This is a genomic window from Streptomyces sp. SLBN-8D4 (assembly GCF_049739545.1).
GTDB classification, from domain to species: domain Bacteria; phylum Actinomycetota; class Actinomycetes; order Streptomycetales; family Streptomycetaceae; genus Streptomyces; species Streptomyces canus_C.
The window spans coordinates 7,352,118-7,409,788 of record NZ_JBMGQC010000001.1 but is presented as its reverse complement, the minus strand read 5'-3'; the positions used below and the strand labels follow the sequence as shown (position 1 = coordinate 7,409,788).

44 protein-coding genes and 1 pseudogene (2 of these 45 cut by a window edge) are annotated in these 57,671 nt (G+C 69.8%); 23 read left to right on the top strand and 22 right to left on the bottom strand.

From position 1 onward, the window contains the following. Positions 1-747, bottom strand: partial view of a Fe-S cluster assembly protein SufB gene (gene sufB, locus RKD20_RS33625; RefSeq protein ID WP_020121467.1) — the 5' portion only. Its footprint begins 675 nt before the window's first position; the window shows 747 of its 1,422 coding nt (coding positions 1-747); the start codon lies at positions 745-747; the stop codon falls past the left edge of the window. Next, positions 744-1,501 (bottom strand): annotated as a pseudogene (locus RKD20_RS33620) (helix-turn-helix transcriptional regulator). The gene sufB and the pseudogene RKD20_RS33620 overlap by 4 nt, the downstream one beginning before the upstream one ends. Positions 1,502-1,662: 161 nt before the next feature. Here RKD20_RS33620 and RKD20_RS33615 point away from each other — a divergent pair. The 5 genes from RKD20_RS33615 (at position 1,663) to RKD20_RS33595 (ending at position 7,150) form a co-directional block, all read left to right on the top strand. Continuing rightward, positions 1,663-2,520: an aminoglycoside N(3)-acetyltransferase gene (locus RKD20_RS33615; RefSeq protein ID WP_424880989.1), complete on the top strand. Its 858-nt coding sequence runs from the start codon at positions 1,663-1,665 to the stop codon at positions 2,518-2,520. 10 nt (positions 2,521-2,530) lie between these two features. Next, positions 2,531-3,454: an ABC transporter ATP-binding protein gene (locus RKD20_RS33610; protein WP_424880988.1), complete on the top strand. Its 924-nt coding sequence runs from the start codon at positions 2,531-2,533 to the stop codon at positions 3,452-3,454. Beyond that, positions 3,451-4,221: an ABC transporter permease gene (locus tag RKD20_RS33605; RefSeq protein WP_424880987.1), complete on the top strand. Its 771-nt coding sequence runs from the start codon at positions 3,451-3,453 to the stop codon at positions 4,219-4,221. Before RKD20_RS33610 ends, RKD20_RS33605 begins: the two co-directional genes overlap by 4 nt. Before the next feature lie 56 nt (positions 4,222-4,277). Next, complete coding sequence (locus RKD20_RS33600; RefSeq protein ID WP_424880986.1) at positions 4,278-6,368, top strand: glycogen debranching N-terminal domain-containing protein; 2,091 nt, start codon at positions 4,278-4,280, stop codon at positions 6,366-6,368. 161 nt (positions 6,369-6,529) lie between these two features. Continuing rightward, positions 6,530-7,150, top strand: coding sequence for a hypothetical protein (locus RKD20_RS33595; protein ID WP_424880985.1), 621 nt, complete (start codon positions 6,530-6,532; stop codon positions 7,148-7,150). Here the strand turns inward: RKD20_RS33595 and RKD20_RS33590 are convergent. After that, on the bottom strand, positions 7,111-8,346 hold the full coding sequence (locus tag RKD20_RS33590) for a glycosyltransferase family 4 protein (protein WP_424880984.1): 1,236 nt from the start codon (positions 8,344-8,346) through the stop codon (positions 7,111-7,113). The genes RKD20_RS33595 and RKD20_RS33590 overlap by 40 nt on opposite strands. 365 nt (positions 8,347-8,711) lie before the next feature. Between RKD20_RS33590 and RKD20_RS33585 the strand changes: the two genes are divergently transcribed. Together RKD20_RS33585 and RKD20_RS33580 are read left to right on the top strand one after the other, a co-directional pair. Then, positions 8,712-11,297, top strand: coding sequence for a tetratricopeptide repeat protein (locus RKD20_RS33585; protein ID WP_424880983.1), 2,586 nt, complete (start codon positions 8,712-8,714; stop codon positions 11,295-11,297). Positions 11,298-11,367: 70 nt separating this feature from the next. Next, positions 11,368-12,390, top strand: coding sequence for a COX15/CtaA family protein (locus RKD20_RS33580; RefSeq protein ID WP_424880982.1), 1,023 nt, complete (start codon positions 11,368-11,370; stop codon positions 12,388-12,390). A gap of 50 nt (positions 12,391-12,440) precedes the next feature. On the opposite strand, the gene RKD20_RS33575 is transcribed toward RKD20_RS33580, so the two are convergent. The 3 genes from RKD20_RS33575 to RKD20_RS33565 form a co-directional block, all read right to left on the bottom strand. Continuing rightward, positions 12,441-13,547 (bottom strand): amidohydrolase family protein, encoded by a 1,107-nt coding sequence (locus RKD20_RS33575; RefSeq protein ID WP_359421459.1) that lies wholly within the window; start codon positions 13,545-13,547, stop codon positions 12,441-12,443. Positions 13,548-13,650: 103 nt separating this feature from the next. Then, entirely contained in the window at positions 13,651-13,983 is a 333-nt protein-coding gene (locus RKD20_RS33570) for a hypothetical protein (protein ID WP_424880981.1), read from the bottom strand. 44 nt (positions 13,984-14,027) lie between these two features. After that, positions 14,028-15,014 carry a heme o synthase gene (locus tag RKD20_RS33565; RefSeq protein ID WP_424880980.1) on the bottom strand — a complete coding sequence of 329 codons (987 nt, stop codon included), beginning with the start codon at positions 15,012-15,014 and terminating at the stop codon, positions 14,028-14,030. Between the two features lie 354 nt (positions 15,015-15,368). Between RKD20_RS33565 and tkt the strand changes: the two genes are divergently transcribed. From tkt to pgl, 5 genes are read left to right on the top strand one after another with little or no spacing between them, the layout of a single operon-like run. Continuing rightward, positions 15,369-17,456: a transketolase gene (gene tkt / locus RKD20_RS33560; protein WP_424880979.1), complete on the top strand. Its 2,088-nt coding sequence runs from the start codon at positions 15,369-15,371 to the stop codon at positions 17,454-17,456. Positions 17,457-17,489: 33 nt separating this feature from the next. Then, positions 17,490-18,608, top strand: coding sequence for a transaldolase (gene tal, locus RKD20_RS33555; protein ID WP_424880978.1), 1,119 nt, complete (start codon positions 17,490-17,492; stop codon positions 18,606-18,608). 4 nt (positions 18,609-18,612) lie between these two features. Continuing rightward, positions 18,613-20,136, top strand: coding sequence for a glucose-6-phosphate dehydrogenase (gene zwf / locus RKD20_RS33550; RefSeq protein ID WP_424880977.1), 1,524 nt, complete (start codon positions 18,613-18,615; stop codon positions 20,134-20,136). Continuing rightward, a complete protein-coding gene (gene opcA / locus RKD20_RS33545) occupies positions 20,133-21,323 on the top strand; it encodes a glucose-6-phosphate dehydrogenase assembly protein OpcA (protein ID WP_424880976.1) in 1,191 nt (396 codons plus the stop codon). Before zwf ends, opcA begins: the two co-directional genes overlap by 4 nt. Beyond that, a complete protein-coding gene (pgl, locus tag RKD20_RS33540; protein WP_424880975.1) occupies positions 21,320-22,102 on the top strand; it encodes a 6-phosphogluconolactonase in 783 nt (260 codons plus the stop codon). The genes opcA and pgl overlap by 4 nt, the downstream gene beginning before the upstream one ends. A 62-nt stretch (positions 22,103-22,164) precedes the next feature. Here pgl and pgi read toward each other — a convergent pair whose 3' ends face one another. The 12 genes from pgi to RKD20_RS33480 all read right to left on the bottom strand — a co-directional run bounded on the left by pgi (position 22,165) and on the right by RKD20_RS33480 (position 37,778). Further along, positions 22,165-23,820, bottom strand: a complete 1,656-nt coding sequence (pgi, locus tag RKD20_RS33535; protein ID WP_424880974.1) for a glucose-6-phosphate isomerase — start codon at positions 23,818-23,820, stop codon at positions 22,165-22,167. Positions 23,821-24,087: 267 nt separating this feature from the next. Continuing rightward, on the bottom strand, positions 24,088-24,423 hold the full coding sequence (locus RKD20_RS33530; RefSeq protein ID WP_003957010.1) for an RNA polymerase-binding protein RbpA: 336 nt from the start codon (positions 24,421-24,423) through the stop codon (positions 24,088-24,090). A gap of 214 nt (positions 24,424-24,637) precedes the next feature. Then, on the bottom strand, positions 24,638-24,868 hold the full coding sequence (gene secG / locus RKD20_RS33525) for a preprotein translocase subunit SecG (protein ID WP_020120079.1): 231 nt from the start codon (positions 24,866-24,868) through the stop codon (positions 24,638-24,640). 103 nt (positions 24,869-24,971) lie between these two features. After that, a complete protein-coding gene (gene tpiA / locus RKD20_RS33520) occupies positions 24,972-25,748 on the bottom strand; it encodes a triose-phosphate isomerase (RefSeq protein ID WP_424880973.1) in 777 nt (258 codons plus the stop codon). 5 nt (positions 25,749-25,753) lie between these two features. Further along, a complete protein-coding gene (locus tag RKD20_RS33515; RefSeq protein WP_424880972.1) occupies positions 25,754-26,965 on the bottom strand; it encodes a phosphoglycerate kinase in 1,212 nt (403 codons plus the stop codon). Positions 26,966-27,090: 125 nt separating this feature from the next. After that, positions 27,091-28,101, bottom strand: a complete 1,011-nt coding sequence (gene gap / locus RKD20_RS33510; RefSeq protein WP_424880971.1) for a type I glyceraldehyde-3-phosphate dehydrogenase — start codon at positions 28,099-28,101, stop codon at positions 27,091-27,093. 214 nt (positions 28,102-28,315) lie between these two features. Then, the gene (locus RKD20_RS33505) at positions 28,316-31,267 is read right to left on the bottom strand and encodes a M14 family zinc carboxypeptidase (protein ID WP_424880970.1); all 2,952 of its coding nucleotides are present in this window, start codon (positions 31,265-31,267) and stop codon (positions 28,316-28,318) included. Between the two features lie 145 nt (positions 31,268-31,412). Next, the gene (gene whiA, locus RKD20_RS33500; protein WP_403390931.1) at positions 31,413-32,402 is read right to left on the bottom strand and encodes a DNA-binding protein WhiA; all 990 of its coding nucleotides are present in this window, start codon (positions 32,400-32,402) and stop codon (positions 31,413-31,415) included. Next, complete coding sequence (locus tag RKD20_RS33495) at positions 32,393-33,460, bottom strand: gluconeogenesis factor YvcK family protein (RefSeq protein ID WP_424880969.1); 1,068 nt, start codon at positions 33,458-33,460, stop codon at positions 32,393-32,395. The genes whiA and RKD20_RS33495 overlap by 10 nt, the downstream gene beginning before the upstream one ends. Continuing rightward, on the bottom strand, positions 33,457-34,416 hold the full coding sequence (rapZ, locus tag RKD20_RS33490; RefSeq protein ID WP_424880968.1) for an RNase adapter RapZ: 960 nt from the start codon (positions 34,414-34,416) through the stop codon (positions 33,457-33,459). Before rapZ ends, RKD20_RS33495 begins: the two co-directional genes overlap by 4 nt. After that, entirely contained in the window at positions 34,413-36,524 is a 2,112-nt protein-coding gene (gene uvrC, locus RKD20_RS33485; RefSeq protein WP_424880967.1) for an excinuclease ABC subunit UvrC, read from the bottom strand. Before uvrC ends, rapZ begins: the two co-directional genes overlap by 4 nt. Positions 36,525-37,103: 579 nt before the next feature. Then, positions 37,104-37,778 carry a response regulator transcription factor gene (locus RKD20_RS33480; RefSeq protein WP_424880966.1) on the bottom strand — a complete coding sequence of 225 codons (675 nt, stop codon included), beginning with the start codon at positions 37,776-37,778 and terminating at the stop codon, positions 37,104-37,106. A gap of 269 nt (positions 37,779-38,047) precedes the next feature. Here RKD20_RS33480 and RKD20_RS33475 point away from each other — a divergent pair, with 269 nt between their 5' ends. Then, the gene (locus RKD20_RS33475) at positions 38,048-38,191 is read left to right on the top strand and encodes a hypothetical protein (protein WP_424880965.1); all 144 of its coding nucleotides are present in this window, start codon (positions 38,048-38,050) and stop codon (positions 38,189-38,191) included. A gap of 112 nt (positions 38,192-38,303) precedes the next feature. On the opposite strand, the gene RKD20_RS33470 is transcribed toward RKD20_RS33475, so the two are convergent. Continuing rightward, complete coding sequence (locus RKD20_RS33470; protein ID WP_424880964.1) at positions 38,304-41,045, bottom strand: nitrate- and nitrite sensing domain-containing protein; 2,742 nt, start codon at positions 41,043-41,045, stop codon at positions 38,304-38,306. A gap of 194 nt (positions 41,046-41,239) precedes the next feature. Continuing rightward, entirely contained in the window at positions 41,240-41,557 is a 318-nt protein-coding gene (locus RKD20_RS33465; protein WP_424880963.1) for a hypothetical protein, read from the bottom strand. Between the two features lie 207 nt (positions 41,558-41,764). Between RKD20_RS33465 and RKD20_RS33460 the strand changes: the two genes are divergently transcribed. From RKD20_RS33460 to RKD20_RS33445, 4 genes are all read left to right on the top strand, one after another. Further along, on the top strand, positions 41,765-42,139 hold the full coding sequence (locus tag RKD20_RS33460) for a response regulator (RefSeq protein WP_424880962.1): 375 nt from the start codon (positions 41,765-41,767) through the stop codon (positions 42,137-42,139). Positions 42,140-42,351: 212 nt separating this feature from the next. After that, a complete protein-coding gene (locus tag RKD20_RS33455; protein WP_424880961.1) occupies positions 42,352-43,308 on the top strand; it encodes a hypothetical protein in 957 nt (318 codons plus the stop codon). A gap of 135 nt (positions 43,309-43,443) precedes the next feature. Next, entirely contained in the window at positions 43,444-44,574 is a 1,131-nt protein-coding gene (locus tag RKD20_RS33450) for a LacI family DNA-binding transcriptional regulator (protein ID WP_424880960.1), read from the top strand. A gap of 89 nt (positions 44,575-44,663) precedes the next feature. Next, a complete protein-coding gene (locus RKD20_RS33445; RefSeq protein WP_424880959.1) occupies positions 44,664-45,575 on the top strand; it encodes a carbohydrate kinase family protein in 912 nt (303 codons plus the stop codon). A 66-nt stretch (positions 45,576-45,641) separates the two neighbouring features. Here the strand turns inward: RKD20_RS33445 and uvrA are convergent, their stop codons facing one another. Further along, positions 45,642-48,680 carry an excinuclease ABC subunit UvrA gene (gene uvrA / locus RKD20_RS33440; protein WP_424880958.1) on the bottom strand — a complete coding sequence of 1,013 codons (3,039 nt, stop codon included), beginning with the start codon at positions 48,678-48,680 and terminating at the stop codon, positions 45,642-45,644. A gap of 228 nt (positions 48,681-48,908) precedes the next feature. Here uvrA and RKD20_RS33435 point away from each other — a divergent pair, with 228 nt between their 5' ends. Together RKD20_RS33435 and RKD20_RS33430 are read left to right on the top strand one after the other, a co-directional pair. Further along, the gene (locus tag RKD20_RS33435; RefSeq protein WP_424880957.1) at positions 48,909-49,595 is read left to right on the top strand and encodes a maleylpyruvate isomerase family mycothiol-dependent enzyme; all 687 of its coding nucleotides are present in this window, start codon (positions 48,909-48,911) and stop codon (positions 49,593-49,595) included. A 9-nt stretch (positions 49,596-49,604) separates the two neighbouring features. Beyond that, positions 49,605-50,255 (top strand): MBL fold metallo-hydrolase, encoded by a 651-nt coding sequence (locus RKD20_RS33430; RefSeq protein WP_424880956.1) that lies wholly within the window; start codon positions 49,605-49,607, stop codon positions 50,253-50,255. Between the two features lie 389 nt (positions 50,256-50,644). On the opposite strand, the gene RKD20_RS33425 is transcribed toward RKD20_RS33430, so the two are convergent. Further along, on the bottom strand, positions 50,645-51,631 hold the full coding sequence (locus RKD20_RS33425; protein WP_424880955.1) for a phosphotransferase family protein: 987 nt from the start codon (positions 51,629-51,631) through the stop codon (positions 50,645-50,647). 762 nt (positions 51,632-52,393) lie between these two features. Here RKD20_RS33425 and RKD20_RS33420 point away from each other — a divergent pair. The 4 genes from RKD20_RS33420 to RKD20_RS33405 form a co-directional block, all read left to right on the top strand. Further along, entirely contained in the window at positions 52,394-53,374 is a 981-nt protein-coding gene (locus RKD20_RS33420; RefSeq protein ID WP_351694936.1) for an ABC transporter permease, read from the top strand. A 55-nt stretch (positions 53,375-53,429) separates the two neighbouring features. After that, entirely contained in the window at positions 53,430-54,389 is a 960-nt protein-coding gene (locus tag RKD20_RS33415) for an ABC transporter permease (RefSeq protein ID WP_424880954.1), read from the top strand. Positions 54,390-54,394: 5 nt separating this feature from the next. Further along, positions 54,395-56,521 (top strand): dipeptide ABC transporter ATP-binding protein, encoded by a 2,127-nt coding sequence (locus RKD20_RS33410; RefSeq protein ID WP_424883381.1) that lies wholly within the window; start codon positions 54,395-54,397, stop codon positions 56,519-56,521. A 61-nt stretch (positions 56,522-56,582) separates the two neighbouring features. Further along, positions 56,583-57,671, top strand: the 5' portion of a protein-coding gene (locus RKD20_RS33405; protein WP_424880953.1) for an ABC transporter family substrate-binding protein. Its footprint extends 603 nt past the window's final position; 1,089 of the gene's 1,692 nt are visible here — the first part of the coding sequence; it begins with the start codon at positions 56,583-56,585; the stop codon falls past the right edge of the window.

Below are 57,671 nucleotides of genomic sequence, written 5' to 3'. Positions count from 1 at the left end.
CAGCGAGTCCGACTTGTAGATCGGCGCCGTACAGCCCTCGACGTAGTGCACGTAGGCACCCTCGTCGACGATGATCAGGGTCCGCTCGAACTGGCCCATGTTCTCCGTGTTGATACGGAAGTAGGCCTGGAGCGGGATCTCCACGTGCACGCCCGGCGGCACGTAGATGAAGGAGCCGCCGGACCACACCGCGGTGTTCAGCGACGCGAACTTGTTGTCGCCGACCGGGATGACGGTGCCGAAGTACTCCTTGAAGAGCTCCGGGTGCTCCTTGAGGGCGGTGTCGGTGTCCAGGAAGATGACGCCCTGCTCCTCCAGGTCCTCACGGATCTGGTGGTAGACGACCTCGGACTCGTACTGGGCGGCGACACCGGCGACGAGGCGCTGCTTCTCCGCCTCGGGGATGCCGAGCTTGTCGTACGTGTTCTTGATGTCCTCGGGCAGGTCCTCCCAGGACTCCGCCTGCTTCTCCGTGGACCGCACGAAGTACTTGATGTTGTCGAAGTCGATGCCGGAGAGGTCGGAGCCCCAGTTCGGCATGGGCTTCTTGCCGAAGAGGCGCAGCCCCTTGAGCCGGAGCTTGGTCATCCACTCCGGCTCGCTCTTCTTCGCGGAGATGTCGCGGACGACGTCCTCGTTGATGCCGCGCTTCGCAGAGGCGCCGGCCGTGTCGGAGTCGGCCCAGCCGTATTCGTACTTACCCAGGCCCTCGAGTTCGGGGTGGGCAGTCTCCGTGGGGAGAGTCATGCGGGGTTCCTCCCGGCCGCGTGCTTGCAGATGCGATATCAGTGGTGTGATCAGTGCTGTGGGAAATCTTGGGGATGAACGTCGTGCAGACGCCGTCGCCGTGCGCGATGGTCGCCAGTCGCTGGACGTGGGTTCCCAGCAGCTGGGAGAAGATCTCGGTCTCCGCCTCGCAGAGCTGGGGGAACTTCTCCGCGACATGGGCCACCGGGCAGTGGTGCTGGCAGAGCTGCTCGCCGACCGGTGCGCTGCGCGCCGTAGCAGCGTACCCGTCCGCGCTCAGGGCCTTGGCCAGGGCTTCGGTGCGCTCCTCGGGGGCGGCGGCCTCGACGGCCTGGCGGTATCCCTCGGCCTGTGCGGCGATCCTCGCGCGCGCGAAGGCGACGACCGCCTCGTCCCCGCCGAAGCGCTCCTGGATCCAGCGCAGGGCGTCCGCGGCGAGCTTGTCGTAGGACTGGTCGAAGGCGTCCCGGCCGCAGTCGGTGAGCGCGAAGACCTTGGCGGGACGGCCACGCGTCCGCGCGCCGTACACCCGCTGCTCCCGCGCCTCCACGACCTCGTCGGCCGCCAGGGCGTCCAGATGACGTCGCACGGCCGCCTGGGTCAGCCCCAGCCGTCCGGCCAGCTCGGCGACGGTCGACGGGCCGTGGTCCAGGATGGATCGCGCGACGCGGTTGCGGGTGGACCGCTCACCGGTCGCGAGCTCCTCCTGAGGGGCCCCCGTGGGGGTCTCCCGAGCCTCGCCGACGTTTTTCACAACGCCATTGTTGCGTAATTCCTCAGGACCGGGCAACCCGCGTCCGCTCCGACGGACGGTGCCCTGCATCACTTAGGCACCCCTAACCTGACCTGGGGGAACGATCATTGATCGATCAAACCGGTGGCGCCCGGCGCCTCTGTCGGGGACACTGCCGAACCATGCCGATACCGCCTCCCACCGGCCCACTTGTCACTCGCGACACCCTCGCAGGCCAGCTGCGCGAACTGGGTGTCAGAAGCGGCGAGATCCTGCTCGTGCACTCCTCGCTCAGCTCCCTCGGCTGGGTCTGCGGAGGCCCGGTCGCGGTGGTTCAGGGACTTCTGGACGCCCTCGGCCCGGACGGCACCCTCGTGGTCCCCACCCAGACCGGCGACCTCTCGGACCCGGCGGTGTGGAGCAACCCCCCGGTGCCCGAGGAGTGGTGGGACACGATCCGGGCGACCATGCCCGCGTACGACCCGCTCGTGACGCCCTCGCGCGGAGTCGGCGTGATCCCGGAGACCGTGCGCACCTGGCCGGGCGCCCTGCGCAGCGCGCACCCGCAGACCTCGTTCGCGGCGCTCGGCCCCCGCGCGCGTGACGTGGTGGACGGCCACGCCCCCGACTGCCGCCTCGGCGAGCACAGCCCGCTGGCCCGTCTGGAGGCCCTCCACGCGCGCGTGCTGCTCCTCGGCGCGGGCTACGACACCTGCACAAGCTTCCATCTCGCCGAGTACCGCATCCCGGCCCCGCTGGTGAACGTCGGCCGCCCGGGACCGGACGGGTGGGAGGTGGTCACAGAGGTCTCGATCACCTCGGACCGCTTCGACGAACTGGGGTACGACTTCGAGCGGGACCGGGCCGTCGTCGTACGGGGAAAGGTGGGCGCCGCCGACGTCCGGCTGTTCCCGGTGGCGGACGCCGTGCGGTACGCGCAGCGGTGGCTGGCGCTGCACCGGTCGCGGGACGACACCCCGAAGAGCGCGCTGGGTGGAGATCCTGCACCCGCCCGTCTGCGGCCCGGGCGGCGAACCTAGACTCGGGCCCATGCGAAGTGAGCCCGTGGTCCAGGTCCACGCCCTGGTGAAGCGGTACGGCACGAAGACCGCCGTGGACGGCCTCGACCTGGTGACCCGGGCGGGCGTGACCGCCGTACTCGGGCCCAACGGCGCCGGCAAGACGACGACGGTGGAGACCTGCGAGGGATACCGGAAGCCGGACTCCGGCACGGTACGGGTCCTGGGCCTCGACCCGGTGCGGCAGGCCCGTGAGCTGCACCCGAGGATCGGCGTGATGCTCCAGTCCGGGGGCGTGTACTCGGGCGCCCGGGCCGACGAGATGCTGCGGCACATGGCGAAACTGCACGCGCACCCGCTCGACGTGGACGCGCTGATCGAGCGCCTGGGCCTGGAGAGCTGCGGCAGGACGACCTACCGCAGGCTGTCGGGCGGCCAGCAGCAGCGCCTGGCGCTCGCCATGGCGGTCGTGGGCCGTCCGGAACTGGTGTTCCTGGACGAGCCGACCGCCGGCCTCGACCCGCAGGCCCGCCGCGCGACCTGGGACCTGGTCCGCGACCTGCGCGCGGACGGCGTCTCGGTCGTCCTCACCACGCACTACATGGACGAGGCCGAGCAGCTCGCCGACGACGTGGCGATCATCGACGGCGGCCGGGTCATCGCCCAGGGCACCCCCGAGGAGCTGTGCCGGGGCGGCGCCGAGAACACCCTGCGCTTCATGGGCCGCCCCGGGCTCGACGTGGGCTCCCTGCTCAAGGCGCTCCCGGCGGACTGCTCGGCGGCCGAACTGACCCCCGGCTCCTACCGCGTCGTGGGCAAGGTCAATCCGCAACTGCTGGCGACGGTGACGTCCTGGTGCGCCCAGCACGGCGTGATGCCGGAGAAGATCTCGGTGGAACGGCACACCCTGGAAGATGTCTTTCTCGAGTTGACCGGCAAGGAGCTGCGCGCGTGACGGCCACCGGCATGTACACCCCGAAGCCGGGCGCGGCGCCCCTGGGACGCATGATCGCGACCCAGGCGGTCCTGGAGACGAAGATGCTCCTGCGCAACGGCGAGCAGCTCCTGCTGACGGTGGTGATCCCGACCCTCGTCCTGGTCCTGTTCAGCTCGGTGGACATCATCGACACGGACGAGGGCAAGGCGGTGGACTTCCTCACCCCCGGCGTCCTGGCCCTCGCGGTCATGTCGACGGCGTTCACGGGCCAGGCCATCGCGACCGGCTTCGAGCGCCGCTACGGAGTCCTGAAGCGCCTGGCCTCCTCCCCGCTCCCCCGCTGGGGGCTGATGACGGCGAAGACGGCATCGGTCCTGGTGACCGAGGTCCTCCAGGTGATCCTCCTGGCGGTGATCGCCTTCGCGCTGGGCTGGTCCCCGCACGGCAACCCCCTCGCCGTCCTCCTGCTCCTGATCCTCGGCACGGCGGCCTTCTCGGGTCTCGGCCTCCTCATGGCCGGCACCTTGAAGGCGGAAGCCACCCTGGCCGCGGCCAACCTGGTCTTCCTCCTGCTGCTGGTCGCCGGCGGAGTGATCGTCCCCCTGTCCAAGTTCCCTGCCGGAGCGCAGGACGTCCTGAGCCTGCTGCCGATCACGGCCCTGTCGGACGGCCTGCGGGACGTACTGCAGCACGGGGCCGGGATGCCCTGGGGGGATCTGGGGATTCTGGCGGTGTGGGGGGTCGTGGGGCTGGCGTTGGCCGGGAAGTTCTTCCGCTGGGAGTGACGTTCGCGGAGAACGGGAAGAGACGCACAATGTTCGAGTCCGCGGATTCGTCGAGTGTGCGAGCTCTTCAGCCCCTGCTGCACGACGTGGTGATCTGCGTCGCGGCCCCGTCCTTCGCCGCCTCCCCACGGGACGGGCAGTTGCGCGGGCTGCGCGTGGACGGGTTCTACGGCCATGACCGCAGGCTGCTGCACACCGCGTGCCTGCTGGTGAACGGCCGGGAGCCCGAGCCGATAGGACTCCAGCAACTGGGCCCGGACCGGGTGCGGTTCACCTCCGTCCACCGCTATCACGGAGCCCGCACGGACGACCCCACGGTGATCATCGAGCGAGTGCGCACGGCCGGGGAGGGCGAGACGGTCCTGCTGCGGAACGTCGGCGTCACGCCCCGTCGATTACGCGTCGAGCTGGCCCTTGCCACCGACCTCGCGGACATCGCTCTCGTCAAGCGCGGCGACGCGGAGACCGCTGTACGCTCCACCCTCCTGCCGGACGCGCCCGGACTGCAATGGCAAACGGCCACGGCCCGTGCCGAGGTCCGCGCCACGGGCGACGGAATGGTGCCGGAGGTCACCGACGGCCCGGAAGGCGGCACGTTCGCCTGGCCCCGAGTGCTGCTCAGGCCCGGCGAGACCCGGCGGATCAGGCTCGACGTCGTCGGCGGGACCGTCCCCGCACCGCCCGGTCACCCTGACGCCCCCCGCTCCACGGCGCCCTGGGCCGAACCTGTCGTACGGGGCGACCGCCGCCTGGTGGAGCTGGTGCGCCACGGCCTCGGCGACCTGCGCGCGCTGCGTCTGGCGGATCCCGACCGCATGGACCCCGAGGACCAGTTCATCGCGGCGGGATGCCCCTGGTACCTGACGCTTTTCGGTCGCGATTCCATCTGGTCGGCGCGGATGATGCTGCCCCTGGGCACGGATCTGGCCCGCGGCACGCTGTGGGCGCTGGCCCGGCGTCAGGGCACGGCGCACGACGTGTTCCGGGAGGAGGCGCCGGGCCGCATCCTGCACGAACTGCGCCCGGCCGAGGCCCAGCACGGCCACGGTCTGCGTCTCCCCTCCCGCTACTACGGCTCGGTCGACGCGACCCCTCTCTTCGTGTCGCTGCTGGCGGAGGCCTGGCACTGGGGGCTGCCGGACGCGGAGACGGACGCTCTGCTGCCGTACGCGGAACGTGCCATGGACTGGGTCGTGGAGACCAGCAACGAGGACGAAGACGGCTTCCTGCGCTACTACCCGCGCCCCAGCGGACTGCGTCACCAGTCGTGGAAGGACAGCGAGGACGCGGTGCGGGACGCGGCGGGTCACCGTATCGAGCCGCCGCTGGCGCTGTGCGAGGTGCAGGGATACGCCTACGAGGCGGCGACCGGGCTGGCCGGGCTGCTGGCCTCCCGCGGCCGCGTCGAGGCGTCCGAGCGCCTGCGCACCTGGGCGGAGTCACTGCGCAAACGCTTCGCCGACGCGTTCTGGCTGCCGTCCCCGCAGGGGCCGGCCCCCCGCTATGTGGCCATCGCCGTGGGGCGGGGCCGGAAACAGGTCAGCGGCCCCGCGTCCAACATGGGACAGCTGCTGTCCACCGGCATCCTGGACGCGCAGGGCTGCCAGGACGTGGCGGCCTGGCTGGCCGCGAGCGAGCTGAACTCCGGCTGGGGGCTGCGCAGCCGCTCCGCGGAGCTGGGCGGATACAACCCGATGAGCTACCACGGCGGTTCGGTCTGGACGCATGACACGGCGATAGCGATCCACGGGCTCTGCGCGGCGGGCTGCCACACCGAGGCGTACGCGCTCGCGGACGGTCTCCTGGACGCGGCGACCCACTTCGGCTACCGGATGCCGGAACTCTACGGAGGCGACCACCGCACCCCCGGCTCCCCCGCCCCCCTGGCCTACCCGGCCGCCTGCCGCCCGCAGGGCTGGTCGGCCGCGTCCGGCGTGGCGCTCCTCGCCGCGCTGCTCGGGCTGCGCCCTGACGCCTCGGAGCGGACGCTGCAGATCCGTCCCATGCCGGCGGACCTCATCGGACCGCTGTCCGTGCAGGGCGTGCGGCTGGCAGGGGCAGCGCTAAGGATCCGGACGGCACGCTCGGGCGAGGTGGAGGTGACCGGACTTCCTCAAGGATGGTCACACGCGACAGGAGGATCATGAGTTTTCCGTCACCGATGGCAGCAGCAGCCGTGATCCGCAAGTTCTCGTTCTATTCAGCAGTCCAAGTGGTCAGCGTCGTAGCACCCGGGCTCTGCGCAGTCACAGCGGGCCTTGTCGCTCTGCTCCACGTGCAACACCCACGCAACCTATGGTCGTTCATCGTGACCGAAACCGGATCTGTCTCCACTCCGCTGGCGATCGTCCTGGGCCTGAATCTGCTGGCTCTCAGCTTCATTGCCGGTTACATATTCCGGGGACTTGCTTTCTGGCTCATCGGACTCATCGAGAAGATCCCTGACTCAGACACTTTCATGGCACAGTTGAAGCAGACGTGCGGGGAACGGAGTATCGACGACTGCCTGCAGGCGCATCCGCAACTCGCCCACTACCTGCGGGCGTCAGACCCGGGCGGCCTAAATGCCGGACCACATCATGGAGGTGGGCACAGGAATCATCACCGACTCCAGGCTCTCAACTACTGCAAGGACCGACTGCGCGAGAAGTCGCCGATGCTGGCCGTAGACAACAACGAAGCAGAAATAAATATCCTCACCTCTTGCCTCTTTCCAGTGCTGTTCATTTCGGCCGACATCATATGGATAGGAGACTTCCCTCTCCCTGTGAACCTCCTCGTATCGTTCAGCTGCGCAGGAACCTGGGTGGGGCTCCTGCGTTCGACACTCCGGCTGCGCACCACCGAGAGCGTGTCCGCGGTGATCAACCTGTCCTACACCGTGGGCGCTCAGCAACCGCCGTCCCCGCCGATTCCCATCACCAACTGACGGCGATATTCGTCCATCATCGGCCGTAAGTAGTCCTGCTCCAGGTCGAATCGGCTCATGACATGCCGACGGGCGCGTGCACCCATCTCGTGCGCGAGTTCGGGTCGTTCCAGGAGCAGCGCCATTCGGTCGGCCAACTTGTACGGATTACGCTCGGGCACCAGGAAGCCAATCCGCTCGTCCTGTCCGATTCCCTCTTCAAGGCCACCCATCTGTGAGGCCACGACCGGGCGTCCTGCACACATTGCTTCCAGCGGCGCGAGTCCCATCGGCTCGGCGAACAATGATGGGTAGATGACGACTGACGCGACTTCATACATTTTCCTAATTTGCTTGAATTCGGCCACCTCGAATTCAACATGATCACGTAGACCGAACTCGCATATGCGTTCCTCTAAGAAGGAACGAAAATTCGCCGACTCGAAATGAAAGTCGACCGTGTTCCCGGGATCCGTGAGAACCAGCCGGGGCCGGACGCGACAGTTCCGTTCCGCAACAAGATGACGCAGGGCAAGGATGGCGACTTCAGCACCCTTGTCGGGAATGAGTCGCGCCGGCAGCAACAAACGGCCGGGCTCCTGTCGCACCCCCGCCATCGGCACATCGACGTAAGAACTGGTGTTGACACCCAGGTATCGGCGCTCCGCCTCGATTCCCAGCTGTGCCCTGCATGCGGCGGCCAGGAAGTCGGAGACCGCGAAGTGGCGATCCCAGCCCCGACAGGCTTCCGCTGCCCGCACATGCTCATCCCCCGACTGCCAGACGCTGTGGTAGGTGTGAAGGAGCCTCAGGTTCATCTCGTCACGGAGTTCTCTGAGCACACGCGCCGGCACAGCGGAGAAGTGGTGGAGATTATGACCATGCACCAACCGGATGCCACCCACCCCGTGCGCCCGGTCGCCCCGGAGCCTCTCCTTGAACCACTCCTTGAGCGGCGGCTCATCGGCCGCCGGACGCCTGCCTGGTGAAAGATCCAACGCCGAGTGGTATGCGAAGCGGATAGCGGGATGACAGGGATCAGCAGGTGACCGGGTACCCGTGAGGACAATGACATCGACTCCCCGGGCGGCCAGAAGCATCGAATAGTCCCACAGGTGCGATTCCACCCCGCCGACGCATGGAGGAAAAGCCCAGTGAACGAGCGCGACGCTCAGTCCTTCACCATCGGGTTGATCCTTTTTCATCGCTTCCACCACGCTTCCGCAAAGCCGAGTAGCGAGGCGAAGATGATGCCATGGCGCTACCGGGCAGCGCGTCGTGACGACATGTGCTTCAGACAGGAAGGGCACGCAGGAAGACGAGAGCCGCGGCAAGAGCGAATCCACCTCGGACGGGTGCGCCCGACGCCCTTCAATCATGGAGATCGCACGTACGTTTCCGCCCGAGCCCGCGCGACTTGTACAGCCAGGGACGAAACCGCCGCAACGCGCTCCTGTGCGCCGCCCTACCCGCGGAGACATTTCAACAGATGTGAGTAAGTACTCGTAGTGTGGTGGAGTCAACTTCGGGGGTGGACATGCGGTCGTGGGTGGTCACGTTATCCGCTGGCACGGGGGCCGGAGTGGCCGCCTTTCTCTCCCTGGCGGTGAAGGCCGCCGACTCCGGGGAGCCATGGTTGTGGGTGCTCGCCGCGGGCGCCGCCGTCGTCATCGGTCTGACGGGTGGGGTCGCGGCTCATGTGGCGCGCAGGACACCGGACGACCCACCGCCCAAGGCCGCCGGCCCGGGGCAGGGTCCGCCCAACAACCTCCCCATGCTCAGCATGTACTTCACGGGTCGTGTCGCGGAGAAGGAACGCATCGTGGCCGTCCTGAAGAGGCCCGCCCGGGGGTGGCGGCAGAAGGACGAACGTCCCGTGCCCCGGCTGTGCGTGCTCTACGGAGCGACCGGTGCCGGCAAGTCGCAGCTCGCCGTGTCCTACGCCCATCACGAGCTGAGCAGGCACACCCTGACCTGGTGGCTCAACGCCTCCCGGCCGGACACCCTGCGTACCGAACTCCTGGAATTCGCCCAGTACGTGGGCATCCCGGACCAGGAGAGCAAGAACGTCGTTCTGGTGAACCTGTGGAGCCGGCTGCGCGAGCAGCGGGGCTGGCTGCTCGTCTATGACGGATGGCCCGCCTACGACGACTCGATGCGCAGTCTGCTGCCCTCCGACGGCGATGGCGAAGTACTGATCACCACCCAGCAGCACCAGGGCTGGACCGGGCTGCGCTCAGCCCCGGTGGAGCTGCGGGCCTTCCCGGAGCAGGAGGGCGTCGACTTCCTGCGGCGCCGGTTCGGCATCGCACCCGAGCAGTTGACGGACGAGGACCGCCGGGCACTGACCGCGCTGGGCCACCAGCTGGGCTGGTTGCCGCTGGCCCTCGACCAGGCCGCGGCCTACATCGCGCAGGCCGAGATCACCGTGGCCGAGTACCTGCGTGACCTGCCGGGCGGAGCCTCGGTCGAGGGCACCTTCCGGCTCTCCATCGCCCGGGTCTCGGAGGCCTCGCCCGCCGCCGTCGACCTGCTGCGCCTGTGCGCCTTCCTGGCCTCCGAGGACGTCCAGAGGACGACACTCACCCAGCACCGGTCCGTGCTGCCCAACCGCCTGCGCACCGTCATGGCCGATCCCGTCACCTTCACCCGGGAGGTGCTGCTGCTCGTGGACCACTCCTTGCTGACCCGCAGCGGCGACTGGCGCAAGGGATCGGCCGCCTACGGCATGCACCCGCGGGTGCAGACCCTGATCCACGACGGGCTGAGCCTGGCCGAGCGCCTGGAGTGGTCCCAGGCAACGGTCCGTCTCGTGGAGGCCTGCTTCCCGGCGACCCCGGACCTGCTGGCGTCCCGGCCCCTGTGCGAACGGCTGATGCCGCACGTCGAGGCGGTGATCGACAAGCTGGCCTGGGGGGACGACGCGGACGGCGGGCTCGGCGCCTCGCAGGACCCCGAGGCGCTCGCCCGACTCCTTCACCGGGTGGGCACCTATCAGGAACACCGCTGCGACTGGGTGCGGGCCCTGGACTTCTTCGAGCGGGAGGCCGAACTGCGCGAGTTCGGCGACGACCACGAACTCGCCCGCGCCACAGCCCGGTACGCCGTGGCCCGCCAGCACTACCTGCTCGCGGCGCTCGACGACGCCGAGCGGGAGTGCCGCCGGGCCCTGGACCTGTGCGAGGGGCACGAGGAAGAGGCGTTCCTGCGGTTACGGGCCCAGTGCCAGCGGCAGCTCGGCGGCATCATGCGCGAGTACAACCGCTTCCCGGAGGCCCTGGAGGCCGTACAGACGGCCGTGAAGATCTACGAGGGACAGGTCTGGCGGGAAGAGAGCCTCGACTGGGCCGTCGCCGAGCAGGAGATAGGTCTGATCCACCGGAACGCGGGCCAGCTCGCCCAGGCCGTCGTCCACTACGAGCGCGCCGAGGAGAGGATTCCCAGCCGCGGGAACCAGGAGCCACCGGAGTACACGCTCTTCCGCGCCATGCTGCGGCGCGATCTCGGCATCGTCGCCCAGGACCGCGGACAGCTCCGGCCGGCGGAGGAACAGCTCACCGCGGCACTCGAGATGTTCGGGGCCCACCGGGGGCCGGAGGACTTCGAGACCGCACAGGTGGCCAAGTTCCTGGCCGATGTGCTGCGGCGCCGCGGCGAGCAGCACCGGGAGGAGGCGCGGCGCTCCCTGCAGCCCCTGCGCCGCCTCGATCTGCTGCGCAGGGCCCGCGCGGAGCTCGCTCGTGCCGACGCGATTCTCGGTCCGGTGGTGGAGCTGCACAGCAAGCGCAGCGAGGCCGAGGCGCACAAGTACGCGGCCTGTCTCAACAAGCTGGGCTCGCTCCGGCTCGCACAGGGACGGATCGCAGAGGCGAGACGAACGCTCGAGCAGGCCGAGGAGATCTATCGACGCTCTTACGGCGAACGGCACTACTACCGCGCCAAGTCGCTGACCCGGCTCGGACCGGTGTTGCGGGCGCAGGGCCGCGGCACGGATGCGGAGCGGGTGCTCGAGGACGCGGGCGACATCTTCCGTACCGCCCTCGGCTGTGATCATCCCGTTCTGATGGCCGTGTACGAACACCTGGCCGTATGCGTGGCCGACCGCGGCGACCAGCAGAAGGCCGACCGGCTCAGGGCGGAGGCGGACCGCATCCGCCGGTCCCTGTGACCGACCCCTCACGCTTTGCGGCACGGAAACGGCGCCCCTCGTGAAACCGTGCACAAGCAACGCCCCTACGATGGACGGCGTGCCGAACCTGACCCGCGCCGACGCCGTAGCGGCCGTCCGCAACCCGCTCGCCTTCATCGCCGCACGCTGGACCCCGACTCCCCGGACGGTTCAGCGGGCGGCTCTCTCCGCGCTCGTCATGGCGGTGGTCATCGTGGTCACCGGCGGGGCGGTGCGGCTGACCGGGTCGGGACTCGGGTGCCCGACCTGGCCCAAGTGCACGGACGACTCGCTGACCGCGACCAGCGCGATGGGCTTCCACGGTGCCATCGAGTTCGGCAACCGGATGCTCACCTACGTGCTGTGCGCCGCCGTCGGCTGGGCGATCATCGCCGCCCGCTCCGAGAAGCCGTACCGGCGCAGCCTGACCCGGCTTGGCTGGGCGCAGTTCTGGATCGTGATGAGCAACGCGATCCTCGGCGGCATCGTCGTTCTCGTGGGTCTGAACCCGTACACCGTCGCGGCCCACTTCGTGGCGACGACGGCCCTGATCACGGTCGCCGCGGTGATGTGGCAGCGCACCCGCGAGGGCGACACGGCGCCCCGCCCGCTGGTCGGCAAGCCGGTGCAGCAGCTGGTGTGGTTCATGGTCGCGGCCGCCGCCCTGCTGATCCTCGTCGGCACCGTCGTGACCGGCGCAGGACCGCACGCCGGTGACTCCAGCGAGGTCGAGCGGATGCCGCTGGACTGGGAGACGGTGGCCAAGGCGCACGCGGTCCTGGCCTGGATCGTGGTGTCGCTGACCTTCGCCCTGTGGTTCATCCTCAAGGCGGTCGACGCCCCCAAGGGCCCCCTGCACCGCACCCGCGACCTCTTCCTGGTCCTCCTCTCCCAGGGCGTCATCGGCTACGTCCAGTACTTCACCGACCTGCCCGAGTTCCTGGTCGGCCTGCACATGCTCGGCTCGGCCCTGGTGTGGATCGGGGTCCTGCGGGTCCTGCTGGCCCTGCGGGAGCGGTCCGAGGGCGACACGCCCGGGGTGCCCGCTCAGTCGTACGCCGCCACCAGCTCGTCCATCGCCGGGCCCAGGTAGCGGCAGCAGTTCGAGTGCCGCGCGCTTCGAGATCAGTCGACCCTCGCAGGTCACTCCAGCCCGTACACCCTGCGTGCGTTCCCCGCCGCGATCAGTCCCGCCACCCGCTGCGCGTCCGCCAGTGACCAGGCCCCCTCGGTGACCCAGCCGCCGAGCACCCGGGCCAGCGCCTCGCGGAACAGCCGGGCGCCCACCACATGCAGTTCGGGCAGGCTGTGGGCCCCGCTGGAGAAGACGATCTTTCCGAAGGGCGCCAGTTCCAGGATCTCCGCGAGGACGGTCGCCGCGCGGGCCCCGGTGCGGACGAGGGCGGCACCGGAGTCGGCGTAGACGTGCGGGAAGACACCGGCGAGATGGGCGGCGTGCCGGTGGTACGGGTAGCTGTGCAGCAGGACGAGGTCGGTGCCGAGACCCGCGGTGGCCCGGACGAAGTCGGTGAGCAGGACGGGGTCCGTGCGGTCGATGCGCAGGCCCGGCTCGCCGAGCCCGGCGTGCAGTTGGAGAGGCAGCCCCGAGGCGGCCGCGATCCACAGCAGGTGCCGCAGGAGAACGGGGTCGGACAGTTCGCCGCCCACCCGGCGGGCCGCCAGCCACCGGCCCGCCGCGCCCCGCACCTCTCCGGGCCCCGGCGGCTCGGGCGCGAGCGCGAGTCCGTGCCGTACGCCCGCCACCGAGGTGAAGGCGACCGCGCTCGCGGCGGCTCCGTGCACCGACTCGGCGAGGTTGGCGAGGAAGGACTCGACGGTGCCCGAGGTGTCGGCGACCTGTTCGGCGAGGAGTTCCAGGCGCACGATCTCGCGGGCCTCGGCGTCCGCGGCGGTGGCCAGCTCGGTGGGCCCCGTGAGGTCGCCGGGCAGTCCGGTGTCCACCAGGTAGGTCGTGATCCCGCTGCCCCGCAGCAGCCTGCGGCCCGCTTCCAGTACGCCCAGTTCCCGGCGCCGGGCCAGATAGCGGGCGGGCGGACAGTGCGGTTCCAGGCCGAGCAGGGGCGGGCACCAGCGCCGTACGGCGAAACCCGTCTGGGTGTCGAACAGCGTGGTCCCCGGGGCGGGCGGGCCCTCGGTGCGGGCCAGCTGGGTCTCGAAGGTGCCGAGACCCAGCTCCGTCCTCAGTACGCCGTGGCAGTACTGGTCCACGAGGGACGGCGTTTCGATCATCCGGGCTCCCCGTGCTTGGACCGTGTCGCTCTAACAGGTCCTAACGGGTGAACCGGGCATCAGGTGTTGGTGTCGCCCGCTCCGAGTGAAAGGCCGACGGATCTCAGCCGTTCGAGGGACCGCCGACCTGGATGCCCGCCATCCGGCTCCACTCGTACGGCCCCGTCCTCACCTTGGCGGCGAACTCGCCGTCGAACTCCTCGTGAACGGTGATGCCGGACTTCTCTACGGCCTGCTGGGCCAGCTCGTGCGAGGGGGCCACCAGGTCGCCCCAGCCGCCGTCCTCGCCGACGAGGACGATCCGGGTGCCGCGCTCACCGATGTGGGCCAGCTGGCCCTCGGCGCCGCCGTGCTTCTCGGAGAAGGCGCTGATCTGCTTGGCGAGCCGGGCGACCTTGCGCGCGGCCTTCGCGTCAACCTGCTGCGTGTCTGCCATGACCAGGATGCTACCGACGAGTAGAGACGACGGCGACGTGACCCTTACCTCAGGAAGGGGTCGACCGCCACCGCGAGGAAGAGGATCGACACATAGGTGATCGACCAGTGGAACAGCCGCATCTCCTTGAGCTTCACGCCCGTCACCTCGGCCTTGGCCCGGTTCTGGAGGCCGTGTGCCTCCCACAGCCAGAAGCCGCCCGCGAGCAGCGCGACCGCCGTGTAGAACCAGCCGGTGTAGCCGAGGGGCGTCAGCAGCAGCGAGACCGCGACCATCACCCAGCTGTAGATGACGATCTGCTTGGCGACCACCTTGTTGGAGGCGACCACCGGCAGCATCGGCACGCCCACGCGCGCGTAGTCCTCGCGCACCTTCATGGACAGCGGCCAGTAGTGCGGCGGCGTCCAGAAGAACATGACGAGGAAGAGGACGAGCGGCGCCCACGACATGGAGTTCGTGACCGACGACCAGCCGATCAGGACCGGCAGGCAGCCGGCGATGCCGCCCCACACGATGTTCTGCGAGGTGCGGCGCTTGAGGATCATCGTGTAGACGACGACGTAGAAGAGGAGCGCGCCGAGGGAGAGCCAGGCGCTCAGCCAGTTGACGGTGAGGCCGAACAGCAGCGTCGAGACGACCGCCAGCGTGATGCCGAAGGCGAGGCACTCGCGCGGCGACACCATGCCGGTGACCAGGGGACGCTGCGAGGTGCGGTCCATGAGGGCGTCGATGTCGCGGTCGATGTACATGTTGAGCGCGTTGGCGCCGCCCGCCGACAGGTAGCCGCCCAGACAGGTGAGCAGCACCAGCTTCAGGTCCGGCACGCCCTGCTGGGCGAGGAACATCACCGGAACGGTGGTGATGAGCAGCAGCTCGATGATCCGAGGCTTGGTCAGAGCTACGAACGCCTTGACACGGGCCCCGAACGGCCGGTGGCTCGGGCTCTGGCTCGCACCGAGCTCCCCCACTGCCCTAAAGGCGTGGGAGGTGCCCCCACCCGCTGGACGGGATTCGACGGCCGTCACGCACACCCCTACAGAGACATCCCAGCAAGCCTCAGCCGTGTGAAGTCCCGGTAAAGGCTCGCGCGTACCACGCCACTGTAGACGTTGCCCATACCCCGACCTTCGCGGGGGTCGGGTCGTGTCCGAGGACGCCCCCGGAAGAGCTCGGTCCCACTCGGTTGAGCACTCGGACGAGCGCTTGCGTATTCAGTTGCCAAGTGCGCTCCGGGCCAGTCGGGAGGCGGATGTCCGCTCGGCCCGGCAGTCTGGAATGACTCGAAAAAACGCACGTACTTGCGGGGGTAGGCTCGACAACGGCCGGGCGTCCCGTGCACCGGCATTTCGACATGCGTGACATGTGGAGAGGAGCCCTGACCCAGGGTGAGCACCAAGCCGACCACCACAGACCTCGAGTGGACCGAGTTGGACCAGCGGGCCGTCGACACCGCCCGCGTCCTGGCCGCCGACGCCGTACAGAAGGTCGGCAACGGCCATCCCGGTACGGCTATGAGCCTGGCTCCCGCCGCCTACACCCTCTTCCAGAAGGTGATGCGGCACGACCCGGCCGACCCCGACTGGGTCGGGCGCGACCGCTTCGTGCTGTCCGCCGGCCACTCGTCCCTGACCCTCTACACCCAGCTGTACCTGGCCGGTTTCGGCCTGGAGCTGGACGACCTGAAGTCCTTCCGCACCTGGGGCTCGAAGACCCCGGGCCACCCGGAGTACGGCCACACCAAGGGCGTGGAGACCACCACCGGCCCGCTCGGCCAGGGTGTCGCCAACGCGGTCGGCATGGCGATGGCCGCCCGCTACGAGCGCGGTCTGTTCGACCCGGAGGCCCCGCAGGGCGAGTCCCCGTTCGACCACTTCGTCTTCGCCATCGCCGGTGACGGCTGCCTCCAGGAGGGCATCTCCGCCGAGGCGTCCTCGATGGCCGGCCACCAGAAGCTCGGCAACCTGATCCTGCTGTGGGACGACAACCACATCTCGATCGAGGGCGACACCGAGACGGCCGTCTCCGAGGACACCCCCAAGCGGTACGAGGCGTACGGCTGGCATGTGCAGCGTGTCGAGCCGCAGGCCAACGGCGACCTCGACCCGGTCGCGATCTTCGATGCGATCCAGAAGGCCAAGGCGGTCACCGACCGGCCGTCCTTCATCGCGATGCGCTCGATCATCGCCTGGCCCGCCCCGAACGCCCAGAACACCGAGGCCGCCCACGGCTCGGCGCTCGGCGACGACGAGGTCGCGGCCACCAAGCGGGTGCTGGGCTTCGACCCGGAGCAGTCCTTCGAGGTGTCCGACGAGGTCATCGACCACACCCGGCAGGCGCTGGAGCGCGGCCGTCAGGCGAAGGCCGAGTGGGAGAAGTCCTTCCAGGAGTGGCGGAACAACAACCCCGAGCGCGCGGCCGAGTTCGACCGCATCGCCGCGGGTGAGCTGCCCAAGGACTGGGAGTCGGCGATCCCGGTCTTCGAGCCGGGCAAGGGTGTCGCGACCCGTGCCGCCTCCGGCAAGGTCCTCCAGGCCCTCGGCGCCGTGATCCCCGAGCTGTGGGGCGGCTCCGCCGACCTCGCGGGCTCGAACAACACGACGATCGACAAGACGAGTTCGTTCCTCCCGGCGGACAACCCGCTGCCGGAGGCGAACCCGTACGGCCGCACGATCCACTTCGGTATCCGCGAGCACTCCATGGCCGCGGAGATGAACGGCATCGCGCTGCACGGAAACACCCGCATCTACGGCGGTACGTTCCTCGTCTTCTCCGACTACATGCGCAACGCCGTCCGGCTCTCGGCGTTGATGCACCTGCCGGTGACGTACGTGTGGACGCACGACTCCATCGGTCTGGGCGAGGACGGCCCGACCCACCAGCCGGTCGAGCACCTGGCCTCGCTGCGCGCGATCCCCGGTCTGAACGTGGTCCGCCCGGCGGACGCCAACGAGACCGCGATCGCCTGGCGCGAGATCCTGCGGCGCTGGACCAAGGAGTTCGGCAAGGGCGCCCCGCACGGTCTGGCGCTGACCCGTCAGGGCGTGCCGACGTACGAGGGCAACGAGGACGCCGTCAAGGGCGGTTACGTCCTGTTCGAGGCCGAAGGCGGTGAGCCGGAGGTCATCCTCATCGCCACCGGTTCCGAGGTGCACGTGGCCGTGGAGGCGCGTGAGCAGCTCCAAGCCGACGGGGTGTCGACGCGCGTCGTCTCGATGCCGTGCGTGGAGTGGTTCGAGCAGCAGGACCAGGGGTACCGGGACAGCGTCCTGCCCCCGTCCGTGAGGGCCCGTGTCGCGGTCGAGGCGGGGATCGGTCTCACCTGGCACAAGTACGTGGGGGACGCCGGTCGCATCGTTTCCCTGGAGCACTTCGGTGCTTCTGCGGACGGCAAGCTCCTCTTCCAGGAGTTCGGCTTCACTGGCGAGAACGTGGCCGCCAAGGCGCGGGAATCTCTCGCCGCCGCCCAGCGCTGACGCTCACATACGACACGTAGGAGATGTAATTCCATGACAGACGCACTCAAGCGCCTCTCCGAGGAAGGCGTGGCGATCTGGCTGGACGACCTGTCGCGCAAGCGGATCACGTCCGGCAACCTCGCCGAGCTGATCGACCAGCAGCACGTCGTGGGCGTCACCACCAACCCCTCGATCTTCCAGAAGGCGATCTCCGAGGGCGACGGCTACGACCAGCAGCTCTCGGACCTTGCGTTCCGCAAGGTGTCCGTCGAAGAGGCCCTCCGCATGATCACGACGGCGGACGTCCGGGACGCCGCCGACATCCTGCGCCCGGTCTTCGACGCGACGGGCGGCCAGGACGGCCGGGTGTCGATCGAGGTCGACCCGCGACTGGCGCACAACCTCAAGGCGACCGTCGCCGAGGCCAAGCAGCTCGCCTGGCTCGTCGACCGCCCCAACACCCTCATCAAGATCCCGGCCACCCAGGCCGGCATCCCCGCGATCACCGAGGTCATCGGCCTCGGGATCAGCGTCAACGTCACGCTGATCTTCTCGCTGGACCGCTACCGCCTGGTCATGGACGCCTTCCTCGCCGGTCTGGAGAAGGCCAAGGAGCGGGGTCTGGACCTGTCGAAGATCCACTCCGTGGCGTCCTTCTTCGTGTCCCGTGTGGACACCGAGATCGACAAGCGCCTCGACGCGCTCGGCACCGACGAGGCCGCGGCCGCCCGCGGCAAGGCCGGCGTGGCCAACGCGCGCCTCGCCTACCAGGCGTACGAGGAGGTCTTCTCGGGCGAGCGCTGGTCGAAGCTGGAGAACGCCGGGGCGAACAAGCAGCGTCCGCTGTGGGCCTCGACCGGCGTCAAGGACCCGGCGTACAAGAAGACCATGTACGTCGAGGAACTGGTCGCGCCGAACACGGTGAACACCATGCCGGAGGCGACCCTGTTCGCCACCGAGGAGCAGGGCGAGATCCGCGGCAACACCATCGCCGGTACGTACGAGCAGGCCCGTGCCGAGCTCGACGCGCTGGAGAAGCTCGGCATCTCCTACGACGAGGTGGTCCAGCTCCTGGAGGACGAGGGCGTCGAGAAGTTCGAGGCGGCCTGGAACGACCTGCTCAAGTCGACCGAGGCGGAGCTTCAGCGCCTCGCCCCCTCGGAGGGCTGAACCCTTGTCGAGCAGCAACCCGCTGCGTGACCCCGCCGACCGACGGCTCCCGCGTATCGCGGGGCCGTCGGGCCTGGTCATCTTCGGCGTCACGGGCGATTTGTCACGAAAGAAGCTCATGCCCGCCGTGTACGACCTCGCGAACCGGGGTCTGTTGCCGCCGGGCTTCTCGCTGGTCGGCTTCGCACGGCGGGACTGGGAGCACGAGGACTTCGCGGAGGTCGTCCACGACGCCGTCAAGGAGCACGCCAGGACGCCGTTCCGCGAGGAGGTCTGGCAGCAGCTCATCCAGGGGATGCGCTTCGTCCAGGGCACCTTCGACGACGACGACTCGTTCGAGCGGCTGCGCGACACCATCGACGAACTGGACAAGGCCCAGGGCACCGGCGGCAACTTCGCCTTCTACCTGTCCGTGCCGCCGTCCGCCTTCCCGGTGGTCATCCAGCAGCTGAAGAAGCACCGGCTGGCCGACCAGTCGAGCGGCTCCTGGCGCCGCGCGGTCATCGAGAAGCCCTTCGGCCACAACCTCAAGTCGGCCGAGGAGCTCAACGCGACGGTCGAGGAGGTCTTCGCCCCGGACCAGGTCTTCCGCATCGACCACTACCTGGGCAAGGAGACCGTCCAGAACATCCTGGCGCTGCGCTTCGCCAACACGATGTTCGAGCCGATCTGGAACCGGTCCTTCGTGGACCACGTCCAGATCACGATGGCCGAGGACATCGGCATCGGCGGCCGGGCGGGCTACTACGACGGCATCGGCGCCGCCCGTGACGTCATCCAGAACCACCTGCTCCAGCTCCTGGCCCTCACGGCCATGGAGGAGCCGGCCTCCTTCGACGCGGACGCGCTGGCCGCCGAGAAGACCAAGGTGCTCGGCGCGGTGAAGCTGCCGAAGGACCTGGGCCGGGACACCGTGCGCGGACAGTACGCGGCGGGCTGGCAGGGCGGCGAGAAGGCGGTCGGCTACCTCCAGGAAGACGGCATCGACCCGCAGTCCAAGACCGACACGTACGCGGCCATCAAGGTGGAGATCGACAACCGCCGCTGGGCCGGGGTGCCGTTCTATCTGCGCACCGGCAAGCGCCTCGGGCGCCGGGTCACCGAGATCGCGGTGGTCTTCCAGCGGGCGCCGCACTCCCCCTTCGACACGACGGCCACCGAGGAGCTCGGCTCCAACGCGATCGTCATCCGCGTCCAGCCCGACGAGGGCGTCACCGTCCGCTTCGGCTCCAAGGTGCCGGGCACCTCGATGGAGATCCGGGACGTGTCCATGGACTTCGCCTACGGCGAGTCGTTCACGGAGTCCTCGCCCGAGGCGTACGAGCGCCTGATCCTCGACGTCCTGCTCGGCGACTCCAACCTCTTCCCCCGCACGGAGGAGGTCGAGCTGTCCTGGAAGATCCTCGACCCGATCGAGGAGTACTGGGACACGCACGGCAAGCCCGCCCAGTACCCCTCCGGTACCTGGGGCCCGGTCGAGGCGGACGACATGCTCGCACGAGAGGGACGGAGCTGGCGCCGGCCATGAAGACAGACCTCACCGACACCACCGCCAGCAAGATCAACAAGGCGCTGGTCAAGGCGCGCCGGGCCATCGGCACACCGGCCGTCGGCATGGTGCTCACCCTGGTCATCGTCACCGACGAGGAGAACGCCTACGACGCCCTCAAGGCCGCAGGCGACGCGTCCCGCGAGCACCCCTCGCGCACGCTGGTGGTCGTCAAGCGGGTGTCGCGCAGTCCCCGTGACCGCACCCAGTCCCGCCTCGACGCCGAGCTGCGGGTGGGCGCGGACGCGGGCACCGGAGAGACGGTGGTGCTGCGGCTGTACGGCGAGATCGTCGACCACGCCCAGTCGGTGGTCCTTCCGCTGCTGCTGCCGGACGCGCCCGTCGTCGTCTGGTGGCCGGTGGACGCGCCGCTCGACCCGGCCGGGGACCCGCTCGGGGCGCTCGCCCAGCGGCGGGTCACCGACACGTACTCCTCCGAGCAGCCGGTGCGTGAGCTGACGGCGCGCGCCGACACCTACACGCCGGGCGACACCGACCTCTCCTGGACCCGCATCACCCCGTGGCGTTCGATGCTGGCCGCCGCGCTCGACCAGGTCACCTGCGAGGTGGCGGCCGTCGAGGTGGAGGGCGAGGAGTTCAACCCGAGCTGCGAGCTGCTGGCGATGTGGCTGGCGGACCGGCTGGACGTGCCGGTGAAGCGGTCGCTGTCGAGCGGTCCGGGCCTCACGGCGGTACGCATGCACACGGACAGCGGTCCGATCGTGCTGGACCGTGCGGACGGCTCGCTCGCCACGCTCTCCATCCAGGGGCAGCCGGACCGTGCGGTGGCACTCAAGCGCCGGGACACGGCCGAGCTGATCGCGGAGGAGCTGCGCAGGCTGGACCCGGACGACACGTACGCCTCGGCGCTGCGCTTCGGGGTGGAACGGCTGAACCCCTCGGTGCCCTTTCCGCAACCGGGTCCCGACGCCAAAGGTGCCGGCACAGAAGGTGCCGACGCCAAAGGTGCCGACGCAGAGGGAGAATCCGTCAAAGGAGAACCCGTCTCCGGAGGACCGGCCGCAGTCTCCACCGAGCTCGCCGTCGAAGCCCCTGTCGAGAGCGCTGCGGAAACTGCCGGGGCGCAAGGGCCGCAAGGCTCGCCGTCGGCCTCACTGAAGCCGGTCCCCTCCGGCCTGTCCGGGAACGGGAAGGCGGCGAAGTGAGCACCCCGCAACTGGTCGTGCACCGCGACAAGGAGCTGATGGCCCAGGCCGCCGCGGCCCGTCTGATCACCAAGATCGTGGACGCGCAGGCCTCCCGGGGCTCGGCGTCCGTGGTCCTCACGGGCGGCCGCAACGGCAACGGTCTGCTGGCCGCCCTGGCCGCGGCGCCCGCCCGGGACGCCATCGACTGGGGCCGCCTGGAGCTGTGGTGGGGCGACGAGCGCTACCTGCCCGAGGGCGACCCGGAACGCAATGACACGCAGGCCCGCGAGGCCCTGCTCGACGCCGTACCCCTGGACCCGAAGCGCGTGCACTACATGCCCGCGTCGGACGGCCCCTACGAGGACGACGTCGAGGCCGCGGCGGCGGCCTACGCCGAGGAGCTGGCCCGTGCGGCAGGTCCCGAGAACCACGGCGCGGTCCCGACCTTCGACGTCCTGATGCTGGGCGTCGGCCCGGACACCCACGTGGCGTCCCTGTTCCCGGAGCTCCCCGCGGTACGGGAGACCGAGCGCACGGTCGTCGGTGTGCACGGGGCCCCGAAGCCCCCGCCCACCCGGGTGTCGTTGACCCTGCCCGCGATCCGCGCGGCCCGCGAGGTCTGGCTCCTCGCGGCCGGTGAGGACAAGGCGCAGGCCGCGGCGATCGCTCTGTCCGGCGCGGGCGAGATCCAGGCCCCGGCGGCGGGGGCCCGTGGCCGGGCCCGCACCCTGTGGCTGCTGGACTCGGCGGCGGCCTCCCAGCTGCCGCGGTCGCTGTATCCGCCGGCTTTGTCGTAACGCCGGTCCTGTGCACGGCAGTCGACGCCGGGTCTCTCGCAGGAGAGGCCCGGCGTCCGCGTTCACTGCCGTCCGCGCAACTCCCGGTACGTCGCCACCAGCGCCTTGGTCGAGGCGTCCAGGCCCGGTACCTCGGCGCCCTCGGTGAGCGCAGGTTCGACGCGCTTGGCGAGGACCTTGCCGAGCTCGACGCCCCACTGGTCGAAGGAGTCGATGTTCCAGACGGCGCCCTGGACGAACACCTTGTGCTCGTAGAGGGCGATGAGCTGGCCGAGGACGGACGGGGTGAGTTCCTTCGCGAGGATCGTGGTCGTCGGGTGGTTGCCCCGGAACGTCTTGTGCGGGACCAGGTCCTCGGCCACCCCCTCCGCCCGCACCTCGTCCGGCGTCTTGCCGAAGGCCAGTGCCTGGGTCTGGGCGAAGAAGTTCGCCATGAGCAGGTCGTGCTGGGCCTTGAGCCCGTCGGAGAGCTCGGCGACCGGCTCGGCGAAGCCGATGAAGTCCGCCGGGATCAGCTTGGTGCCCTGGTGGATGAGCTGGTAGTAGGCGTGCTGCCCGTTGGTGCCGGGCGTGCCCCACACCACCGGTCCGGTCTGCCACTCCACCGGATTGCCGTCCCGGTCCACCGACTTGCCGTTGGACTCCATGTCCAGCTGCTGCAAGTAGGCGGTGAACCTGGACAGGTAGTGGCTGTACGGCAGCACGGCATGGGACTGCGCGTCGTGGAAGTTGCCGTACCAGATGCCCAACAGGCCGAGCAGCAAGGGCACGTTGGACTCGGCCGGGGCGGTGCGGAAGTGCTCGTCGACGAGGTGGAAGCCGTCGAGCATCTCGCGGAAGCGGTCGGGCCCGATGGCGATCATCAGGGAGAGGCCGATCGCCGAGTCGAAGGAGTACCGGCCGCCGACCCAGTCCCAGAACTCGAACATGTTGGCCGTGTCGATGCCGAAGTCCGACACCTTTCCGGCATTGGTCGACAGGGCCACGAAATGCCGGGCGACGGCTTCCTCGCCGGCCTTCAGCTCGCTGAGCAACCACGCTCGGGCCGAGGTGGCGTTGGTGATCGTCTCGATGGTGGTGAAGGTCTTGGATGCGATGACGAACAGGGTCTCGGCGGCGTCCAGGTCGCGGACGGCCTCGTGCAGGTCGGCACCGTCGACGTTCGACACGAAGCGGACGGTGAGATCGCGGTCGGTGAAGCCGCGCAGCACCTCGTACGCCATCGCGGGACCCAGGTCGGAGCCGCCGATGCCGATGTTGACGACGTTCTTGATCCGCCTGCCGGTGTGGCCGGTCCACACCCCGGAGCGGACGCGGCCCGCGAAGTCGCTCATCCGGTCGAGCACCGCGTGTACGCCCGGGACGACGTTCTCCCCGTCGACCTCGATCACCGCGTCGCGCGGGGCGCGCAGAGCGGTGTGCAGCACCGCCCGGTCCTCGGTCGTGTTGATCCGCTCGCCCCGGAACATGGCGTCCCGCAGGCCGAAGACGTCGGTCACGGCGGCGAGTTCACGCAGCAGCCGCAGCGTCTCGTCGGTGACCAGGTGCTTGGAGTAGTCGACGTACAGGTCGCCGACCCGCAGTGTGTACCCGGTACCGCGCCCGGGATCGGCGGCGAACAGCTCCCTGAGCCGCAGCTCGCCGAGCTCCTCGCGGTGCTCGGCCAGCGCGGTCCATGCGGGCGTCCGGTTGAGCCTCGTACGGCCGTCTGCGTTCATGTCCGACTTCAGCCTTCTTTCGTGCCTGTCCCAGCGGTGCCAACCTAGTTGATCAACGCGGGGCGCGAGCCGTGACGGCGTCGGCGCCCGGCGCACCCACAGGTACGTGCGCGTGAGGCACGGGTATCAGCGAGACGACGAACAGCACGAAGAGGACGGCTGCGGGCAGGGCAGGCCGACACCGGCCGTGAAGGGGTACGGCGACCCCGCACGGCCGTGAAAACGGCTTCGGCCAGGTACCCCTCGGTACCCGGCCGGCTCTCGACGCTAGATCTCGCCCCGCAGTTTGGCGAGCGCCTCGGCGAGGATCGCCTCGCCGTCCGCGTCGCTGCGCCGCTCCCGTACATACGCGAGATGCGTCTTGTACGGCTCGGTGCGCGGCGGGTCCGGCGGGTTGTCCCGGTCCTGTCCGGCGGGAAAGCCGCAGCGCGGACAGTCCCAGGTGTCGGGGACCTGCGCGTCGCTGGCGAAGCTGGGCTGCGTCTCATGCCCGTTGGAGCACCAGAAGGAGATGCGCAGCCGGGGCGCGGACTCGCCCCGCTCGGCCTCGCCCATCGGCCCCGCCCCGACCCGGCTACCTCGGATCGCGTTGCCACTTGCCACGGTCGTAACTCCCTGCGTGATGGTGCCGCGAAGCGAGTCGGCGTTGTCGCTTCGTTGCGAGCGCCTCAGTCTACGTAAGGCCCAACGCGCGTCCAGTGATTGGAGTTACCGCCCCCACACCTAGACGCAAGCCCCATGATAGGCCGCGCTCAGGTGCGCGTACCGAACATGGGGCCTTACGTGCGGAATGTAGTGCTGTGTGGGGCGTGGCCGCTCAGCTGTTCGTCTTCATGAGAAGACCGAGCACGATGATGCACGCGAACCACAGCAGACCGACCACGATGGTGATCCGGTCGAGGTTGCGCTCGGCAACCGAGGAGCCACCGACGGACGACTGCATGCCGCCGCCGAACATGTCGGAGAGGCCGCCGCCCTTGCCCTTGTGCATCAGCACCAGCAGCATCATCAGCCCGCTGAAGACGATCAGGGCGATCGAGAACCCCATAACCACGGCTGGACCAACTCTCTCGGATTCGGATGAACGACGGGGGCACGGCCTTCAGGGCCATGCCCCCGCTAGGGTACGACGGATCGCCGCCAGGGCCTACTTACTGGTCCCGGAAGCGCACGATCTTGACGAACTCGTCGGCGTCCAGCGAGGCACCGCCGACCAGGGCGCCGTCGATGTCGGCCTGCGCCATGATCTCGGCGACGTTGCCGGCCTTGACGGAGCCGCCGTACTGGATGCGGACCTGGTCGGCCAGCTCCTGGGTGTACAGCTCGGCGATCTTGCCGCGGATGGCGGCGCAGACCTCCTGGGCGTCCTCGGCGCCGCATACCTTGCCGGTGCCGATGGCCCAGACGGGCTCGTAGGCGATGACGACGGACTCGGCCTGCTCGGCCGGGAGGTCCTTCAGGCCGCCCTCGACCTGGGCGAGGGTGTGGGTGACGTGGTTGCCCGCCTCGCGGACGTCCAGTTCCTCGCCGACGCACAGGATCGGGGTGAGGCCGTGCTTGTAGGCGGCCTTGACCTTGGCGTTGACGAGCTCGTCGGTCTCGGCGTGGTACTGGCGGCGCTCGGAGTGGCCGACCGCCACGTACGTGCACTTCAGCTTGGCCAGCATGGAGCCGGAGATCTCACCGGTGTAGGCGCCCGAGTCGTGCGCCGAGAGGTCCTGGGCGCCGTACTTGATCTTGAGCTTGTCGCCGTCGACCAGGGTCTGCACGGAGCGCAGGTCGGTGAAGGGCGGCAGGACGGCGACCTCGACGGCCTCGTAGTCCTTGTCGGCGAGTGCGAAGGCGAGCTTCTGGACGTGCGCGATGGCCTCGAGGTGGTTGAGGTTCATCTTCCAGTTGCCCGCCATGATCGGCGTGCGCGTGCTCATGTAGGTCAGTCCTCCAGTGCGGCAAGGCCGGGGAGCGTCTTGCCCTCGAGGTATTCGAGGGAGGCGCCGCCACCGGTCGAGATGTGGCCGAATGCGTTCTCGTCGAAGCCCAGGATCCGGACGGCCGCGGCGGAGTCGCCACCACCGACGACCGTGAAGGCCGAGGAGTCGAGGAGAGCCTGGGCGACCGCCTTGGTGCCCTCGGCGAACTCGGGGTGCTCGAAGACGCCCATCGGACCGTTCCAGAAGACGGTGGCGGCGTCGGTGATCTTCGAGGCGTACAGCTTGCCGGACGCCGGGCCGATGTCCAGGCCCATCCGGTCGGCCGGGATGGCGTCGGCGGCGACGGTGGTGGCGTCGGCCGGGGCCTTGGTCTTCAGGTCCGGGAACGCGGGCGCGACCACGGCGTCGACCGGCAGGACCAGCTCGACGCCGGTCTTCTCGGCGCGCTCGATGTACTCCAGGACCGCCGGGATCTGGTCCTCCTGGAGGAGGGAGGCGCCGACCTCGTGACCCTTGGCCTTGAGGAAGGTGAAGGCCATGCCGCCGCCGATGAGGATGCGGTCGGCCTTGCCGAGCAGCTGGTCGATGACGGCGAGCTTGTCGGAGACCTTGGCGCCGCCGAGCACGACCACGTAGGGCCGCTTGACCTCGTCGGTGAGCTTCTTCAGGACGCCGACCTCGGTGGCGATGAGGTAGCCGGCGTAGTGCGGCAGCCGGGCCGGGAGGTCGAAGACCGAGGCGTGCTTGCGGTGCACCGCGCCGAAGCCGTCCCCGACGTACGCGTCCGCGAGGGCGGCCAGCTGGTCGGCGAACTCGCCGCGCTCGGTCTCGTCCTTGGACGTCTCGCCGGCGTTGAAGCGCAGGTTCTCGATGACGGCGACCTGGCCGGGCTGCAGGCCGTTCACGGCGTCGTGGGCGGCGGGGCCGACCGTGTCCTGGGCGAACGCGACCGGGGCGCCGAGGAGTTCGGCGAGCCGCTCGGCGGCGGGAAGCAGGGAGAAGGCCGAGTCCGGGGCGCCCTTGGGACGGCCCAGGTGCGAGGCCACGACCACCTTGGCGCCCGCGTCCGCGAGGGCCTTGACGGTGGGCAGGACGGCGCGGATGCGGCCGTCGTCGGTGATGAGGCCGTCGGCGAGCGGCACGTTGAGGTCGGCGCGGACGAAGACCCGCTTGCCGTCCACGCCTTCGGCGAGAAGTTCGTCGATCGTCTTCATGAGGGAACTCCTGGTGAGGGTGCTCTGATCGTACGAGAGCTGATCCGAACGTGAGTCAGGGCCCGGACGGCGCGTCCCTGCGCCGCCCGAGCCCTGCTCTCACATCAAAGTGCCTGCTCTGTGGATCAGAGCTGGTTGCCGACGAAGACCGTGAGGTCGACGAGGCGGTTGGAGTAGCCCCACTCGTTGTCGTACCAGCCGAGGATCTTCACCGTGTTGCCCTCCTGGACCATGGTCAGGGAGGAGTCGAAGGTGCAGGACGACGGGTCGCCGACGATGTCCGAGGAGACGATCGGGTCCTCGGTGTACGTCAGGAAGCCCTTGAGGTCGCCGTCGTCGGAGGCCTTCTTGAACGCGGCGTTGACCTCGTCCTTGGTGACCTCGCGCTGCAGCGTCACGACCAGGTCGGTGGCCGAGCCGGTCGGGACCGGGACGCGCATCGCGATGCCGTCCAGCTTGCCCTTGAGCTGCGGGAGCACCAGCGCGGTGGCCTTCGCGGCACCCGTGGTGGTCGGGATGATGTTCTCGGCGGCGGCGCGGGCGCGGCGCAGGTCCGAGTGCGGGAAGTCCAGGATCCGCTGGTCGTTCGTGTACGCGTGGACCGTCGTCATCAGGCCCTTGACGATGCCGAAGTTCTCGTCCAGAACCTTGGCCATCGGCGCCACACAGTTGGTGGTGCAGGAGGCGTTGGAGATGACGTGGTGGTTGACCGCGTCGTACTTGTCCTGGTTGACGCCCATCACGATGGTGATGTCCTCGTCCTTGGCCGGAGCCGAGATGAGGACCTTCTTGGCGCCGCCGGCGATGTGCTTCTCGGCGTCGGCCTTCTTCGTGAAGATGCCGGTCGACTCGATGACGATGTCGACGCCGAGCTCACCCCACGGGATGTCGGCGGGGTTGCGCTCGGACAGCACCTTGATGGTGTGGCCGTCGACGGTGATCGTGTCGGCGGTGTGCGACACCTCCGCCTTCAGGCGACCCAGGATGGTGTCGTACTTGAGCAGGTGAGCGGTGGTCGCGGTGTCACCCAGGTCGTTGACAGCCACGATCTCGATGTCAGCACCCTGCTCCAGCAGCGCGCGGAAGTAGTTACGACCGATGCGGCCAAAGCCGTTGATGCCTACGCGGATCGTCACGAAACCGATCTCCTCGTTGGTACGCCGGGTTCGACTCCGGCGAGCTGTATGGGATGTCCCCGACCACCCCCGACCCTACCTCCCTGAGGCTTTCGGAGTGACATCGAGATGCCCCATACACGGCAGTGCGGTCCGTACCCGCCAGTAGGGGTACGGACCGCCCCGGACCGAAAGCTCCGGTCACCCGGAATGACTGCACCGAGTCACGTCGGCTTCACCCACCGATGGCGGCGAGCGCCTTTCCGACGAGGGCCGTGCGGTCGGCCGCCGCGGTGACGTGCTCCAGGCCGAAGCCCAGCAGCACGGTGTCGTCCGTGGTGACCGCGCCGTACGTCTTGAACAGCTCTCCGGCGCGCCCCCAGTCCGTCACGACCGCGGGGCTGCCCGCGGGCGGCCCGGGCACGGTCCACGCGCCGAGCGAGGTCTCGAAGCCCTCGGTGTCCACGGCCTGGCCGCCGACGACGACTGAGGTGTTGTCGAGGAGCACACCGCGCCCGCCGGAACCGGGGTCGGTGATGTAGCTGAAGGACACCTCGACCTTCTTGCCCGCGTACGCGGAGAGGTCGAAGGAGACCTCCTGCCAGCCCGCCGACGATCCGGTGAGGCTGTTCCACTGGCCGCTGGTGCCGGAGGCCGTGCAGCCGCCGGTGCCCTGGGTCAGATACCGCTTGAGCGCGGGGTGGGCCGCGATGAAGAACCCGGCCTCGCACTCGGCGGGCACGACGGTGCTGGTGGCGCCGTTCTTCTCGGGGAGCGTGGTCCAGTCCTCGGCCCCTGCGGTGTGCGCCTCCAGGACGGCGTGATCGTAGCCCTCCTCGGTGTCCCACAGCATCCGGGTGCGCAGGGTGGGTGTCTGCGCGGCGGTGACCTGGGTGAGGTCGATGGTGCGGGTGAGGCGGTTCCAGGCGTAGTCGCTGTGCGTGACGGCCGCCATGGAGGCGCCCTCGTACGGTCCGTACGGGTTGGGCGTGCCGGGGTAGGTGCCGGCTCCCGCGCTCGCGAACTGCGGGAAGGTCGCCGCGGGCAGGTTGTCCGAGGTGACGCTGAAGGACCCGGCCGCGTCCAGCGGGTTGCCGGGGGCGGCGCCGAGGGTTCCGGAGGCCCCGGAGAGCTTGCCGGTGCCCTGGAAGGCCGTCGCGCCCGGCAGGGTCGTACGGGTGTAGGCGCCCAGGTAGTACTGGCTGAAGTCGTTCGACAGGGTGCCGCCGCCCAGGTCGACGCTGCCGCCGGCCCGCTCGCCCGCCTCGATCAGCTTGCCGCCCTCGTTCAGGAAGGCGCGCAGCTGGAGCTGGGTGGGGTTGCCCGGGACGGTCGCGCCCGTGTAGTGGACGACCGACTTGAAGTGGTCCAGGACCCCGAGCGCGTCGGGCGCGCCCTGCGTGGCGACGTTCCAGACGATCGCCTTGCGTCCGGCCGCCTTCAGCGCGTCCACGTACGTCTGCGCCTGTGTGGCGGTCGCGCCCTCCTCGGCGACCACGAGCACGTCCGCCCGCGGCCGCTCGGCCACGGTGTAGGTGAAGTGCGTGCTGGAGGTGGGTTTTCCGCTCTTTGGCCGGCCGGTGAACCAGACCTCGACCTTGTCGCCCGGGTCGGCGTCCTCGACCTTGGCCCGGTACTCGTCGAAGTAGAGGTTGTCGTCACCGCCGTACGTCTCGCCGCCCTTCCACGCCCTGAGCGTCTCGTCCTGCGTACGGCCGCCGTTGACGCGGTACTTGAGCTCCTTGTCGCGCAGGGCCTTGCGTACGACGACGGAGACCTCCTGGTCCGCGCCGCGCGCGTAGGAGGTGGTGAACGTCTTCGGGGTGAAGTCGGCTGCCTTCAGGCCGAGCGAGGACTTCGGCTGGTCGGGCCTGGCAGCGGACTCGGCGACAGAGAGCGCGAAGGGGATGTTCTTCTCGAACTCCTGCTGGATCAGCTTCTCGTCGTCCGGGAAGTTGAAGACCGACTGGCAGTCGGCCGCGTTCCACTGGTCGTTCGGGTCGAGGCCCGAGGCGGTCTGGCAGGTCGACATCTCGGGGGTGAACATCGCCAGCCCGTTGACGTTCGACGCGTGGCCGTCCGCCTCGCCGTTGGTGGTGTACAGCTCCGAGGAGACCTGCGGACGGTAGCCGGGGATCGCCGAGTTGTCCGGGGTGCCGGCGAGCGCCTTGTACATGACGTCGTCGGGCGTGTCGGTGGCCACCTGCCAGCCGACTCCGTAGAGGAGCAGCTCGGCGGCGGAGTGGTAGTTGATCCCGTACGTGAAGCCGATGCGCTTCTCGAAGGCGTCCAGGGCCTTGGTCTCGGGCTCCGAGGACGGGGCCGCGCCGCGGTAGGTCTCGCTGGTGGGGTTGGGGGACGAACCCTCGTTGTCGTAGCCCCACTTGTAGGAGAAGTTGCGGTTCAGGTCGACGCCGTCGCCGACGCCTATGGTGCCGTCGCTGTTGTTGTCGCGCAGGTTCTTGCGCCACAGGCGGTTGTCGGCGTTCTGGAAGGTGTAGTCGTAGCCGTCGGGGTTGGCCGACAGGACGAACCACAGCTCCGTGGAGTCGACGATCTTCTTGAGGCGCTTGTCGGTCTTGTAACCGTCCACGTAGTAGTGGAGCAGCCGCCTGGTCATCTCCGGCGTGATCCACTCGCGCGCGTGCTGGTTGGACATGTAGAGGACGGAGGGCTTGGCGCCGTCCTTGGACTTCTTCGCGTTCTTGGTCAGTTTGAGCGCGAGGATGTCCTTGCCGTTCACCGTCCTGCCGATGGAGACGACCTTGGTGAGCCCGGGGTTGGCCCGGGCGGTCGCGAGGATCTCCTCCTGGAGGCCGCCGCTTCCGCTGTACGGCCGGAACACGCCCTCGGCCGCCTTGTCCACGCGGGCCTCGGCCTTGGCGGTCAGGGTGTGCTCGGTGAGTTCGACGCCCTGCTTCTCGAGCTTTCGGGCCTCCTGGTCGGTCAGGTAGACCTCGATGGTCGCGGTGCCCTTCGCGGGCACCTGCTCGCTCAGTTCGTGGCCGTCCTGCCCGGCCGCCAGCAGCAGGGGTACCTGCCGGCTGGTGACCTCGGCGCGGAAGACCTTGACTTCGTTCGGATCAGGAGAAGCTGCGCCCTGCGCGGCATGGGCGACGGGCGCGAGGCCCGCGCCGCCGAGCAGGAGTGCGCCAACAGCGAGGATCGGTCTCGCTCTTCGTCTCATGAGCCCCCCTTGCGGTGGTCCGCCACAGCAGCGAACAGATGCCAGGCTCATGACAGTTCATGATCCAGTCAAGGGTGCCTCACGGATGCGCAAACGCCGGTGCCGACACCCAAGTGGGCGTCGGCACCGGCGTGCTGAGGGACGGTCAGCCGACCAGGTTGTCGGCCATCTCCTCCGTGATGCTGGACTCCGTGCCCGGAATGCCGAGATCGGAGGCGCGCTTGTCGGCCATGGCCAGCAGCCGGCGGATCCGGCCGGCGACGGCGTCCTTGGTCAGCGGCGGGTCGGCGAGCGCGCCCAACTCCTCCAGGGAGGCCTGCTTGTGGTCCATCCGCAGGCGCCCTGCGGCCGCGAGATGCTCGGGCACGTCGTCGGCGAGGATCTCCAGGGCTCGCTGGACCCGCGCTCCTGCGGCGACGGCCGCGCGCGCGGAGCGGCGCAGGTTGGCGTCGTCGAAGTTGGCGAGCCGGTTCGCCGTGGCCCGCACCTCGCGGCGCATCCGGCGCTCCTCCCAGGCGAGCACCGACTCGTGGGCACCCAGACGAGTGAGCAGCGCACCGATCGCGTCACCGTCCCGGACGACCACGCGGTCCACACCGCGGACCTCACGGGCCTTGGCGGCGATCGAGAGCCGGCGGGCGGCACCGACCAGCGCGAGCGCGGCCTCAGGGCCCGGGCAGGTCACCTCCAGGGAGGAGGAGCGGCCGGGCTCGGTGAGCGAGCCGTGTGCCAGAAAGGCCCCGCGCCAGGCGGCCTCGGCGTCACAGGTGGCGCCCGAGACGACCTGCGGGGGCAGGCCCCGGATCGGTCGGCCGCGGCCGTCGACCAGGCCGGTCTGGCGGGCCAGCTGGTCACCGCCGGCGACCACCCGGACGACGTAACGCGAACCGCGGCGCAGCCCGCCCGGTGCCATCACGATCAGTTCGGAGCTGTGGCCGAAGATCTCCAGGATGTCCCGCTTGAGTCTGCGGGCCGCCATCGCGGTGTCCAGCTCCGCCTCGATCACAATGCGCCCGCTCACCAGGTGAAGGCCGCCGGCGAACCGCAGCACAGCGGAGACCTCCGCCTTTCTGCAGCAGGTCCGGGTGACGGGGAGCCGGGAGATCTCGTCCTTCACCGCTGCCGTCATCGCCATGGGCCGATCCTTCCATGCATCCGAAAAATACGGTCGTACGCGGCGGCCAACAGCTCCGGGTCGTGCCTCGGGGTTCCGTCGGGCCGGGCCACCGGCGCCAGCTCGACCGCGGCGCCGAACCGCTTGGCGGCATCGGTCAGCGAATCGCGGTCGGGCACGGCGGCCTGGTCGGCCAGCACCACGTCCAGGGCGAGTTTAGGGGCGTGTCGTCCCAAAACCTCCAAATGACGCTGCGGGGAGAAGCCATCGGTTTCTCCCGGCTGCGGTGCGAGGTTCAGGGAGAGTACCCGGCGCGCCTTCGTCTGGGTGAGCGCGTCCAGGAGTTCGGGCACCAGCAGGTGCGGGATGACCGAGGAGAACCAGGAGCCGGGGCCGAGGACCACCCAGTCCGCGTCCCGGACGGCCTCGACCGCCTCGGGGACCGCGGGCGGGTCGTGCGGCACCACGTGCACGGACTGCACCTCGCCCGGGGTCAGGGCCACGGTCGCCTGTCCCCGCACGGTGTCCACGTCCTCGGGCCGCTCCGGATCGTGCCCCTTGACCAGGGCCTGGAGCTCCAGGGGTACGGCGGACATGGGCAGCACGCGCCCGTGCGCGCCCAGCAGCCTGCCGACCAGGTCGAGGGCCTGGACATGGTCGCCGAGCTGCTCCCACAGGGCGACGATCAGCAGATTGCCGACCGCGTGTTCGTGCAGGTCGCCCTTGGACTGGAAGCGGTGCTGGATGACCCGGGCCCAGGTCTGGCCCCAGTCGTCGTCGCCGCACAGCGCGGCCAGCGCCTTGCGCAGGTCACCGGGCGGCAGCACGCCCAGTTCGTCGCGCAGGCGCCCGCTGGAGCCGCCGTCGTCGGCCACGGTGACGACGGCGGTGAGGTCGCCGGTGATCCGGCGCAGGGCGGCGAGCGAGGCGGACAGGCCCATGCCGCCGCCGAGCGCGACCACCTTGGGCTGGGCACCGCGGCGGCGCGGTTTGGCGCCTCGGGCCTCGACGGGACGGCTCACGCGCCCCTCCGGGACCGCCCGGCGCAGCCTGCTCAGCCGGGAAGAACGTGCTGTCATTCCCGTCCCATGTCCCGGTGTACGACCACCGTCTCCACGCCCTCGGCCGCGAGGCGCGCGGCGAGCTTCTCCGACGTCGCCACCGAGCGGTGCTTGCCGCCGGTGCAGCCGATCGCGATGGTCACGTACCGCTTGCCCTCACGGCGGTAGCCGGCCGCGACGAGGCGCAGCAGCTCGGCGTAGCGGTCGAGGAACTCCTTGGCACCGGGCTGGTTGAAGATGTACGCCGACACCTCCTCGTTGAGGCCGGTGAAGGGGCGCAGTTCCGGGACCCAGTGCGGGTTGGGCAGGAACCGCATGTCCGCGACCAGGTCGGCGTCGACCGGGAGGCCGTACTTGAAGCCGAAGGACATGACGGTGGCGCGGAGCTCGGGCTCCTCCTCGCCGGCGAACTGGGCGTCCATCTTGGCGCGCAGCTCGTGGACGTTGAGGCTGGAGGTGTCGATGACCAGGTCGGCGTCGCCGCGCAGCTCGCGCAGCAGCTCGCGCTCGGCGGCGATGCCGTCGACGATACGGCCGTCGCCCTGCAGGGGGTGCGGGCGGCGCACGGACTCGAAGCGGCGCACCAGGGCCTCGTCGGAGGACTCCAGGAAGACGATCCGCCGCGTGACGTGCTTGGCCGCCAGGTCGGCGAGGGACTCGCGGAGGTTGTCGAAGAAGCGCCGGCCTCGGACGTCGACGACCACCGCGATCCGGGCGACATTGCCCTGCGAGCGGGCGCCGAGCTCCACCATGGTGGGGATCAGCGCGGGCGGGAGGTTGTCGACGACGAACCAGCCGAGGTCCTCCAGGCACTTCGCGGCGGTCGAGCGGCCGGCACCGGACATGCCGGAGATGATCACCAGTTCGGGGATGGCCGCCTCCGGGACTCCGCCCGCGTCGAGGCTCGCGCCCGTGCCCACCTGTGCGTCGTCTCCGCTCTGGTCCTGTCGTTCTTCGTGCTCGTTCACGTTCATGTCTCCTGCCCCCGTCGTTCGTCCGGGGCGCCCGCCGTCACGGGGTCCCCACCGGAACCCGTGGTGCCGGGTTCCTCCTCATCCATGATCTCTCCAGTCGCCGTGTTCACGGCGGGCGCGGCCGGGGCCGCCTGGGCGAGGGCCACGGCGATCGTCTCGGCCGTCTTGCGGCCTATGCCGGGGACCTCGCAGATCTGGTCGATGGTGGCGGATCGTAGTTTCTTCAGGGACCCGAAATGTTTCAGCAGGGCCTGCTTGCGCGTGTCCCCGAGCCCGGCGACGTCGTCGAGCGGGCTCGACCGGAAACGCTGGGCACGCTTGGTGCGCTGGTAAGTGATCGCGAAGCGGTGGGCCTCGTCACGGACCCGCTGGAGAAGGTACAGGCCTTCACTGGTGCGGGGTAGCACGACCGGGTCCTCGTCGTCCGGCAGCCAGACCTCCTCCAGTCGCTTGGCGAGACCGCAGACGGCGATGTCGTCGATGCCCAGCTCGTCCAGAGCCCTCTTGGCGGCGGCCACCTGGGGCTGTCCGCCGTCGACGACGACCAGCTGGGGCGGGTAGGCGAACTTCTTGGGGCGGCCGTCGTCGTCCTTGAGGCCGTTCTCGGAGGCGTCCTGGGGGCCGGTCCCGGAGACGGCCGGGATGTCGTTGCCGGAGGCGTCCTTCAGATCAGCCTGGGAGGCGTCGTCCACCCACTCCCCCGTCTTCTCCTTCTCGGCCAGGTACCGCTTGAACCGGCGGGAGATCACCTCGTGCATGGACCGGACGTCGTCCTGGCCGGCGAAGCCCTTGATCTGGAAGCGGCGGTACTCGCTCTTGCGCTGGAGCCCGTCCTCGAAGACGACCATGGACGCGACCACGTCGTCGCCCTGGAGGTGGGAGATGTCGTAGCACTCGATCCTGAGCGGGGCGCTGTCGAGGTCGAGGGCCTCGGCGATCTCCTCCAGGGCACGCGAGCGCGTGGTCAGGTCGGAGGCGCGCTTGGTCTTGTGCAGGGCGAGCGCCTGGAGGGCGTTGCGCTGCACGGTCTCCATGAGGGCCTTCTTGTCGCCGCGCTGCGGGATGCGCAGGGAGACACCCGAGCCGCGGCGCTCGGCGAGCCACTCCTGGACCGGCTCGACCGGCTCGGGCAGCGCGGGGACGAGGACCTCCTTGGGCACCGAGTCGCCCCTCTCCTCGCCGTAGAGCTGCTGAAGGGCGTGCTCGACGAGGGCGCCGGTGGTGATCTCCTCGACCTTGTCGGTGACCCAGCCACGCTGGCCGCGCACGCGTCCGCCGCGCACGTGGAAGATCTGGACGGCGGCCTCCAGCTCGTCCTCGGCGACCGCGATCAGGTCGGCGTCGGTCGCGTCGGCGAGCACGACGGCGCTCTTCTCCATGGCCTTCTTCAGGGCCCCTATGTCGTCGCGCAGGCGGGCCGCCCGCTCGTACTCCATCTCCTCGGCCGCGTCCGTCATCTGCTTCTCCAGACGGCGGATGTAGGTGCCGGTGCGGCCGGCCATGAAGTCGCAGAACTCCTCGGCCAGATCGCGGTGTTCGTCGGCCGAGACGCGGTCGACGCAGGGCGCCGAGCACTTGCCGATGTAGCCGAGGAGGCAGGGGCGGCCGGTGCGGGCGGCGTTCTTGAAGACGCCGGCGGAGCAGGTGCGGACGGGGAAGACGCGCAGGAGGAGGTCGACGGTGTCGCGGATCGCCCACGCGTGCCCGTACGGCCCGAAGTACCGCACTCCCTTGCGTTTGTGGCCGCGCATCACCTGCACGCGCGGGAACTCCTCGTTCATCGTCACCGCGAGGTACGGGTAGCTCTTGTCGTCGCGGTACTTGACGTTGAACCGGGGGTCGTACTCCTTGATCCAGGAGTACTCCAGCTGCAGGGCCTCGACCTCCGTGGACACCACCGTCCACTCCACGGACGCGGCCGTGGTCACCATGGTGCGGGTGCGGGGGTGCAGGCTCGCCAGGTCCTGGAAGTAGTTCGCCAGGCGCTGACGAAGGCTTTTCGCCTTTCCGACGTAGATCACCCGGCGGTGCTCGTCACGGAACCTGTACACCCCGGGTGTGTCCGGGATCTCCCCTGGTTTGGGGCGGTAGCTGGAGGGGTCGGCCATGTCTCACACCCTACTGGCGAGGGCTGACACTCCGGTGAGCCTGTGGACAACGACCGGGGTCCGTCCGGCGGATCGGGAGCGGTGAGTGAGCTTGCTGGACGGGTTGGGGGTCAGTGGCCTGGGTGTGCGTCCGGCCCGGGCGGGTCCTCAACGTCGGGGCGCAGGCCTGCCGGGGCAGCGTCTGCGGGCCCGCCTCCGATGGATGCGGTCGCGTACTTCCTGGCCGGTGGCATACCGGCGCCGCGCATCCGCGAGCCGGGAGAGCAGGAGGCGGCCCGTGGGCCGGGCGCCCTGGCCGAAGCCTTCGGCGCCGCTCGCGCCCGGCTCGCGGGGCAGCTGTCGGCCGTGCCATCGGCAGGCCGGTGAGGGTCTGTTCGCCCACATACCTCCGCTCGACCGGCACCCGCTGACCCACCTCGCGAAACTCGTGGTCCAGGTCACCGAGTGCCTGGCCCGCAGAGCCGTGGGCTCGTCGGCTTCCGGCCGGTGATGCGCGCCTCAGCCCGCGGTGAACGAGCCGGCGCTCCGGTCACGGCATCCGGCGCGCGTGCGTGATCGCGGGATCCGACCGCGGGGGGCCTACCGGGACTCCAGGAACGTCAGCACCGCCAGCACCCGTCGGTGGTCCTCGGTGTCCTCGGTGAGGCCGAGTTTGCCGAGGATGCTGCGGACGTGTTTCTCGACGGTGCCCTCGGTGACCCACAGGCGGCGGCCGATGCCGGCGTTGGAGCGGCCCTCGGCCATCAGGGCGAGGACCTCGCGCTCGCGGGCGCTCAGGTGGGCGAGGGGGTCGTCGCGATGCCGGGCGGAGAACAGCTCCTGGACCAGGGAGGGGTCGACCACCGAGCCACCCCGGTGGATGCGCTCCAGGGCCTCGATGAACTCGTCGACGACCGTGACCCGGCTCTTGAGCAGGTAGCCCACCTTGCGGCCGCTCGCCAGCAGTTCCAGGGCCTCCTCGACCTCGACGAACGCCGACAGGACGAGGATGCCGGTGTCGGGATGGCGTGCACGGATCGTGCGGGCCGCCTTGAGGCCTTCGGTCGAGTGGTCCGGGGGCATCCTTATGTCGATGATCGCCAGCTCGGGACGTTCCTCGTCGACCAGCTCCAGGAGCCGGGCCGCGTCCCCGGCCTGGCCCGCGACCTCGTATCCGACCCGCTCGCACAGACTGGCGAGCCCCTCCCTGAGCAGGATGTCGTCGTCGGCGAGGACGACACGCGCCCGTGCCGGCTGTTGTGCTGCGTAGTCCATGACCCCGGTCCCCACCCCTGCCCGGCCCTCGCGGCGCGCCTCCCGAGGTCGGAGCTCCCGCGGCCCCGCCCGCCGTCTGCGCTCCCACAGCCTGCCCCACCTTCCCGGTTACAGCTAGCCGGAAGCGGAATTGGGGGCCTGCCGTGACGACGTGCGGCCGTCCGCGGGCGATGCTCGAAGCAGTGCAGATGCAGTCCGGCCGGCCGTCCCGGGCGAGGGGCGGAAGGTCGCACGACCGAAGGGTGCGGGACATGCGGCGGACACGGACCGTGAGGCAGCGTCGAACGGTCCGTGCCCGCCAGTACCCGGAGGAGACGTACGGTCCGACCGACGTCCTGGACCCCAGGGACCCGGACATCGTGCGGGCCAAGCGGCTGCGGAGCGCGCTGAACGGCGGACCTCAGAGCCACTAGAGCCGGACGGACACCCCCCTCCGTCCGACCGGACCGCCCGGAGCGTACGCGACGTCATCAAGTTCAGGCTCCCCCACCCTGGACGGACCCCCCTGCGTGCGCCTCCGGGCGGTCACAAGTCCGGGGAGGGCCCGGCCAGTGGCAGCCGCACGTCCACGGTCGTGCCCTCCCCGGGCGGGCTACCGACGGTCAGCCTGCCGCCGATCGCCTCGACCCGGTCGACGAGCCCGATCAGGCCGGTGCCGTGCCTCGGCTCCGCGCCCCCGACGCCGTCGTCGCGGACGGTCAGTTCCAGGACGTCGTCGCGGATCTCCGCCGACACCTCCACCACGCGCGCGTGGGCGTGTTTGGCCGCGTTGTTGAGGCACTCGGACGTCACGTAGTAGGCGGCCACCTCCAGTCGTTCCGGCAGCCGCGCCGCGGACAGCTTCAGATCGAGTTCGACGGGGACCGCGGAAAGTCGGGCCAGGGAGCGCAGGGCGGGCCCCAGCCCTCCCTTGGACAGGATGGCCGGGTGGATGCCCCTGGCCACCTGGAGCAGGTCCTGGAAGGTGTCGTCGAGGCCCTTGCCGACGTGCGCCAACTGTTCGGCGAGCTCCGAGGACCGGTCGGTCACCAGCATCTCGGCGAGCCGCAGCTCCAGCCGGACCGCGACGAGTCGCTGCTGGACCCCGTCGTGCAGATCGCGCTCGGTGCGACGCCGGGAGGCGTCCGCCTGGGCCACCACGCGCGCGCGTGAAGCGGTCAGCTGGGCACTGCTGTCGGCGTTGGCGATGGCGGTGGCGACGAGGTCGGTGAAGTCGGCCAGCCGCCACTCGATGCCTGCGGGCAGCACCTCCAGGGGCGAGGCCGCGAGGACGAAGCCCCACATCCGGTCGTCGACGACGATGGGCGCGCACGCGGCATGACCGATGTGGGCGGCGCGCCGGGTCCGGGTGACCTCGTCGATCGCCTCGCGCTCCGCCGCCCGGCGTTCCTCACGCGTGGCCTCCTCGAGTTCCTCGGGGAGGCCGAGCCCGGACCCGAGGAGCGTCTGGCTGCCGTCGGGCTCCTGCCGCAGCACGGCCGCGCTGGTGTCCAGCAGGTCTCCCACCTCCTCGGCCACGAGGGCGAACACCTCGGCCGGCGGTGCGCCGTGGGCCACCAGGGTGGCGACCCGGCGCAGGGCGTCCTGTTCCCGGCTGGTGCGGCGGCTGTCGGTGACGTCGCGGGCGGTGGCGTAGACGACCCCCTCCTCAAGGACCGGCCGGGCGCTCCACTGTAGCCGGAGCTCGGTGCCGTCGCTGCGCAGGCAGCGGTTCTCGAAGCCGGCCAGTTCGACGCCGTCGGCCAGCCGCGCGAGGGCCTCCCGGGTGCTCGTGCGGTCCTCCTCGTGCACGAACTCGATGAACGGCCTGGCCAGGAGTTCCTCGCTCGCACGGCCCAGGGTGCGTTCGAAGGCGGGGTTGACCCGCTTGAGACGGCCGTCGAGCCCGCTGATGCAGAGCAGGTCGAGCGAGAGGTCGAAGATGCCCGCCAGTTCCTCCTCGGCCTTCTCACGCCGTCCCTGAGCCGCCGCGAAGGAGGCCATGGTGTCGTTCATCCCTCTGAGCAGCCGGCTCCAGGTGCCCTCGAAAGAGGCCTCGTCGGCGCGGTGTTCGAGGCGGTTGTGGTCGATCGCGGTGTTCATGGCGCGGATCTCGGCGGCCAGCCGCTCGGTGGTCACCCGCAGTTCGCGGAAGGTGTCGGCGACCTCGCCCAGTTCGTCGCGGCCCGCGTACCGGATGTCGTAGGAGAGATCGCCGTACGACAGTGCGCGGGCGCCCGCGGAGACCTCGCCGAGGGGTCGGGTGATCGACCGGCTGAGCGCGAGGGCGAGGAAGGTGACGAGGGCGAGCACGGCGAGGGAAGCGGTGAGGCCGCGTACCGCGCGTGTCTCCGCCTCGCGGCGGTCGTGGCCTGCCGTGGTGTCGAGTGCGCGGGCGGCTCGGTCCTGGACGCCGCGCAGGGCGTCGACGCGGGCGCCGGAGTCGGCGAGCCAGCGCTCGTACGAGGGCCACCGGGCGCTCTCCGGGCGGGCGGTGGCCAGCAGGTCGCGGACCCTGCGGACGGCCCGGCCGGGGTCCTGGGACTGGATGACGTACAGCGCGGTCCGCAGGTCGGCCGAGGTGTTCTCACGGAACGCGTCGAGCTGGGCCGTCTCCAGGGCCGGCCAGCGTCCGGCGCCGGTGGGGCGGCCGGCGGGACCGGCGAACAGGGCGGCGACCTCGGCCTGTTCCCGTTCGGCTGCCTCGATGGCCCGCAGCAGCGCGAGGTGGGCGTCGGCGGCGCGGCCCGAGGCCCGGGTGGGGCGGCCGGATTCGAGCGCGGTCACGTCGTCGAGCAGGGCGTCCTCGACGTTGCCGTACTGCTCGGCGATGTCGGGGGCGGTGAGCGAGCCGGTGCCCGTCCGGTCGCGCAGGGAGCGCAGTTGACGGCCGAGGGCGTCGAGGTCGCCGGTGATGTCGGAGCGGGACCACGAGGCGGCGCGGGCCATGGCGCGCTTCAGGACCTGGTCGGTGCTTCGTTCGGCCGCGGTCCGTTCCGCCGGTGCGCCGGGCCCCGGGCACAGCCGGGCCTTGACCGCGGCGAGCCGCTCGCGTGCGACGGCGTCGGTGACCTCGGTCGCGGCGAACGACACTCCGGTGCCGGTGTGGAAGTCGCGCAGGGTCCGCGCCTCCCGCCACTGGGCCACGGAACTGAAGGCGGTGAAGGCCAGGAGTCCGGTGACCGGCAGCAGTACCAGCAGCAGCAGCTTCCGGCCGACACGCAGCCGGGCGAGCGGCGGGACGCGGTGCGGGGCCCGGGGCTGTCGTCTGAGCGGTGAGCGGCGCATGACAGGGCCTCAGGTGCCGTCGCTTCCGCGTCGGGTGCCGTCGGGTTCCGTCATGCGAATCACCCCTCTGCGGAGGGCCCTTTCACGCGTCCCTGCGGGGAACGGTCGGTCGTGATCCGACCTCTTCAGCATGCCCGTGAACACCGCCGCCGTCCATGTCCCCCGAAGACCGCAGGCGGGCGGGCAGTTGCGGCTCACGGTCGGTTCTCCGGGTAACCGTCGTGGGCGGCGAGGTCCTTGTCGATGGCCTCGACCGCCTCGTCGAGGGTGGCCTTCACCGCGGCCCTGTCGATCACGACCTTCGGGAAGGCCCGGGAGAACGCATCGGTGATCGCCGGACAGGCGGGCGTCCCGGGCCGCGGCCGGGCCACGCCGTCCGTCGACTGCTCGGCCCGCTCGCTCCGGTCGCCGTCGCTTTCCCCGCCGCACGCGGCGAGCAGCACCGCCGTTCCGGTCACAACCTCGGCCAGGGTGCGACGACCCCGTACGACGTTCGCTAGCGGTGTCCTCATCACGCACCCCCACTCGACCGGACCTGCGCGGCCTCCCCAGGGCAGCCCACATGCTACCGCCCGTGACCTCTCACTGCGCTGGGTGAGCGGGAACCGGCGAAATCGGCACAGGACTTGAGCACATTCCAGGTGCCGGGAAGCAATCCTCCCCGAGTCTTACCCGGTAGCCGGAAAGCGCGGTCACCGGCGAGCTGGGACCCTTTCCGCATGTCCATGCGCTGTCTTCTCGTCGATGACAGCATCCGGTTCCTGGAGGCTGCGCGAAGCCTGCTGGAACGCGACGGGATACCGGTCGTCGGCGTCGCACTGTCGGGTACCGAGGCTCTCGTACGGGCCGCGGAGCTGACCCCCGACATCGTCCTCGTCGATCTCGACCTCGATGGCGAGAGCGGCTTCGACGTGGCGGCGGAACTGGCCCGCAGTGTGTCCTGCGTCATCATCCTGGTCTCCACGCACGCGCGAGAGGACTTCGAGGAGCTGATCGCCGGCAGCCCGGCGCGAGGGTTCCTGCCCAAGTCGGCGCTGTCGGCGAGGGCGATCAGGGAGCTGCTGGACGGCGAGGGACAGGCCTCGGCCACCTGAGCGAGCGGGGTCACGGACCGGCCGGGAGTACACCGCGGTTCGGCGACAGGTGTTGTCGGGACTTGGTCAACACGCTTCAATGCGGAGGAACTCGGGGCCGGGAACGACGGCGTACGGATGTGAAGCCTCCCCGGCACTGCCACGGACGGCCCCGACGCACCCTCACGAACGGCCTGACCAGCCGCCCGGACCTGTACAGAAAGGCCCCCTGCATGCCGCACGCCACACAGCACGCGGACGTCGTGAGCGTCGCCGACGCGGAACTGGACTCGGCCCTGCGAGGCGGCCCCTTCCATGTCGCACTGCGTGCGGCGATCGCCGCACGGGGGCTGCCGCTTCAGCGCGTCCAGCACCATCTGTCGCGCTACGGGGTCAAGGTCGGGGTCACCAGCCTGAGTTACTGGCAGCAGGGCGCCCGGCGCCCGCAGCGTCCGGAGTCGCTGAGGGCCGTACGGGCACTGGAGGAGATCCTTCAGCTGCCGGAGGAGTCGCTGATCCGGCTGCTCGCCGAGGACGACGACCGGTCCGCCGCCGAGCGGCCCGCGGCCCGCTCCTACCGCTCCCTCCTCGCCGCCTCTGACGTCCTCGGACAACTCCTCGGCGAGCTGGACGCGCCACCCGACGGCGGACTGCACACCCTCGGCCACCACGAGCGGATAGGCATCGGGGCGCACCGAGAGCTGCGCAGCCGGGAGTCGCACCACATCGTGCGCGCCCAGCGCGAGGGCGTGGACCGCTTCATCGCCGTCCACCACGGCGACCCGGGGTGCGTGCCGGAGCTCATGACCGTGCACGCCCTGGAGAACTGCCGTACGGGACGCGTCCGTTCGCACCACGACACCGGGGTGCTCGTGGCGGAGCTGCTCCTCGACGCCCGGCTGCGGGCCGGTGACACCTTCCTGTTCCGCTACTGCGTCGAGGACGGCACGGCCGGAGTGTCCCGCGAGTACGTCCGCGGCTTCGGCTCGCCCGGCGGGCAGTACGCGCTCCAGGTCCGGTTCGACGAGAACGCCCTGCCGCTGCGCTGCCACCGCTTCGCCCAGCACTCCCCCGCCGCACCCCGCAGCGGCCGTCGGGAACTGTCCCTCACCGGCCACCACCACTCGGTGCACCTGGTCGAGCCGCGGGTGCGGTCGGGGGTGGTGGGGATCGGCTGGGACTGGGAGTGAGCGGTGCGACGTCAGGGCGGTGACCGCGCGTAAACGCTTGCGCAAGCGTTTACGCGGGCTGCTGAATGGGATACCTTCCGGGCGGTGGGCTGCCGTTCCAGTGGCCTGCGGGAGCCGTTCCGGGAGGGGAACCCGATGCCGACCATGGCCGACGTGGCACGCAGCGCGGGCGTCTCCGTGGCGACCGTCTCGCACGTCCTCAACGGCACCCGGCCGGTCCTGCCCCACACCCGCCAGGCCGTGCTGGACGCCGTCGAGGAGCTCGGCTACACCCCCAACACCCTGGCCCGTTCCCTGGTGACCTCCCGCACCCGCTCCATCGGGCTCGCGGTGTCGGCGATCAGCAACCCGTACTTCACGGAGATCCTCCAAGGCGTCGAGGCGGGCGCGCTGGAACACGGCTACAGCCTGCTCATCGCCGATCCGCACGACGACCCCGAGCACGAGCGCAAGGTCGTCCAGCTGCTGCACGAGCGGCGCGTGGACGGCATGATCGTCGCGCCCTCGGCGAACCCGCGCGAACTGGTCTCCTACCTCGGGCGCCATCAGGTGCCGACGGTGTTTCTCGACCGGGTGGTCGACGGTTCGACCGGCGGTGCCGAGGGTTCGGCGGACGGTGCCGGCGGATTGGCGGACGGTGCCGGCGGATTGGCGGACGGTGCCGGCGGATTGGCGGACGGTGCTTTTGCCGCCCCCGCGGACAGCCCGCAGCCCTTCGACCAGGTCTGCGCCGAGAACACCGAGCCGGTGGCCGGTCTTGTCACCCATCTCGCCGGACTCGGTCACCGGCGCATCGGACTGGTGGCCGGCCTGCCCGGACTGAGCACCACCGCAGAACGGATCGCCGGGTACCGACAGGGCCTCACCACCGCCCGCCTCCCCTACGACGATCACCTGGTCGTCCACGGCGACTCCGAGTCCGCCGGAGCCGAACGGGCCACCGCCGCCCTGCTCTCCCTCTCCGCGCCGCCCACCGCCCTCGTGACCGCCAACAACGCGATGACCATCGGCGCCCTGCGTGCCCTGCGCGAACGCGGACTCTCGGTGCCGGACGACCTCGCCCTGTGCTGCTTCGACGACTTCGCCTGGGCCGACCTGTTCTCGCCCCGGCTCACCGCGATCGCCCAGCCCAGCAGGGAGATCGGCGCACAGGCGGTCCGTGTGCTCCTGGAACGCCTCGACCGCCCGGACCGGCCCGCCCGGACCGTGCGCCTGGACTGCACGTTCATGCACCGCACGTCGTGCGGCTGCCCGGACCCCGGGTGACGGGTGCGGCCCTCGCCGTGGCCGGCCTCCCGGCGCTCCCCTTCCTCCCAGCACCTTCAGCCCCCGCAGTTCGAGAAAGGACCCGTTTCGTGATCGTCGTCGCCGGTGAGGCCCTGATCGATCTGGTACCGCAGGGCAGGGGTGCCCTCGCGGGTCTCAAGCCGGCGCTCGGCGGCGGCCCCTACAACACCGCCGTGGCCCTCGGCCGGCTCGGCTCCCCCACCGCCTTCTGCTCCCGCACCTCGCGCGACGCCTTCGGCGAGGCCCTGCTCGACGGGCTCCGGGAGGCGGGGGTGGACGTGTCCGCCGTGCAGCGCGGCTCTGAACCCACCACGCTCGCCGTCGCCACGATCGACACCGACGGCTCGGCCGCCTACTCGTTCTACGTCGACGGCACCGCCGACCGCCTGTTCGCCGCCCCCTCCGAACTCCCCGCCGGCACACGCGCGGTGTCCTTCGGCACCTGCTCGCTCGTCCTGGAACCGGGGGCGAGCGCCTACGAGGAACTGCTGCGGGCCGCGGCGGCGCAGGGTGTGTTCACGGCACTGGACCCGAACATCCGGGCAGGGCTGATCCCCGACGCGGACGCCTACCGGGCCCGGTTCAAGAGCTGGCTGCCGTCGGTGTCCCTGCTCAAGCTCTCCCAGGAGGACGCGCTGTGGCTGGGCGGCACTCCGAGCGAGTGGCTGGCCGCGGGGCCCTCGGCCGTCGTGGTCACCCAGGGCGGTGACGGACTGACCGTGTTCACCAGGGACGGGGCGGTGCTGCCGGTCCCGGGCGAGAAGGTCGACGTCGTGGACACGATCGGCGCGGGCGACACGGTGAACGCGGCCCTGCTGAACGGCCTCGCCAGCCTCGACGCGCTGTCGCCGCAGGCGCTCGCCGGCCTGGGCGTCGAGGACTGGACCCGGCTGCTGCGGTTCGCGGCCCGCGCGGCGGCGATCACCTGCTCACGAGCCGGCGCGCAGCCGCCATACGCCTCGGAACTGGGCGAGCTGTAGGGGACGTCGAAAGAGCGGTGCCCCGCGGGGGTTCCCGCGGGGCACCGCTCGTTCAGTCGTTCCGGCTCAGGCCTTGCGGGCCCGGGTCGTCTTCTTGGCGGGCGCGGCCTTCTTGGTGGCTTCGGCGGCCTTCTTGGCCGCCGTCGTCCTGGCCGTCGCCGTCTTCTTCGCCGTGGACTTGGCGGCGACCGTCTTCTTCGCCGCGGCCGTCTTCCTGGCCGGCGCCTTGCGCGGGGCCTTCACCGAGGTCCCGTCGCTGATCCGGTCGGCGCCGAGGATCTCCCTGAGGAACTTGCCGGTGTGGCTGGCCGGGACTCCGGCCACCTCCTCCGGGGTGCCCTCGGCCACGACGAGTCCGCCGCCCGCGCCGCCCTCGGGACCCATGTCGACGACCCAGTCGGCCGTCTTGATCACATCGAGGTTGTGCTCGATGACGATGACGGTGTTGCCCTTGTCGACCAGCCCTGACAGGACCTTCAGCAGCTTGCTGATGTCCTCGAAGTGCAGACCGGTGGTCGGCTCGTCCAGGACGTAGACCGTACGGCCGGTGGAGCGCTTCTGGAGCTCGCTGGCGAGCTTCACGCGCTGGGCCTCACCACCGGAGAGGGTGGTCGCGGCCTGGCCGAGCCGGACGTAGCCGAGGCCGACGTCCTTGAGGGTGTTGAGGTGGCGGGCGATCGCGGGGACGGCGTCGAAGAACTCCGTCGCCTCCTCGATCGGCATGTTCAGGACGTCGGCGATGGACTTGCCCTTGTAGTGGACCTCCAGGGTCTCCCGGTTGTAGCGGGCGCCGTGGCAGACCTCGCACGGGACGTAGACGTCCGGGAGGAAGTTCATCTCGATCTTGATGGTGCCGTCGCCCGCGCAGTTCTCGCAGCGGCCGCCCTTGACGTTGAAGGAGAAGCGCCCGGGCATGTAGCCGCGGACCTTCGCCTCGGTGGTCTCGGCGAACAGCTTGCGGACGTGGTCGAAGACGCCGGTGTACGTCGCCGGGTTCGATCGCGGGGTGCGGCCGATGGGCGACTGGTCCACGTGCACGACCTTGTCGACGAGGTCGTCGCCGTCCACGCGCGTGTGCCGGCCCGGAACACTCCTCGCGCCGTTGAGCTCGCGCGCCAGGTGGGTGTACAGGATGTCGTTGACCAGGGTCGACTTTCCGGAACCCGACACACCGGTGACCGCGGTGAACACGCCCAGCGGGAAGGACACGTCGATGTCCTGGAGGTTGTTCTCGCGGGCCCCGTGCACCGTGAGCTGCCGGGACGGGTCGAGGGGGCGGCGGATGCCGGGCAGCGGGATGGCCTTCTTGCCCGACAGGTACTGGCCCGTCTCCGACTCGGCGTTGGCCAGCAGCTCCTTCAGGGAGCCACTGTGCACGACCTTGCCGCCGTGCTCGCCCGCGCCGGGGCCGATGTCGACGATCCAGTCGGCGACCTTGATGGTGTCCTCGTCGTGCTCGACGACGATGAGCGTGTTGCCCATGTCGCGCAGCCGGACCAGGGTCTCGATCAGCCGGTGGTTGTCGCGCTGGTGCAGACCGATGGACGGCTCGTCGAGGACGTACAGCACACCGACGAGTCCGGAGCCGATCTGGGTGGCCAGGCGGATGCGCTGGGCCTCGCCGCCGGAGAGGGTGCCGGCCGCGCGGTTCAGCGAGAGGTAGTCCAGGCCGACGTCGACCAGGAACCTCAGCCGCTCGTTGACCTCCTTGAGGACCCGCTCGGCGATCTTCTTGTCACGCGCACTGAGCTTCAGCTCGCCCAGGAAGTCCGCGCAGTCGCTGATGGACATGCCGGAGACCTCGGCGATCGACTTGCCCATGACGGTGACCGCGAGGACGAGCGGCTTGAGTCGGGTGCCCTGGCAGGTGGGACAGGGCACCTCGCGCATGTAGCCCTCGAAGCGCTCGCGGCTGGCGTCGCTCTCGGACTCGCTGTGCCGGCGCTTGACGAAGGGGACGGCCCCTTCGAAGGGGGTCGTGTAGACCCGCTCGCGGCCGTACCGGTTGCGGTAGCGGACCTCGATCTGCGTCTTGTGGCCGTGGAGCAGGGCCTTCTTGGCGCGCTGGGGCAGCCCGGCGAAGGGGATGTCCGTCCGGAAGCCCAGCGCGTCCGCGAGGGCGCCGATCAGACGGCCGAAGTAGTCCTTGGTGTGCCCGTGCGACCAGGGGTGGATGGCGCCCTCGTCGAGGGACTTGTCCTCGTCCGGGACGATCAGCTCCGGGTCGACCTCCATACGCGTGCCGATGCCGGTGCACTCGGGGCAGGCGCCGAAGGGCGAGTTGAAGGAGAAGGAGCGGGGCTCCAGCTCCTCGAAGGACAGGTCGTCGTACGGGCAGTACAGGTGCTCCGAGAACATGCGCTCGCGCTCGGGGTCGTCCTCGGGGAGGTCGACGAAGTCGAGCACGACCATGCCGCCGGACAGGCCGAGGGCGGTCTCCACGGAGTCGGTGAGACGGCGCTTGGCGGAGTCCTTCACCGTGAGGCGGTCGATGACCACCTCGATGGTGTGCTTCTCCTGCTTCTTCAACGTGGGCGGGTTGGAGAGCTGGACGGTCTCGCCGTCCACCCGCGCGCGGCTGTAGCCCTTGGTCTGGAGGTCGGCGAAGAGGTCGACGAACTCTCCCTTGCGCTCCCGCACCAGCGGCGAGAGCACCTGGAAGCGGCTCCCCTCCGGCAGCTCCAGGACCCGGTCGACGATGGCCTGCGGCGACTGGCGCGAGATCGGCCGGCCGCACTCGGGGCAGTGCGGCTTGCCGATGCGCGCGAAGAGCAGACGCAGGTAGTCGTAGACCTCGGTGATGGTGCCGACCGTCGAGCGCGGGTTGCGCGAGGTCGACTTCTGGTCGATGGAGACCGCGGGCGAGAGGCCCTCGATGAAGTCGACGTCGGGCTTGTCCATCTGGCCGAGGAACTGGCGGGCGTACGAGGAGAGCGACTCCACGTAGCGCCGCTGGCCCTCGGCGAAGATGGTGTCGAAGGCCAGGGAGGACTTGCCCGACCCGGACAGGCCCGTGAAGACGATGAGCGAGTCGCGAGGCAGGTCGAGCGAGACGTTCTTCAGGTTGTGCTCGCGCGCGCCACGGACGATGAGACGGTCGGCCACGCCGGTCCGCACCTTTCTTGGCTTGAGAGGGGTGACAGGGGCGGGGCCCCCGTGCTTTCTCAGACTAGGGGGAGCCACTGACAACGCCGGTCGGATTCCCGGATGCGTAACAATCCCCGGCCTTCCAGCATGCCCGACGCCGCACCCGACCATATAGCACGTGCATTCGATTTACGGCACTGCTTCACCACCTTCACCCAAAGGTGTGGCGGAGCTAGGGTCAGCACCATGATTGATCACGCTCATGACCTGGAGTCTGTACGTGGTGCGACCGAGCGGCTGCTGACCGCAGCCGCCGCAATGGACAACGCGGCCGTGACCAAGTCGTCACGGCTGCCGGGCTGGAGCCGCGGCCATGTCCTCGCGCACCTCTCCCGCAACGCCGACGCCCTGGTGAACGTTCTGCGAGGCCGGGCCATGTATCCCTCCGCGGAAGCGCGCGACGCCGACATCGAGCGCGACGCCCCGCGCCCCCTCGACGTCCAGCTCGCCGACCTCCGCGCGAGCGCCGCCCGCTTCGACGAGGAGGGGGCCGTACCGGCCGACTGGTCACGCACCGTCGAGCTCCGCAACGGGGTCACCGACTCGGCCTCCCGGGTGCCGTTCCGGCGGTGGGCCGAAGTGGAGCTGCACCATGTGGACCTCGGGATCGGGTACGAGCTGGAGGACCTCTCGGAAGAGTTCACGCAGCGCGAGATCAACTTCCTGACGCAGCGGTTCCGGGGCCGTCCCGACGTACCCGCGCTCCTCGTCGAGGAGGACGACGGCCGCCGGATCCCGACGGGCGGCGACGGGGATCCCGAGCTCGTCGTCACCGGCCGCCAGGCGGACCTGCTCGGCTGGCTCGCCGGCCGCCGCGACGGCTCGGCACTGACGGTCCACGGCGGCACTCTCCCCTCGCTGCCGCCGCTATAGGCTGCCGCCATGACGTACAGCGGACAGGTGACGGTCGGCGGGCCCGCCGACGTGCACGAGCTCAAGGACCTGATGATCACCAAGATCGCGGTCGGCCCGATGAACAACAACGCCTATCTGCTGCGCTGCCGGGCCACCGACGAGCAACTGCTGATCGACGCCGCCAACGAGGCGGACACCCTGCTGGGCATGATCGGTGACGACGGCATCGCGTCGGTCGTCACCACCCATCAGCACGGCGACCACTGGCAGGCGCTCGCGGCGGTCGTCGCGGCCACGCGCGCGCGTACGTACGCCGGCCGGGACGACGCCGACGGCATCCCCGTCCCCACCGACGTGCCGGTCGACGACGGCGACGTCATCCGCGTGGGGCACGTCGAGCTGACCGCGCGCCACCTGGTCGGTCACACCCCCGGCTCGATCGCCCTCGTCTACGACGACCCGCACGGGCATCCCCATGTGTTCACCGGGGACTGCCTGTTCCCCGGGGGGCCTGGTCGGACAACACGTCCCGAGGACTTCGAGTCGTTGATGGCGGGCCTGGAAGCGAAGGTCTTCGTGCTCCCGGACGAGACCTGGATCTACCCGGGCCACGGCAACGACACCACACTCGGCGCCGAGCGGCCTCATCTCGGCGAGTGGCACGAGCGGGGCTGGTAGGTCGGCGGCATCGCCGCCCTGGTGGCACTTGGGGACAGCCGCGTCTCCGGCAGTCGGCCGGAGCCGGCGACCACCGCACCGAGACGGTCGGGTGAAGAGTCCCGTACCCGCCGAGATGGCCGCCTGGACAGCTGCGTCGGCACCCGCCGCTGCAGCTGCGGGCAGGGCGGGCGTGACGATGCGTGCGATTCGACGCATGATCCTGCGGCCCGGTGCGCGTCTCCATCCACGCCCTGATTGACGGTCAGGGTGTTGCCTCCGCCCGTGGCGAGATTGCTGTTGGGGCGTCCCCTTGGACGACGACGCCGCCACGGTAGTTGTCACCGAAGTTGTTCGCCGTCACCGCCTGAGTCGTCCAACCGACCTGGCGCACAAGTGGTCCGGGAACATCAGCCCAGGTCGGCCAGAACGGCGGCCACTGCGTCGTAGGTGTTCTTCACCCCAGCGGCGTTGCCCAGCCGGTGGCGCTCCAGACGAACGGCACCAAGGTGCCGGACCTCGTAGACCAGCGAACGCCATACCGCGGCGGGAGAGCCGTCCCGCTCCCCGTACGCCTCCCAGAACGCCACACGCTCGTCCTGCTTCGCCGTCGCCATGCGGATCGTCCAGTCCGCGGCCGGGTCGCCCCACCAGGTGCGGTCCATGTCGAGCACCCCGGTGATCGTCGGCTCCGCGGCCCCGGCGTCGAGCATCACGTTGACCGTCCACAGGTCCCCGGTCAGCAGCCCCGGTTCGGTGACCCCGTCGAGCACGGCACGGTCGTGCGCGGCCACCGCGGCGACCTTCCGTACGTCGGCCGCGTCCAGGCCGGCACCGTCCAGGTCGGCGGCGATCTTTTCCAGCGACGTGATCACCGCCTCGCTCCACGTCCCGTGCCCCGGGCCGCCGACGGGCCCGAAGTGCGGTCCCCTCACGTCGTGCACGGAGCGGGCGATCACGCCCATCTGCCGGAAGAACACCGGCCACGCCGTGCGCGGATACGTCCCCAGGTGCTCCGGAGCCGGGACGCCGTCCAGGTGGGTCTGGATCATCCAGTCCCGGCCGATCACCTCGTGCGACCAGTCCACGGCGAGGACCTGCGGCATCAGCGGCGCGATCACCGCCAGCCACGGCACGCTGCCGTACTCGTTGCGCATCAGGTGGCGCTCACTGTGCAACTGGCGGCCCTCTTCCGGCGCGACCCGCAGGATCACCGGCCGATCCCGTCCGGCCAGGTTCACGCGGTACACGTTGTTGTACATCCCCGTGCCCAGCTCGACGGCGGACACCGGCGTGGCGGCGTCCCCGAACGCCCGTCGGCAGACGTTCCCGATTTCCTCGGCGCTCACCGACTGCTGGAACGCCTGCGGAATGCGCTCAATCGACCGGAATTCCATGGGGCTCCCTTGATCTCGTGGCGGGCGCGGCCGGGCGGATGTCAGCGCCGACGGCGGCGGCTTTGCGACTCGGCGGCGTGATCCACGAGTATCAACATGCCGCTTGACCTGCATGGATGACGCTACCGGCAGGCGCAGCGTCCCGCGCGTGCTCGGCGTCGACGCCTCGAAGCGGGTGATCACCTGGGGCGCCCTGGCACTCGGAGGGCTGGCCGGGGGCCTGCCGGGTCAAGCGCTTGGCGTCCACGCCGCGATCCTGCTTGGTCGCGGTGGGCTTCGTCCTGGTGCCGCGCGGACCGCTGCCCACACGTCCGTGGCGTACGCAGGAGCTTGAGGACATCGCACCCGCACGGTGAAGGGTGGTGTAGGGATACCCCTCCGGCGGATCCGCATCAGCCCTTTTTCACCGCGCGCTATCCGCTGTCAATGAGGGATAACCCGCGCTTGAGGTCAGATTTCCGCAAAGTAGATCACGGGTTCATCAAGACTAGCGACGCTCATTGACGCCGCCATAAATGAGTTGCGAAAGTCCACCCAACCGCCCAACCCCCCAAGTCCCCCTGGGGCCTGCGGAGTCCGGGTCAGGACGCATACGAACACAAAGGCGGGTCGTTCCAGGGTTGTTTCAGGAACGAAAATTCTGCGCGCAGTCCGCACGGGGCTGACCGGCGTAATTGCTGTGCATTTATTCATGAGATTGCCTGGAAGTCATCGCTCGAACCCGTAACGCCTGGGTGAGGGCCACACAAGAGAGCTGAGCACGTGGGCCGATTCATGTTGCGCCGTTTCGTCAACTACCTGGCGCTGGTCATCATCGCGGCCTCCCTCACGTACGCCCTCGCGGCGATCAGTCTCAACCCGAGAGCCAACTTCGAGGGCCGCAACCCGAAGCCCTCGGCCGCTTCGGTGACGTCCACGCTCAACGACTACAACCTCAACCCCGACAAGCCCCTCCTGGTCCGCTTCGGCCACTGGGCGAACGGCGTGGCGCACGGCGATCTCGGGCGTACCGTCACCGGCGGTCAGGTCAATGACGAGTTCGGCCGCCGGGTCGGCGTGAGCACCCGACTGCTGCTCATCTCGACGCTGCTGGGCTCCGTGGGCGGAGTCATGGTCGGCGCGTGGGGAGCCATCAGGCAATACCGGGCATCGGACCGAATCTCGACCCTGGCGTCATTCGGCGTGCTCGCCATGCCGGTGTTCGTGATCGCCGTAACGCTGAAGCTCTGGGCCATCGACCTCAACGACGCGGCGGGACACAAGGTCATCGAGTACACCGGGGAGTACGACCCCGGGTTGAGCGGCACGGGCGATATCCTCCTGAGCCGGCTTCAGCATCTGCTGCTGCCCAGCCTGACTCTGATCATCATCCAGGTAGCCCTGTACAGCCGCTACCAGCGCAGTTCAATGCTCGACGTGCTGGGCAGCGACTTCCTGCGCACGGCCCGCGCCAAGGGTCTGAGCCGACGGGCCGCCCTGATGAAGCACGGTCTGCGCACCGCGGTCCTGCCGGTCGTGCCGCTTCTCGTCTACAACGTCGTCCTTCTCTTCACCGGCGCCACCTTCACCGAGAAGATCTTCGGCTGGCACGGTATGGGCGAGTGGCTGATCAACTCGATCAGCACCAATGACGTGAACGCCACCGCCGCCGTCGGCCTGTTCACCGCCGTGATCGTCCTGATCGCGGGCCTGTTGTCCGACCTGCTGTACGCGGCTCTCGATCCGCGCGTACGGGTGAGCTGAACTCCTCTCGCCCCCGTCGAGCCCGCCCTGATCCCGCGCCCAGAGGAAAGCCCCCATGGCCGTCCAGACTCCTTCCGCACAACCCGCAGCACCCGTCGCCGTCACAGCGCAGCCGGCCCCTCGACGCAGAAGCCGGACCCGACTCACCGCCATCCGTTTCGCGCGCAACCGCACAGCGCTCTTCGGACTGCTGATGCTCGCCCTGCTGTTCCTGATGGCCTATGTGGCCCCGCTGTTCTACAAGTGGAGCTATACGGACCTGGACTTCAACGCCTTCCAGCAGCCGCCGTCGGCCAGCCACTGGTTCGGCACCGACCAGACCGGCTCCGACCTGTTCGCGCTGACCGCCAGAGGCATGCAGAAGTCCCTGGTCATCGGTCTTCTCACCGGCGTGATCTGTACCGTTGTGGCAGCGGCCGTCGGGGCGAGCGCGGGCTACTTCGGCGGCTGGACGGACCGCGGCCTGATGTGGGTGGTGGACCTGCTGCTGGTGATGCCCAACTTCCTTATCATCGCGGTGCTTTCGCCCCTGTTCCAGGGGACGACCTGGCTGGTCTTCGTGGTGCTGCTGGCTGCGTTCAGCTGGATGATCACCGGCCGGGTGGTACGCAGCATGACGCTGACGCTGAAGGACCGTGAATTCGTCAAGGCCGCGAAGTACATGGGCGTACCGGCCCCGGTGATCATCTTCCGGCACATCCTGCCGTCGATGGCCTCGATGCTGATCATCGACGGAACCATCCAGGTGGGTACCGCGATCATCGGCGAGACCAGCCTGTCGTACTTCGGATTCGGTGTGCAGGCGCCCGATGTGTCGCTCGGCACGGTGATTGCCACTGGCACTCCGGCCGCCCCCTCCTTTCCGTGGCTGTTCTACTTCCCGGCCGGCTGCCTCGTTCTGATCTGCCTGTCCATCGCCTTCATCGGCGACGGGCTGCGCGACGCCCTCGACCCCAACTCCAGCCGCGCCAAGGCCAGGAAGAACCGCAAGTCCCCGGAAGGACCCACGACGTGACCGCCATTCTGAGCAGCCGCGAGCCGACCGCAGAACCGGAGCTCGCCCCCGCTCTGGAAGTCACCGACCTGCATGTCACCTTCCCGAGCGAGGCCGGTGATGTCCGCGCGGTGCGCGGTGTCTCCTTCTCGGTGCGGCCGGGCGAGGTACTGGGCATCGTCGGCGAGTCGGGATCGGGCAAGTCGGTGTCGTCCATGGCGGTTCTTGGCCTGCTGCCCGAGACGGCCGCGGTGAGCGGCTCCGTAAAGCTCCACGGGAACGAGCTGCTGGGCCTGGACGACCGGTCGATGACCCGGATCCGCGGCAAGGACATCGCCATGGTCTTCCAGGACCCGCTGTCCGCGCTGACCCCCGTGTACACGGTGGGCGACCAGATAATCGAGGCCCTCCGGATCCACCAGGACCTGGACAAGGACGCGGCCCGCAAGCGCACCATCGAACTGCTCGACATGGTCGGCATTCCCGACCCCGCCCGCCGGGTGGACGCCTTCCCGCACGAGTTCTCCGGCGGCATGCGGCAACGCGCGGTGATCGCGATGGCCATTGCCAACGACCCCAAAGTGATCATCGCCGACGAGCCGACCACCGCTCTGGACGTCACCATCCAGGCGCAGATCCTGGATGTCCTCAAGACCGCTCAGGAGGTCACCGGCGCCGCCATCGTCGTGATCACCCACGACCTCGGGGTGGTGGCCGGATTCGCCGACCGGGTCCAGGTGATGTACGCGGGCCGACCGGTCGAGACCGGTTCGGTGGACGAGGTCTACTACACGCCGCGCATGCCCTACACCATCGGCCTGCTGGGCTCGATCCCCCGGCTCGATGACGACCGGCAGCACGTCCTCACTCCCATCGACGGCAACCCGCCCTCGCTGCACGACCTGCCGCTCGGCTGCCCTTTCCAGACACGTTGCCCCATCGCCGTGGACCGCTGCCGCGAGGCCGAGCCGGAGCTGCTCGCGACGGAGGCCGACGCGGCGGACAACAGCAGCCACTTCACCGCCTGCCACCGCAGCCACGAAATGGCCGAGGGCGGCTCCCTGGTCCCCGCCGAGGTCTACCCGGTACCGGAGCCGCCGCAGACGACGGCAGTGGCTCAGGTGCCCCGGGAGGAACGGGCGACGGTTCTGGAGATCGACGGCCTGGTCAAGCACTTCCCGCTGATGAAGGGCGCGGTGTTCAAGCGGCAGGTCGGCACCGTCCGGGCGGTGGACGGCATCGGCTTCGACATCCGCGAGGGCGAAACCCTGGGACTGGTCGGGGAGTCCGGCTGCGGCAAGACCACCACCCTTCTGGAGATCCTGGACCTGCCCAGCGGGCAGGCCGGGACGGTCACCGTGTTCGGCAGGGACATCCGGGGCCTCAAGGGCAGTGACCGCAAGGCACTGCGCCGCGACCTGCAAGTGGTCTTCCAGGACCCCTTGGCCGCTCTGGACGCCCGGATGCCGGTCGGTGACATCATCGCCGAACCGCTGACGACGCACGGCTGGGCCAAGAACCGGATCGCCGCCCGCGTACCCGAACTGCTGCGCCAAGTGGGACTCGATCCCGAACACGCAGAACGTTTCCCGGCGGAGTTCTCCGGCGGCCAACGGCAGCGCATCAGCATCGCCCGCGCGCTGGCGCTGGAACCCAAGCTGGTGATCCTCGACGAGCCGGTCTCGGCGCTGGACGTCTCCATCCAGGCCGGCGTGCTCAATCTGCTGGACGAACTCAAGGCCCGGCTCGGGCTGAGCTATCTCTTCGTCGCCCACGACCTGACCGTCGTACGGCACATCGCCGACCGGATCGCCGTGATGTACCTCGGGCGGATCGTCGAACTGGGCAGCGCCGAGTCGATCTTCGAAGCTCCCTCCCACCCCTACACACAGGCCCTGCTGTCGGCCGTGCCGCTGCCCGACCCGCACAAGGAGCGGCAGCGCAAGCGGATCCTGCTCACCGGCGATCTGCCGAGCCCGGCGGACGTACCGAGCGGCTGCCGGTTCCGCAACCGCTGCCCCAAGTTCACCGCTCTCGACGAGGCGGCCCGCACCCGCTGCCGCGACGAGGACCCGGCCCTGCACGACCTCACCGACAACCGTCCCGGCCACAGCGCCGCCTGCCACTACGCGGCGGCCGCCGCGGTGCTGTAGGCGCAACGCCCCTGCTTCTCGCCGTCCCTGTCCCACTCTGCACCGTATGAGGAGAGCACCCTTGAAGAGAACCCGTACGTCCCTTGCGCTGGTCACCCTGGTCACCACCGGCGCACTGACCCTGACCGCGTGCGGCGGAGGCGACACCAAGGACGACAGCAAGAAGACCTCAGTCCCCGAGTCCACCGCGAACAACATCGCCGCGACGGACCGGACCAAGCTGAAGCAGGGCGGCACCCTCAACTGGCCGCTGGGCGAGATCGCGGAGAACTTCAACTACAACGAGATCGACGGCACGCTCGCCGACGGCTACGACGTCGAGCGCGCCCTGATGCCGATCATCATGAAGTCGGACGCCACCGGCGTCGTGAGCCCCGACCCCGACTACGTGACCTCGGCCACCGTGGACGAGAGTTCCGGCAAGCAGGTTGTCACCTACGAGATCAACCCGAAGGCCAAGTGGTCCGACGGCACAGCGCTCTCGTACAAGGACTTCTTGTCCCAGTGGACCGCCCTGAACGGGAAGAACACCAAGTACAAGATCTCCTCCAGTACCGGCTACGACCTGATCAAGAGCGTCGCCAAGGGCAAGAGCGACCAGGAGGTGATCGTCACCTTCACCAGCTCCTTCGGCGACTGGAAGAGTCTGTTCAGCCCGCTCTACCCGGCCTCGGTCACCAGCACCCCGGACGGCTTCAACAACGGTTACCTGGGCAAGATCCCGGTCACCGCGGGCCCCTTCAAGTTCGGCAGCATCGACAAGACCGCGAAGACCCTGACCGTTGTCCGCGACAGCACCTGGTGGGGCGACAAGGCGATCCTCGACAAGATCATCTATCGTGCGCTGGACTCCGACGCCACCGCCGGAGCCTTCGCCAACGGCGAGGTCGACTTCTTCGACGTCGGCCCGGACCCGGCCGCCTACAAGGAGGCCAAGGCCGTCAAGGGCGCCTCCATCCGTGAGGCCGCAGGCCCGAACTACCGTCACCTCACCATCAACGGCACCCAGGGCGCCCTCAAGGACGTCGCCGTGCGGCAGGCCGTCACCCAGGCACTCAGCCGTGACGCCATCGCCAAGTCCGACCTCCAGGGCCTGGGCTGGACACCGACGCCGCTGAACAACCACTTCTACGTCACCAACCAGAAGGGC

Coding starts and splice junctions, on each gene's coding strand:
- RKD20_RS33470 (WP_424880964.1), bottom strand. CDS start 41,045: ATGCGCCGCTCACCGCTCAGACGACAGCCCCGGGCCCCGCACCGCGTC.
- RKD20_RS33505 (WP_424880970.1), bottom strand. CDS start 31,267: ATGAGACGAAGAGCGAGACCGATCCTCGCTGTTGGCGCACTCCTGCTC.
- opcA (WP_424880976.1), top strand. CDS start 20,133: ATGAAGACAGACCTCACCGACACCACCGCCAGCAAGATCAACAAGGCG.
- secG (WP_020120079.1), bottom strand. CDS start 24,868: ATGGGGTTCTCGATCGCCCTGATCGTCTTCAGCGGGCTGATGATGCTG.
- RKD20_RS33415 (WP_424880954.1), top strand. CDS start 53,430: ATGGCCGTCCAGACTCCTTCCGCACAACCCGCAGCACCCGTCGCCGTC.
- tal (WP_424880978.1), top strand. CDS start 17,490: ATGACAGACGCACTCAAGCGCCTCTCCGAGGAAGGCGTGGCGATCTGG.
- rapZ (WP_424880968.1), bottom strand. CDS start 34,416: ATGAACGTGAACGAGCACGAAGAACGACAGGACCAGAGCGGAGACGAC.
- tpiA (WP_424880973.1), bottom strand. CDS start 25,748: ATGAGCACGCGCACGCCGATCATGGCGGGCAACTGGAAGATGAACCTC.
- RKD20_RS33495 (WP_424880969.1), bottom strand. CDS start 33,460: ATGACAGCACGTTCTTCCCGGCTGAGCAGGCTGCGCCGGGCGGTCCCG.
- RKD20_RS33570 (WP_424880981.1), bottom strand. CDS start 13,983: ATGGCAGACACGCAGCAGGTTGACGCGAAGGCCGCGCGCAAGGTCGCC.
- RKD20_RS33515 (WP_424880972.1), bottom strand. CDS start 26,965: ATGAAGACGATCGACGAACTTCTCGCCGAAGGCGTGGACGGCAAGCGG.
- pgi (WP_424880974.1), bottom strand. CDS start 23,820: ATGAACGCAGACGGCCGTACGAGGCTCAACCGGACGCCCGCATGGACC.
- RKD20_RS33450 (WP_424880960.1), top strand. CDS start 43,444: ATGCCGACCATGGCCGACGTGGCACGCAGCGCGGGCGTCTCCGTGGCG.
- whiA (WP_403390931.1), bottom strand. CDS start 32,402: ATGGCGATGACGGCAGCGGTGAAGGACGAGATCTCCCGGCTCCCCGTC.
- RKD20_RS33465 (WP_424880963.1), bottom strand. CDS start 41,557: ATGAGGACACCGCTAGCGAACGTCGTACGGGGTCGTCGCACCCTGGCC.
- RKD20_RS33610 (WP_424880988.1), top strand. CDS start 2,531: ATGCGAAGTGAGCCCGTGGTCCAGGTCCACGCCCTGGTGAAGCGGTAC.
- RKD20_RS33615 (WP_424880989.1), top strand. CDS start 1,663: ATGCCGATACCGCCTCCCACCGGCCCACTTGTCACTCGCGACACCCTC.
- RKD20_RS33580 (WP_424880982.1), top strand. CDS start 11,368: ATGGACGGCGTGCCGAACCTGACCCGCGCCGACGCCGTAGCGGCCGTC.
- RKD20_RS33575 (WP_359421459.1), bottom strand. CDS start 13,547: ATGATCGAAACGCCGTCCCTCGTGGACCAGTACTGCCACGGCGTACTG.
- RKD20_RS33460 (WP_424880962.1), top strand. CDS start 41,765: ATGTCCATGCGCTGTCTTCTCGTCGATGACAGCATCCGGTTCCTGGAG.
- RKD20_RS33455 (WP_424880961.1), top strand. CDS start 42,352: ATGCCGCACGCCACACAGCACGCGGACGTCGTGAGCGTCGCCGACGCG.
- uvrC (WP_424880967.1), bottom strand. CDS start 36,524: ATGGCCGACCCCTCCAGCTACCGCCCCAAACCAGGGGAGATCCCGGAC.
- RKD20_RS33430 (WP_424880956.1), top strand. CDS start 49,605: ATGACGTACAGCGGACAGGTGACGGTCGGCGGGCCCGCCGACGTGCAC.
- RKD20_RS33425 (WP_424880955.1), bottom strand. CDS start 51,631: ATGGAATTCCGGTCGATTGAGCGCATTCCGCAGGCGTTCCAGCAGTCG.
- RKD20_RS33435 (WP_424880957.1), top strand. CDS start 48,909: ATGATTGATCACGCTCATGACCTGGAGTCTGTACGTGGTGCGACCGAG.
- RKD20_RS33480 (WP_424880966.1), bottom strand. CDS start 37,778: ATGGACTACGCAGCACAACAGCCGGCACGGGCGCGTGTCGTCCTCGCC.